We start from the raw sequence: 55,925 nt of genomic DNA on the forward strand, positions 1-55,925 counted from the left end.
ACAAAATTAGCGGTATTACGGGTAATGGTTTCTTTTTGCTGCTCAATATGTTGCAGATCGTCTGGGCTAATAGTAGCAATATGCTTAACGGCATCTAACCAACCACGCGCACCGCGTCTACGCCAAATAAAAGCAGGCGCATCCCAGTCTATGGCCGGAGGTGCAGGGGGGAGATAAGCCTCTAACTGTTCTAGTACGCGCTCTGCACGTTGGATTAAATGGGTTAAATCGTAAGTCAAAATTTTCTCCGCTTGCTTAACAAAAGCACTATTATGCTCAATTGACGTGGTTTTTTTGCCGTGGTGTTTTTTATTTAGTGACAAATTCGGCTTAAACGTCACAACACCGTATAATTATCCCTTTAGCCTTGGCTTTTACCAAGCCAACTAGGTTTATTTACCAAATTGGTATTTTTTAGTTCGGAACGCGCTTTGAATCTCCCAAATCTAATGAACCCTATTGCTGATGACATGAAAGCCCTTGATGCGGTAATCCGCGGGCGTCTGAATTCTGAGGTCGTCTTAATTCGCACCATCGGGGAATATATTGTGGGCGCGGGTGGCAAAAGAATGCGCCCCGCTATGTTGTTATTGATCGCCAACGCTTTAGGCTATAAAGGCACACATCATCATCTATTAGCTGGCGTGGTTGAATTTATTCACACGGCGACATTATTACATGATGATGTGGTGGACGAATCAGACCTACGTCGCGGACGCAGTACGGCGAATGCTGTCTTTGGTAACGCTGCCAGTGTATTAGTGGGGGATTACCTCTACTCACGCTCCTTTGAAATGATGGTTGAAACCCAGTCCATGCGTGCCATGGCCGTTTTGTCAGAGGCGACAACGATAATTGCCGAAGGCGAGGTTCTACAACTGTTAAACGTGCATGATCCAGACGTGTCCGAAGACCGTTACATGCAGGTGGTACGCTATAAAACCGCGAAACTATTCGAGGCCGCAGCCCAGGTAGGTGCTATTTTATCAGGGGCCTCCCCAGAACTCGAAGACGCCGCGTGTGCCTATGGTCGTCATATTGGTACAGCATTTCAATTAATTGATGATGTGCTGGACTACAGTGGTGATGCCGAGGCATTAGGTAAAAACGTGGGTGATGATCTGCGCGAGGGCAAACCGACCTTGCCCCTGATTCGTGTTATGCAGGTGGGTACACCCGAGGAACAACAGCTGATTAAATCAGCGATTGAAACCGGTGATGCTGATTTTGAGGCCGTAGCGGCAGCAATTGCTAATACCGATGCGGTGGATTACACCCGTAAGGCGGCAGATGCCGAGGCAGATTTAGCCTTACAAGCCATTCGTCTATTTCCTGATAGTCCGTATAAACAGACATTAATTGATTTTTGTGCTGCTGCCGTTCAGCGGAATCATTAATTTCTATTATGATGCAACGAGTTTTTGGCATTGTGGGGCGTTCTGGCAGCGGTAAAACTACACTGATCGAGGCCATGATCCCCTGGTTTAGTGCTCAAGGTGTACAGGTGGCTGTTATCAAACACAGTCACCATAATTTGCAGTTTGAGCCGCCCCAAAAAGACAGCTCCCGTTTTAGGGCAGCTGGCGCGCGCGAGGTCATCGTTGCCTCGCCGTACCATTATGCGTTATTTCATAATCTACACGATCAGGATGAGCCGTTATTAGCTGATTTAGTCCAACGTATCCAAGAGGCTGATATCATCTTAGTCGAGGGCTATAGACAGGCGGACATTCCACGTCTAGAGGTTTACCGACCCTCACGAGGCATAGAGCCGGTGTACCCAACCACTGAAAATGTGGTGGCGTTAGCCAGTGACCAACCTATACCGGATCTTGGTATACCGTCATTAGACTTAAACCAGCCTACCGAAGTCGCTGCCTTTATTTTGCATTATTTGACCCAAATAGAACGCGCTCTCTAAAGGGCTAATAAGGTGTTCGCATATGGATATTCAACTTGATATGGCGCAAACGGCTGGTTTAGCAGCCGTTTTTTTGGTCATAGGCAAACTCATCAAAAACCGAGTCCCGGTTTTATCTCGCTATTTTATTCCTAGCCCCATCATTGGTGGTTTAGTGTTCTCATTGATTGTGTTGTATGGCCATCAAAGCGGCTCGTTTAGCATTCAGCTTTACACCAACTTACAAGCTTTTTTAATGACTGCTTTTTTTACTACTATCGGCTTTTCGGCTAGTTTTGAAATGCTAAAAAAAGGCGGCATAGGAGTTGTGCTGTTTTTAGGTGCAGCGGTCTTACTTTTGACCTTACAAAATGTGATTGGTGTTGGGCTTTCTGTGTTGTTGGGCCAAAGTCCACTATTGGGGCTAACAGCAGGGTCTATGTCGCTAACCGGCGGGCACGGGACGTCAGGGGCTTTTGGGCCTATCTTGGCGGCTCAAGGTGTAGAGGGAGCGTTACCTGCGGCAATTGCTGCTGCTACTTGGGGGTTGGTTGCGGGCTGTGTGATTGGTGGTCCTGCCGGGACGTACTTAATGAAAAAGTACGGTATTACTGGCCCAAGTGCCAGTGCATTACGTCAGGCTAAGGCCGCTCAGAAAAAAGAAAAAGAACAGCAAGACATTAAAAATAACACATCAGAAAAAGAGGGCGGTCTCTTTGAATCCACCATGTACTCGGTTATTTTAGTTGCTGTGTGTATGGGGGTGGGTTCGCTAATTATTGATTGGTTTGAGCAAAGAGAAATCACTTTGCCGGCGTATTTGGGCTCGATGGTAGTCGCTGCTATTGTGCGCAATATTATTGATTGGCGTGGGTATAAATTACCCATGGCTCAGATCGAGGTGATTAGTTCTGTTTCTCTAGGCTTTTTTCTCGTCATGGCATTAATGACAATGGAACTCTGGAAGCTTGCCGACGTTGCGGGCCCGTTGTTGGTAATTTTGGTTGTACAAACCGCCGTGATGTTTTTGTTCGCAACGCATATTACGTTCCGTATGATGGGCAAAGACTATGATGCCGCTGTGATGGCAGCAGGGCATTGTGGCTTTGGTATGGGGGCAACGCCCAATGCGATGGCAAATATGCAATCCTTCACCGAGGTCAATGGGCCATCAACAAAAGCGTTCTTTGTTATACCACTGGTAGGCTCATTATTTATCGACTTTTTTAACGTCGTTATTATTACTGGCTTTGTCAGTGTTTTTAAATAAAAAGAATCGCGTTATTGATTTTCAAATGGTGGATTTATCCGCCATTTGAAAATCCTTTATATGCAAAATTACATATAGATCCTGAATGCATGAACTGGTTGTTGTTTTTTGCGTAGGTTGAGTTACTAAATAATGCAAAACACGGTAGGATGTAAGGGGGGGGGCTCGTGTTTGTCCTGTTTTCTGTGATTGCTATTTTTCTCTTTATATAAAAAATCTATGTTTAGTCGCTTTAGCTTAACCCGGCGTTTCTGGGCTACAGTCTTTGTATATTGGGTGGTATTTGCCTTTGCTATGGTGGCTGGTATTTCAGGCCTCATGAAGGCTCGTGATAGTTTAAAAACTGTCCACCAAACGCAAATGGCTGCTGTAGATATGCTCAACAGCATGGTGGTCAATTTTTACGATACCCGCCTAAATATACTCTTGTCTTTCCAACACGATCCAACAAGTTCTCTCTACGAACTACATGGGCATCCCATTGAGATGCACTTGGATCTAGTTCAAGAAAACCTCCAGGAAAACGTCGAGATCCGTAAGGCTTTAGCAGATAGACCAATGAGTACACGCGAACAAGACTTGCTTCAGGACGTCGCTGCAGCGCAGACTGTGTGGGGCCAAAAAGTTCACTCCTCTTTAGATCATGTAAGGCGCGGAGAGTTCTCTCCTGCTGTCATGCAAGAATTCTTGGTAGCCGGTAGAACCGAAGGCGAGACGGTCTTAAAGGCGCTAAAAGCCATGCAGGTATACCAAAGTGAAAGCGCCAACCAAGAGGCTCAGGCCGCCGAGCAAACCTATCAGCGCATGCGTATTTTGTTTGCGTTAATTGTGTTATTTGGTGCTGCACCTGTGACCTGGTTTATGCTAATTACTTTACGTCGTATGTCTAAAGGGTTTGATGAGGCCAACGAGATGGCTCAGGCAATTGCCCAAGGTGATCTATCCCGTAAAATTAGCCCTGATGGTAATGACGAGATTACTGAACTATTACTGCAAATTAGAGCTATGCAGCAAAACTTACGCCAGCTTATCTCGCGTATCAATGGCAGTGCGGCGACGATTGCAAACGTGGCAAGTCGTGTGGCCGATGGGTCTTTGTTGTTATCCGATCGTACAGATCAACAGGCGGCATCCTTAGAGGAAACCTCTGCAGCTACCGAGGAATTAAATAGTACGGTACAGCAAAACGCAGCAAACGCTCGCGAGGCCGAGGGCATGGCAGATCAGGCAGCAGTGGTGGCGCGTCGTGGCGGTGATGCCGTGCATAATGTGGTCAGCACGATGGATGAAATCAGCGGCGCGTCCCAAAAAATCTCTGACATTGTCGGTATTATTGACAGTATTGCGTTCCAGACCAATATTTTGGCACTGAATGCTGCGGTAGAGGCGGCTCGTGCCGGAGAGCAGGGGCGTGGCTTTGCGGTCGTGGCCTCAGAGGTACGCGCGTTGGCGCAGCGCTCTGCAGCTGCTGCACACGAGGTCAAAGGCTTAGTCGATAGCTCCGTAGAGGTCGTAACCAACGGCAGTGGTCAGGTGTCCGAAGCCGGTGACACCATGACTGACATTGTCACAAACAATGAACGCATGATGGTATTGATCCGAGAAATCGCGGCAGCTAGCCAAGAGCAATCCATTGGTTTAAATGAAATCAATCAAGCCATTGCGTTGATGGACGACATGACGCAGCAAAACGTGGATTTAGTCGAACAAACCACCAGCGCATCCAGTGCCTTACGCACACAGGCTGACCAATTGGTTGATTACATTTCGGCTTTCCGCTTGGGCGACACGCTGGATCTTCAGGTCGAACAGGCAGATCATAGTGATGACGCTCGTGCTTTGCCATCACAGGCTCCGCGATTGCTGTAATTCTTTTTGTTTGTAAATGATGGTGTTGCAATGGCCGGTGAAAATTTGAATGTACGTGCTCCGAGCCAAACCTTATTGCGTGGGTTAGATATTATTGATGTGGTGGCTGATGCGCCGCTTACGATCAGCGAAATCGCCCAACGCACCGGGATGACTTATAGCACGACACATCGGATTTTGATGGCTTTGCAACAGCGTCATTTCATTCAAAGAGAACAGGATAAATATCGCTTAGGACGTAAGCTAATGGAGTTAGGTTATAGGGCCTATTCACAGGTCAACCTAACTCAACTGGCTCAGCCTATTCTTAGGCGTTTAGCCAAAAAAACCTCCGATACGGTTCATCTTTGTTATGCCGATGCGGACAATGTGATTTATTTGGACAAGATCGCTAGTCAGCGTGCCATCGAGATTCGTTCTCAGATAGGTGGAATGAATCCAATCATTATTACGGCGGTAGGTAAGGCTCTTGTCTTAGATAAGACAGTAGAAGACTGGGAGCAACTCTATCATCGGCAGTGTCATTTACTAAATCCTCAGCCCGATTTGTATGATTGGCTGCGTATGATGCATCAATATGCCCAAGGGGATTATGCACTTGATCTAGGTGAAGTCGATGTGGAGCTACGCTGTGTGGCAGCACCAGTACGTGATAGTACAGGGCAAATTGTGGCGGCAATTAGTGTGGCAAGCTTATTAAAAACAATGCCAGATGAGCGTCGATTAGAGCTGATAGAGCTAGTCCAAAGCGCCGCAGCTGAGATCAGCTGCGAGCTAGGACATACTAAATAGGTCTTAGTTAGTTAGATCAAAGACCTTACCAGGGTTCAAGATATTTTTAGGGTCTAGGGCTTGTTTGAGCGTGCGCATCAATGCGAGTTCAGCAGGGGTACGGCTGTAATGTAGCCACGGTTTTTTGTGTAAGCCAATCCCATGCTCAGCGGATACCGAGCCGCTGAATTCTGCCGTAATATCATAAAATGCTTTTTCAATGGCATATTCTGTTTTCCCATCGTCCTCAGGTAGTGGGCCTACGACTACGTGGATATTCCCATCGCCTACGTGCCCAAAGAACATGCTTTTGATCCCGGGATGATCGGTATCTAAGACGGCATTTAAGCGCTCAACGGCTTCGCCGATTCGAGAGATAGGAAAGGAAATATCAAAGTTGATCGTAGGGCTGAAGCTTTGCAATAACTCAGCGACGGAATCTCGCAGCAACCAAAAGGATTCGGCATCTGCATGTGATTGGGCAATAACGGCATCCGTCAGCCAGCCATTTTCTAGGGCGTGTTCTAATACGGCCTCAAAGCGTTCACGATCTTGTTCTGGAGACGCGCTTTGCATATCAATCAATACATACAAAGGATGCTCGCCAGCAATAGGTGCGCGAATGCCACCTACAGTCGTAGCGGATTGGTAATAATCGTGCCACATGACTTCAAAGGCGCTCACTAGGCCGGATAGCGCTTGTTGGCTGTAACGTAATAGCTTGATAACCGAGTCAAAACTATCTAGCGCAACCAAGGCTGTATTCGCACCCGTAACTTTAGGGTGTAACTTGACGACAACCTGCGTAATGATGCCTAGCGTGCCTTCTGATCCAATAAACAGATGCTTTAGATCAAAGGCAGCATTGTTTTTGGCCATTTTATTCATCATGGATAAAACGGTGCCGTCCGCTTGCACAACCTCTAGCCCTAGTACAACGTCGCGGGCCATCCCGTAACGAATGACTCGATTACCGCCTGCGTTGGTGGATAAGTTGCCGCCAATTTGACATGAGCCACGAGCACCTAAATCTAAAGCAAAAATAAAGCCTGCTTGTTCAGCGGCTTCTTGCATGACTTGTAAAGGAGTACCTGACCAAGCCGTCATGGTGGCAGAGCCAGCATCAATTTCAGTGATTCCGCTCATGCGCTCTAAGGAAAGCACAATACTATTAGCGATAGCGTTAGCACCGCCAGCTAAACCGGTCATACCACCTTGGGGTACGACGGGGTATTTGTACTGATGACATAAAGCCAGTGCTTTAGAGACTTCCTCTGTGCTGCGAGGGCGGATGACAGCTAAAGGCTGAAAGCCTTTCTCACCACTCCAGTCTTGCAGGTATTTTTCACTGATTTGTGACTGTAGCAATAATTGATCTGCGCCAAGTACGGCCTGCAGTTCAGTGATAAAGCGTTGTTCATTTTCTGTTTTGTCTGTGCTTGCGTTGCTTGTCATTTTTATTCCTTTCTCATTACTTGATAACTGCTTTCAGTTATTGAAAAAATTGTAGCATCAACTTAAAATTGATTACAGCTTTTGTACTCGTCTAGCTACGTAAATGATTTAGATGTGGCTAAAGAGAACAGGGGAGTCAGTCATATACTATGACCTATTCCTTGGGCAATGATGCCCGACTTTCGGAGACGCTTTATGCTTTCTAAACTATCAAAAAAGATTCTACATCATAGCGTTTTTGCGCTGACTGCATGTGCCTTAGCTATTGGTGTTTCTGGTACTGCCGCTGCAAATACGATTGTTTTAAAAGCCGGGCATGCCTCATCCACCACTAGTTCAGGACAGGCCGCCTTTGAGTTCTTAGGTCAACAGCTAGAGGAGAAAACGCAGGGTCGCATTAAGCTAGAGGTTTTTCCAAACTCTCAATTAGGTAGCGAGCGCGAGCTAGTTGAAAGTATTCAGCTAGGTAACGTAGATATGGCCTTTGTGTCTTCTGCGGTATTGGGTAACTTTAATAAAGAGTTCTTTGCTTTAGATATTCCTTTTCTCTTTAAGGATCGCGATAGTGTTTACCGCGTTTTGGACGGTGAAATCGGTCAAAGCCTATTAGCTAGTTTAGATAAAGTAGGTATTAAAGCCGTTTCCTTTTGGGAAAATGGATTCCGTCAGTTAACCAACAATAAAAAAGAAATTCTTTCTCCTGATGATTTGAAAGGGATGAAGATGCGCACAATGGAAAACGAAGTCCATATTGCGGCATGGAAAGAACTGGGAGCCAATCCAGCCCCATTAGCTTTTGGTGAATTATTCACTGCCTTGCAGCAAGGTACATTCGATGCGCAAGAGGGCCCCATCAATTTGTTCTATGACATGAAATTCTACGAAGTACAGAACTTCATTAGTAAAACAAATCACGTTTACTCGCCTTGGCCTTTGATGATTAACCCCGATGTCTACAATCGTTTTAGTGATGAAGACAAAGTTATTTTTGCTGAAGTCGTTAAAAGCTCCACGGATTATCAACGTGATTTAGCACAAAAGGCAGATGAAAAAGCCGTTGAAAATATGCCTAATGTGAAAATTACCGAATTAAGCCCAGAGCAATTAGCTGCATTTTCTGATCGTATGGGCCCAATTCAAGCCTTAGTTAAAAAGAAAATTGGTGCCGATATCGTTGATCGTATCGTTGCTGAAGTCTCTAAAAGCTAATTAGCAAGTCGTACTAGAGCAGAATGCAAATCGTATTCTGCTCTTTTTTCAGGGGTGTACAAATGAAATGGCTTGATCAGAACCTAGAAGAAAGTTTATTGGTATTGCTGCTGTCTATGATGTCAGTGCTAATTGGAACCCAAGTGTTTATGCGTTATGTGCTGAACGATGCGCTAACGTGGTCGGAAGAGCTAGCACGTTACTGTTTTATTTGGGCCACTTACATTGGCGCAGCTTGTGCCGTAAAACGCCATGCGCATATTCGTGTTGAGGCCGTCACAAATAAGCTTTTCCCCAATTACCAGCATCACGTCACCATTGTTGCACACCTGTTTTTTATTATTTTTGCTGCACTGGTGATGAAAGAGGGCTACGCATTAACCGTCAAGATTTTTAACTTTGGCCAAAAGTCCTCCTCATTAGGCATCCCAATGGGCTATGTCTATTTAGCCCCAATGGTTGGTTTTGGTTTGGTGGTGTTACGTTTGTTACAGCAAATCTACTATGAGATTCAAGCCATTCGCCACGGAGCAAAGCCATGATTTCTTTATTATTATTTGGTAGCTTTATTGCTTTGTTAGCGGTGAGTGTGCCGGTTGCTATTTCATTAGGTTTGGCTTCTGCCGTTGCGTTGCTTTATAGCGGTAAGGTCAGCAGTAGTTATATTGCCCAAGGCTTAGTGACATCCATTGACTCATTCCCCTTGATGGCTGTGCCATTTTTTATTTTGGCTGGCGACTTAATGGGTCAAGGTGGTCTATCACGCCGTTTATTGAATGTAGCGAATGTGTTTTTTGGTCGTTATACCGGTGGCTTAGCGATTATTGCTGTGGTGACTTGCCTGTTCTTTGCCGCTATTTCCGGCTCTGGGCCTGCAACCGTTGCTGCTATTGGCGGTTTGCTATTGCCTGCCATGGCTAAAGAGGGCTATGAAAAAGGGTATTCGGTAGGGCTGATTGCTTCAGCAGGTAGTATTGGGATTATTATTCCCCCCAGTATTCCTATGATTATTTATGCCGTTTCTGCCAACGTATCTATTACGCAGATGTTCTTGGCAGGTGTAGTACCGGGTTTATTAATTGGTTTGGCACTCATTCTGGTGGCTTACCTCAAGGCTCGTAAAGAAAAATACGTGGGCAATACAGAACGTTTTAGTGCTGCACAAAAGTGGCAAGCCATTTGGGATGCGAAATGGGCTTTATTGGTTCCCGTGATTATTCTGGGTGGTATCTATGGTGGGGTTTTTACTCCCACTGAAGCCGCTGCGATAGGCGTTATTTATGGGTTTGTTGTGGGGCTCTTTATTCATAAAGAGCTAAAACTACGAGATCTCTATAAGGTGATTGCAGAGTCGGCTTTAACCTCTGCCACCGTGATAGTTATTGTAGGTACTGCCACCATTTTTGGCCGTGTATTAGCTATTGAGCGTATTCCATTTATGATTGCGGATTATATCGTTAGCCTAACCGATAATCCCATCTTGATCCTATTGCTCATCAATATATTATTGATGTTTGTTGGTATGTTCATGGAGACATTGGCTGCAATCATTATCTTAGTCCCCATTTTGTTGCCTGTCGTGGTGGCAGTAGGGGTAGATCCCGTTCATTTTGGGATTGTGATGATTGTGAACTTAGCAGTGGGTATGGTGACACCGCCAGTAGGGGTGAATCTGTTTGTGGGGGCTAGGGTTGGCGAAACCACCCTAGAAAAAGCCTCTGTGGGCGCAATCCCGTTTATTTTAATTATGATTGTGGTGTTGCTGGTGATTACTTATATTCCAGCCATTTCATTATTTCCGTTAAAACTGATGGGCTATTAGCCTTTAACCCGACGCAGAAAAGCAAAAGGACTTCCACCCAGGAAGTCCTTTTTGATCAGGCCTTGAGCTCATAATCAATAACTAAAGGCGCATGGTCGCTATAACGGTCTTCTTTATAGACCCAAGCGTGTTTTGCTGCTGCCGCAGCACCCGGTGTAGCTATTTGATAATCAATACGCCACCCTGTGTTATTGGCCCAAGCTTGCCCGCGATTACTCCACCAGGTATAGCATTCCTCGCTATGATCTGGGTATAGGTTCCTATACACGTCGACCCAACCCATTTCCGTCATGATTTTGGTCATCCAAGCCCGTTCTTCGGGTAAAAAACCAGAGTTTTTCTTATTACCACGCCAGTTTTTTAAATCAATTTCGTGATGGGCGATATTCCAATCACCACAAATTACGTACTCTCGGCCTGTCGTTTTATGGTCGTCCATAAAAGCAGCTATCCAGTTTTCAAAATGCGCTAGAAATCGGTATTTAGCATCTTGGCGTTCATCGCCGCTGGTTCCCGATGGCAGATAAGCACTGATGACGGTTAATTGCTCATAGTCTGCGCGAATAATACGGCCTTCGGGGTCAAACTCATTGCAGCCCATACCACTATGAACGGCGCGAGGCTCCTCTTTGAGGTATAAACCTACACCACTGTAACCGGCTTTTTCGGCCAAATTAAAATGGCCGGTGTAGCCCTCAGGGTGGCGCATGGCTTCGGTCAAGTCTTTGTCTTGAATACGCACCTCTTGCATACAGACCATATCGGGTTGATGTTGAGCCAACCAGTCTGCAAATCCTTTGCGGTACGCGGCGCGTATCCCATTCATGTTTAAACTGCAAATACGTAGCACGGGCAAATCTCTAAAGTGAAGTATGAGTTATATAAGGAAAGATAGCGTATTCAAAACCACAGAGAAAGTCCACCGTTTAGCCAAATCGATAACTGGCATTTACGATACCGCTAGAGCTAGTGCTCGTTAAAATACGGCTTACTGGATCGGAGTCATAGGCGGCTCCTACCGCAGTAAATAATGGCACTAAGTGATCTTCTCTGGCGTGCGCAATACGAGCCCCAGGAGCAAAACTCCAGTTTTGCATCAGCTCTTGACGCTCTTGCGAGTCGGCTTTAAGCATCGCGTATTCTAACCACGCATCAAACTGCACCGAGGGTTGAGCGCCTTCGGGGCCCATCAGACGTAGGTTGTGATAGCTCGCTCCACTGCCAATAATTAAGACACCTTGTTCACGTAATGGTCGTAGTACCTGACCTAGTTGTAGGTGCAGTAGAGGGTCATAATTGGCATCAATAGAAAGTTGCACCATCGGTATGTCGGCCTCTGGGTACATAGCAAAGGCAGGTACAAAAGCACCGTGGTCAAAGCCACGCTCGTTATCAAGATCGGCGTGACCGCCTGCTTTAGCGATGAGCTGCTGAACCCGTAAAGCCAGATCTGGGTCTCCCGGTGCGGGATAGCGAATGTGATAGGTGTGCTCTGGAAAATTATAGTAGTCGTACACCATCGGTGGAGTCGGGTTGGCTTGGACTAAAAAGGTGCCTTGTGTTTCCCAGTGAGCTGAAATCATTAAGATCGCAGCCGGTTTGGCGGGCAGCTGGCTTGGAATCTGTTCTAAGCAACGCTGTAAGTCAGCATAGCGTACTAGACCTTGTTCCATCCAAGGCCAAGGGCCACCGCCGTGTGAAAGATAAAAAACAGGCATTGTCATAGTGTTACCTCAAAATAGATTAAATGCCGATGTAAGCTCAGCCTCACATCAGGCAAACTTTCATGTGATAATAGGCGCGTTATCTACGTAATGAATTGAATTGGAAAGTAAATCATGCCCTCTCAACGTAATGAATTTGTACGCTTTGCTTTAGACCAAGGCGTTTTGCGCTTTGGTGAATTTAAAGTGAAATCGGGTCGTCTTAGCCCCTATTTTTTTAATGCGGGCTTGTTTAACAGTGGTGCGTCTGTAGGTCGTTTGGCTCAATTTTATGCGCATGCATTGGTGGCGTCTGGGGTCGAGTTTGACATGCTATTTGGCCCAGCCTACAAAGGTATCCCCCTATCAACAGCGACCTCGGTGGCCTTGGCGAATCACCCCAGCATGGCGGGCCGCGATGTACCTTTTGCTTTTAACCGTAAAGAGGCCAAAGCGCATGGCGAAGGCGGAACCCTAGTTGGCGCCCCATTAAAAGGCAAGGTCATCATTATTGATGATGTGATTACCGCAGGGACTTCTGTTGGCGAGTCTGTGGAGATCATCCGAGCCGCAGGCGCTGAACCGGCTGGGGTACTCATTGCCCTAGATCGCATGGAGCGTGCAGGCCCTGACAATGCGTTGTCAGCCCATTCGGCAGTTCAAGAGGTCAGCAACAAGTACGGTATGCCAGTCATTAGTATCGCATCCCTGAGCGATATTATGTTCTACCTAGAGAACAATTCAGAATTAGCTGCACATCAACAATCAGTGGCAGCCTATCGCCAAAAATATGGTGTTTAACCTAATTGCTTTTTGATTAGTGAATAAATAGATCGTGCATGAAAAAACCCCAAGAAATAATTTCTTGGGGTTTTTTTTGATTATCAGCGACGTATAGCCACTACGGATTAACCGAGTTTGGATTTTAGGATGTCGGTGACTTGTTGTGGGTTAGCTTTACCTTTAGCTGCTTTCATGACCTGACCAATCAGTGAGTTAAAGGCTTTATCACGACCCGCACGGTACTGTTCCACAATATCTGGGTTGGCCGCAATGACCTCATCGACCATGGCTTCAATCGCACCGCTATCGCTGATTTGTTTTAAACCGCGTTTTTCAATAATCGCGTCCGCATCGGCAGCAGCTTCACCTTCCCACATGGCGGCAAAGACCTCACGTGCCATCTTATTGGAAATCGTATTGTCTGCAATACGTAAAATCAACATGGCAAGTTGCGCTGGATTGATTTTTGACTCTGTAATGCTGAGTTCTTCGCGGTTTAGTGCTGCGGTTAGATCTGAAATAATCCAGTTAGCGGCTAATTTAGCATGGCTGTTATTAAGAGCCGCATAGGTTTGCTCAAAGAAATCAGACACATCGCGAGAGACAGTCAATTGATTGGCGTCATAGGCATTTAGTCCTAGTTCTGCCTCAAAGCGTGCTCGTTTCTGGGCCGGTAACTCGGGCATCTCTTTTTTGACGCGCTCAATCCATTCTGGGCTGATATACAAAGGAGCTAAATCAGGATCAGAAAAATAACGGTAGTCATTTGCGTCTTCTTTGCTACGCATGCTGCGCGTTTCATCCAGATCAGCATCATAGAGACGGGTTTCTTGAATGACTTTGCCGCCATCTTCGATTAACTCAATTTGTCGGCGCACCTCGTAGTTGATGGCGCGCTCCATGAAACGGAATGAGTTAATGTTTTTTAGTTCGCAACGTGTGCCAAACTCTTTTTGACCTTTAGGGCGTACAGAGACGTTCGCATCGCAACGGAAAGAGCCTTCTTGCATGTTGCCATCACAGATGCCTAGCCACACGACTAATGAGTGCATGGCCCGTGCATAGGCAACGGCTTCGGCGGCAGAACGCATTTCTGGTTCAGAGACAATTTCAAGCAAGGGTGTACCAGCGCGATTTAAGTCTATCCCTGTGGAGGATTCGCCATGCGGGCCTGTAAAGTTTTCGTGTAAGGATTTACCAGCGTCTTCTTCGAGATGAGCTCGCGTTAAATTAATCGTATGTTCAACCTCGCCCACAAAGAGGCTGATTTTGCCACCGACCACGACCGGCAGATCAAACTGACTGGTTTGGTAGTTTTTAGGTAGGTCAGGGTAAAAATAGTTTTTACGTGCAAACACAGATCGAGGCGTGATTTCGGCACCGACAGCTAGGCCAAAACGAATGGCTTTGTCGGCGGCGGCCTCGTTAAAAACAGGCAGTGTGCCAGGTAGCGCCATATCAATAGCGGATGCCTGTGTATTAGGCTCAGAGCCAAATGCGGTGCTGCTGTTAGAAAAGATTTTTGATTTAGTTGATAGCTGGGCGTGAGTTTCTAGCCCAATCACAATTTCCCATTCCATTATTTTGTTCCTGCAATGCGTTGGTGCCAGTCGCTATGTTGTTGAAAACGGTCGGCAATAGCGAGCAACTGACCTTCGTTAAAGTAGTTACCAATGAGTTGCAGACCAATTGGCATATTCTGAGAGCTAAAGCCACACGGAGTCGACATGGCAGGTAAGCCCGCTAAGTTCACACCCAGCGTGTACACATCATTGCGCCAATCTGCGGTGGGGTCGTCATTCTGATGGTCTAGGCGTTGCGCGGTACGTGGGGCTACAGGGCCAAGAATCACGTCACATTGCTCTAGGGCTGTGCGGAAATCATTGGCAATGAGGCGACGTACACGTTGGGCTTGCAGGTAATAGGCATCGTAGTAGCCTTCGGATAACACGTAGGTCCCCGTTAAAATACGACGTACTACCTCTACACCAAAGCCTTCGGCACGACTGTTGCTGATCATGCTTTCTAGGTCAGTGTATTCAGCGGCACGATGACCAAAGCGAACACCATCAAAGCGAGATAGGTTGCTGGAGGCTTCGGCTGGGGTGATGACGTAGTAAGTAGGTACGGCTTGTTGGGTTAGCGGCAATGAGATGTCTACACGAGTTGCCCCTAACGATTCATAGAGCTGAATCGCTTGTTCTATTGCGGCTGCACTATCTGTATCTATGTTGCCAGCGAAAAACTCTTTAGGTAGACCAATACGTAGCCCTTTTAAAGGTTGTGCGGCATTGGCATCAAATTGAGTGCTGTGCTGATTGAATTGTTCTGTGATGCGCGCGCCGTCATTTTTTTGATCGCCACAGAGAGCTAGGCTAGTGGGGTCGTTTGCATCAAAGCCCACCATATGTTGAAGCATGGCTAACACATCACGGGCGCTACGAGCAATCGGGCCTGCTTGATCTAGACTGGACGCATAGGCAATCACACCAAAACGTGAAATCGTACCGTAGGTGGGCTTTAAGCCGGTAAGACCACAGTGCGCAGCAGGCTGACGTATAGAGCCTCCGGTATCGGAGGCCGTTGCCGCCATGACTAGACCCGCCGCAACAGCCGCCGCAGAGCCACCAGAGGAGCCACCAGGGGTTCGGCTGTGATCCCACGGATTTTTAATTGCGCCAAAGTAAGAGGTAGTGCTGTCTGAGCCCATAGCGAACTCATCACAATTTAATTTACCCAGTGATACCGCTCCGGCGGCGAGCAGTTGCTCTACAACCGTTGCATCAAAAGGGCTGACGTAGTTTTCGAGCATTTTGCTGCCCGCAGTAGTGCGCCAGCCTTTGGTGACGAATACATCTTTGTGCGCAATAGGAATACCAGTAAGAGCAGTTGCCTGACCGGAGGCCAAGAGGGTGTCCGCAGCATCGGCTTGGGCCAATGTCAAATCAGCGTCTACATGCGTAAAGGCGTTAATATCGCTTTGCGCCACACGATGTAAGGCGTCTTGTGCCAATTCGCGCGCACTGATTGTGCCAGCACGTAAAGCTTGACCTAAAGCAGTAAGGTCAGAGAATTCATTAAATAAAGACATAGTAATCCAGCTTATTCAATAACAGTTGGAACCAAGAACAAGCCTTCGGTTTGAGCAGGGGCATTGTTCATCAACGCATCACGTTGTTCAATGGTGTTGGTAGGGGCCGGTTCGTCAGCGCGTAAACGTAAGTTTACTTCTTGGATTGCAGCCAATGGCTGAATTAAGGGTTCAACGCCGGTAGTGTCCACGCTTTGCAACTGTTGAATCAGTTCAATAATTTGACCGAAGTCTTGTTCGGCTTGGGCAGTTTGCTCGGGTGTTAGTGCGATATGTGCTAGGTGTGCAATATGTGCGACATCTTGCTGTGTGATTGCCATAATAAAATCCCAGAGTCAGTATCAAAATTAAAAAATTGGTGCATTGCCCCCATTTTGGGGCTATTTTATTTAAAAATATAGCCTAGATGGTCTTTAGGCTGTAATTCAGTCTGAATAGACTTAAATTATAAGTTATCATTGATTGTTTCACTGTCAGGTTTTTACCGACCCCGACACCTGTTGTTTATACCCATTCTTATCTACATTGCGCACCCATGTTCGGAATTCTACGCAGTTACTTCTCTAGCGACATGGCTATTGACCTTGGTACGGCTAACACCCTGATCTACGTTCGGGGTAAAGGCATTGTACTGGACGAGCCATCTGTTGTAGCCATTCGTCACGATGGCGGCCCTAACGGCAAAAAAATCATTCAAGCAGTCGGCCACGAGGCCAAACAAATGTTAGGTCGAGTCCCCGGTAATATCGAGGCGATTCGTCCTATGAAAGACGGTGTAATTGCGGACTTTACGGTAACTGAGCAGATGTTAAAGCAGTTTATCCGTATGGTTCATCCGCGTAGCATGTTTGCGCCTAGTCCTCGGATTATTGTGTGTGTGCCGTGTGGCTCTACACAGGTTGAGCGTCGTGCCATCCGTGAATCTGCTTTAGGTGCAGGCGCAAGCCAAGTCTACCTAATCGAAGAACCAATGGCTGCAGCGATCGGTGCAGGGCTTGCCGTATCGGACGCAAGTGGGTCGATGGTGGTAGATATTGGCGGGGGGACCACAGAGGTTGCTGTTATCTCTTTAGGCGGTATGGTCTACAAAGGTTCCGTGCGTGTTGGTGGCGATAAGTTCGATGAGGCAATTATCAACTATATACGCCGTAATTACGGTATGCTTATCGGTGAGCCCACTGCTGAACGCATTAAAAAAGAAATCGGTTCAGCTTTCCCCGGTACGGAAATCCGTGAAATCGAGGTCAAAGGGCGTAATCTTTCCGAAGGTGTTCCACGTAGTTTTACCGTGTCTTCCAACGAGATCCTAGAGTCTTTGACCGACCCGTTGAACCAAATTGTCTCCGCTGTAAAAACAGGCCTAGAGCAAACACCGCCAGAACTCGGTGCTGACATTACTGAAAAAGGGATTGCCCTAACAGGTGGTGGTGCTTTAGTTCATGATCTAGACCGTTTACTCCAAGAGGAAACGGGGCTTCCAGTGGTGGTAGCAGACGATCCATTAACCTGCGTGGTGCGCGGTTGTGGCGAGGCGCTTGAACACCTAGAGAAACTAGGAGCCGTATTTATTTACGACTAATCCCTTGCCTTTCCAGTTTAAATGGCGCCAGCTTTGGCTCTCTTTGCTGGTGCTATTGATGGTCAATCATGCAAGAACAACGCTCTCTTCGGCTGTTTAGGCGTGGCCCTGCTGCCGAAGTCCGCTTAGCCGTTTTCGTCTTAGTATCAGTGGTCTTGTTGATTACTGATGCGCGCTGGACTGTGCTTGAACCAGCACGCCAAGCCATTGCTGTGGCAATCTATCCTTTCCAGCGGGTGGCGATGGCTCCTGCTGAGCTTTCGCAATATGTAGACACATGGATGAATGCGACGGCTTTGGTTCACAGCGAAAAAGAAGCCCTACAGCGTCAACGTATCGAGCTGGCACAAATTTCTACCCATGCCGCCCAGCTTTCTGTGGAAAATGAACAGTTACGTCGTTTATTGCACGTGGCGGACACGGTTACTCAGCCTGCTGTAGCGGTAGAGGTTCTGTATGAGCCTCCAAATGCCTTTAATCGTCGCCTCATTTTCAACAAAGGGGCCAGTGACGGTATTCGTGCTGGTATGCCCGTGATTGACGAAGGGGGGGTAGTAGGGCAGGTGGTGCGTGTCACGCCTTACACCGCAGAGGCTGCACTCATTACGGATGATAAGGTCTCTATTCCGGTTCAGGTTCTACGCAATGGTCTACGTCTAGTCGCCTTTGGTGGCCATGCCGCCGCAAAAATCGAGGCGCGTTACTTAACGAATGAGGTGGACCTTGAGGTCGGTGACACCCTAATTACCAGTGGGATTGGGGGGCTTTTTCCCGCGGGTTTGCCCGTTGCGGTTGTTGAAAGCATCAATTTTGATCCAGCTACCGGTTTTGCCGTAGCGGTGGGTCAACCTTTATCTCATCCAGAACGCTATCGTCATTTTTTAGTGTTGCTAGTCCAAGAATCTAAACTACACAAAGAGGACACAGAGGGGTTCAATGAGTAAGACGTCTCACTCTAAGGCTGGGAATCGCGAATACAATAGTTCGCTCAGCTCTTTGCAACCTATAGATAGCTCACCCTTTCGTGTTGTATCCAGTGGGTTCATGGTGTGGGGTTCTATCTTTGCCATGTGGATGTTGTCGCTGTTGTCATGGCGGCTCTGGCTTGTGGCTCCCGACCTTTTATTATTAGTGCTGTGCTTTTGGACCTTGCATGAGCCACGTCGGGTCAATATGTTGGCCGGTTTTTTTCTTGGGCTATTATTAGATGTACATGGCGGTGCTCTGTTAGGTGAGCAAGCCCTAAGCTACGTGCTGGCTATTTATGGGGTGGGATTATTACGTCGTCGCCTTTTGTTATTTAGCCCTCTGGTGCAGTTAATTCATTTGTTGCCTATTTGGGTGGTGGCATTGTCTGTGTCTCGGTTCGCCCATGCGTGGTTTGCCGGGGAATGGGCAGGTTGGGATTGGCTTTGGTCTGCTGTTTCTATGGCAGCGCTCTGGCCCATTGCTGACTTGCTTTTATTATTGCCGCATCGTCGTTTAGATGACGCTGACGAAAGCGCATCCTAAAACATCATGTTTGAGTTTAAAAAAACCTCCCAGCTATTGCGCCGTCGCACCATAGTACGTGCCAGTGTGGCAGGTGTGGTGGTGTTATTGTTGCTCAGCATATTGATTGCTCGCTTGTGGTATTTGCAGGTGGTGCGCTACGAAGGGTTAGCAGCACGAGCCGATCAAAACCGGATTGCCGTCGTTCCCATACCTCCGCGACGCGGAGAGGTAACAGACCGTACAGGGGTGGTGTTGGCACGTAATTACAGGGATTACACCCTGACAGTAGTGCCAGCACATATAGATAAACCAATGAATGACATGCTAGATGAACTATCTACATTGGTGTATTTATCCCCTAGAGAGCGTCGTCGATTTAACCAGCTATTGGGGCAGAGTAGTCGTTATGCGCCCACTATTTTACGCAATAACCTAAACGAGATCGAAGCTTCTTGGTTTGCAGCACATTCTTTTAAATTTCCAGGGGTTGAGCTACAAGCTCGCTGGGTGCGTGAATACCCTCAAGGCGAATCGGCAGCTCATGTGATTGGTTATGTGGGGCGTATTTCTCAGGCCGATGAGCAGCAGCTCGAAAATGAAGGCCGTATCGGTAATTACCGTGGCACACATATCATTGGTAAAAAAGGGATTGAAAAAACCTGGGAAGACACTCTGCATGGACAGACCGGTGTAGAGGAAGTAGAGGTCACGGCCTCAGGCCGTCCAGTACGCGTCCTTAGCCGCAAAGACCCGGTGCCGGGCATGGACCTACAGCTTTCCATTGATATAGGCCTACAGCAGCACGCAGAGGCGCAGTTTGCAGGTAGGCGGGGTGCATTGGTGGCCATAGAGCCATCTACAGGAGAGGTGCTCGCTTTTGTGTCAGCACCGTCTTTTGATCCTAATTTATTTGTTGACGGCATTGATGTAGAAAATTGGCGCAAATTAAATGAGTCTCCTGATCACCCACTCATTAACCGCCCTTTGTTTGGTACCTATCCGATTGGTTCTACCTATAAACCTTTTGTGGCTTTAGCCGCCTTAGAAATGGGTAAACGGGCGGCCCATGATCGTATGCCAGACCCTGGCTATTTTGAATTCGGTGGTCAACGTTTCCGTAATGCGGGGGGCGCTGCATATGGGTGGACGGATATGCATCGGGCGTTGGTGGTGTCATCAGATACATATTTTTATTCTTTAGGGCCGGATATTGGGGTTGATGCTCTCCATGACTTTAGTAAACAGTTTGGCTTTGGTCAGCTAACGGGGATTGATTTAGAGGGTGAGCGCAAAGGTATTTTGCCATCTCGTGAATGGAAGCGAAATGCGTATAAAACGCCATCGCAGCAGCGTTGGTATGCGGGGGAAACCGTATCCGTGGTGGTGGGGCAAGGCTATAACTCATTCACCTTATTGCAGCTGGCTCAGGCAACCTCCGTTTTGGCAAATAACGGGGTATATATGAAACCGCATTTAGTGCGTGATCTTATTAACCCGATCAATGGGGATAGGCAAGCTACTGTTACCGAGCCTTCTCATGTAATTCCCTTGAAACAGGCCAACATTGATGTGGTCAAAAAAGCCTTAATTGATGTGACACGATCTGGCACTGCGCGACGCGCTTTTGCGAATGCTGCGTATCAGGCTGCAGGTAAAACAGGTACGGCGCAGGTCTTTAGCTTGCGTGGTGCTAAATATAATGCGAGTGCGATTGATGAGCGTTTACGGGATCACGCCTTATTTATGGCGTATGCCCCAGCAGACAATCCGAAAATAGCCATTGGTCTTATCGTAGAGAACGCTGGTTGGGGGGCTACGATTGCAGCACCTTTAGCCCGGTCTGTTTTTGATTATTGGCTAGTAGAAAGAGGGAATCTAAAACCATGAAATTAGTCTGGCAAGCATTAGTACGGGCTTTTTTCTCTTTGGATTGGCCCCTATTAATTTTACTGGCGCTCATGGCTTTGCTTGGGCTGACAGTAATGCATTCTGCAGTGGGTGGCACAGACTGGCGTTTTGCCGAGCAGTCCAAACACTTTGTGGTGGCTTTTTTTGTCATGTGGGCAATTGCCATTATCCCGCCACCGTGGATGATGCGAGCTGCCCCTTACGTGTATGCGCTAGCTGTTGTGTTGCTCTTAGGGGTGGAGTTTTTTGGTGAAACCAGCAAGGGGGCGACACGTTGGCTCAACTTAGGTTTCACACGAATTCAACCCTCTGAGATGTTGAAAATCACCGTGCCCATTATGCTGGCTTGGTATTTTCATAAACGCCAAAATACCGAACTTCGTTTTATTGATTTTGTGGTGGCTTTGCTGTTGCTTGCCATTCCTTTTGCCCTTATTGTGCGCCAGCCGGACTTAGGTACGGCCTTATTGGTGCTCACGGCGGGGTTTTTTGTGATGTATTTTGCGGGGTTATCTTTTAAATTACTGGTGCCAGCCACCGTTATTCTTTTGCTTGGGCTTGGCTTTATTCTGTATTACGAAGATATGTTGTGCGAGCCCGGTTTTGACTGGGTGATCTTACGTGAATATCAAAAGCATCGGGTTTGTACCTTATTAAATCCGGGCTTAGACCCATTGGGTAAAGGTTTTCACACCATTCAGTCAATGATAGCAGTAGGTTCTGGTGGCATCTACGGCAAAGGGTATATGCTGGGGACGCAATCCCGTTTAGATTTTATTCCCGAGCGAACCACAGACTTTATTTTTGCTGTTTTTGCCGAGGAGTTTGGTTTATACGGTGGCATTATGTTGCTGGTGCTGTATAGCTTGATTATTTTGCGTGGACTGGCGATTGCGGTACAGGCTAAAACACAATACAGCCGTTTAGTCGCAGGCTCAATGGCGATGATGTTGTTTACTTATGTGTTTGTGAATGTAGGGATGGTGACTGGCGTATTACCAGTAGTGGGGGTGCCGCTGCCCTTTATGAGCTATGGCGGCACGGCGTTGCTTACTTTAGGGGTGGCGTGCGGGATGTTGATGGGAATTAGCCGCTATAAGCCTGTAAAAACGACCGAACATTAAAATAAAATCGGTTGCTGGTTTTTAATACCCGTTAATAATTTAAGCACTGGAGCAGGTAGCGCTGTTTGATCTAGTCGATTTAAATCAATCCATTGTTGCTGCACAGAAGGCTCGCGTAATGGGGTAGAGGTTTGGATCCACCAAGGCGTAATGTGTAACTTAAAGTGACTAAAAACATGGGTTAGTCCCGCCATTTTATGCGTTTCATTAAGGCTGAGGCCTTGATTCAGAATAAACTGCTGTAGTTGGCTTTCGTCCTCAAACTGAGGCAAGGTTAACAAGCCGCCCCATATCCCCGAATCTGGACGTTGCTCTACCAGTATTTGATTGCCTTGTTGCCAAATTAACATGTCACAGTGGCGTTCTGCCTGCTTGGTTTTAGGCTTAGGCGTAGGCAGTTCAGTTTGAGTTTGGTGCTCCAGAGCATAACAACCTGCTTGTAAGGGACAGGCAGAGCAGTTAGGCTGACCACGGGTGCAGACCTGAGAGCCCAAGTCCATTTGACCTTGGGTGTAGGCCGTCATATTTAAATCGGCAGGTGCTGCTGCTATTACTTGCCGTGCAAGGTCCCAGAGTTTGTTTTCTGTTGCCCGCAAATGGGTTAACCCATAGACACCAAAATAACGGCAAAAGACTCGCTTCACATTGCCATCCATAATAGGAGAGCGCTCGCCATAGGCAAAGGCAGCAATAGCGGCTGCTGTGGATGGGCCTATACCAGAGAGGGTGGCTAGCTCTTTGCTACTGCGGGGAAATTGACCACCATACTCATAGTGAATGGTTTGGGCGCACTTATGTAAATTACGCGCTCTGGCGTAATAGCCTAAACCCGCCCAATAAGGCATAACCTCGGACTGCTCCGCTACACCTAATGCACTAACAGTAGGAAAACGCGCTAAAAAACGTTCGTAATAACCTAAGACCGTAGCGACTTGAGTTTGTTGCAGCATAATTTCTGACAACCAAATCCGATAAGGGTCTTTGGTGTGTTGCCAAGGCAAGTGTTGACGACCATGGCTAAGCTGCCAATCAACGACAGATTGAGCAAAAGATGATACGGATTTTTTCATTAAAAAGGGGTGTTTTTAGTAACAGACCAACGTGCAGCCATGGCTGCGATGACCATGATAAGTAATGTGGCAACGAGCAAATCACCTGAGCTAGGTAGATTCAGGGCTAATTGCGTGTCATAGCTGATAGCTAAACGATTGAGAGCGCTATTTAACGGATTGAGTATGATGCGGCTTAATAGGGCAGCCATTAGGCAAGAGATGCCACCACTTATCGCACCCACATACAAAAAAGGCCTACGCACAAAGCTTTCGGTGGCTCCCACCAAACGGGCAACGGCTATTTCTTGGCGCTGATTAAGTGCCTGCAAGCGAATCGTATTAAAGACAGTCGCTACAACAATTACAGCTACACTTAAACTAAGAATGAGCAATGCGACCCGTCCAAAGCCTAAGAGCGCCTCTAGTCTTTTTAGCCAGTCTCTGTCTAGTTGTACCCGATCTACACCCTCTATTTTTTGAATCGCACTCGCCAGTAAATTAGCGGTTTCGCTTTGATCACTTAGACTTTTGAGCCTAAGAATCAGTGCATCTGGTAATGGGTTTGTGGTTAAAACCCCCAATGCATCTGCCCAAGTAGGGTCTTTTTTTAATTGAGCTAATGCCTGATTTTTATCGACCTTTTGGATATGTTCAATTTGATCGCTGTAGTGATTACGAAGATTTTTTTCAATAGCAGAGACATCTTCAGTGGCTAAGTCCGCACGTAAGTACACCGTGATTTCAGTAGCGACGGGGATTTGCTGTACGACGGGCTGAGCAGAAAGTAATATCGCCCAGCTAATAAGTGGTACGCTAAGAGCAAGGGCAACGACAGTGATATTAGTTAATGAGGAAAAAGGTTGCGCTAACAGACGCAAAATAGCAACGCGAAATGCGTATTGGTGTTGTCTAAGCCAGCTTTTCATAGTGGGCAGATATAAAAATCATAAAGGGGTGCCTACCATATCGGTAAAGCGCTCTGGTTCAATCAATAGGGTACGGCGGGCATAATTGGCCATTAAACGCCGGTCATGAGATGCAATCAATGTTGTCACACCGACTCGGTTGAAGTCTCTAAATACATCCATGATGCGTTTAGCACTCTCATCATCCAAGTTTGCCGTAGGCTCATCAGCAATCACAATAGCAGGTTTATTAACAATAGCACGGGCAATCGCTAATCGCTGTTGCTCACCGCCGGACATCTCAATCGGGAATTGATCCTCTTTACCAGCTAAACCGACTTTTTCCATGGCGGCACGGGCGCGTTTCATGGCCACAGATTGTTCTAAACCTAAGACCTCTAAGGGCAGCATGACATTTTGAATGGCTCTGCGATCATTGAGTAAATGTACGTCTTGCAGGATAAGCCCTATGGCTCGTCTGATATAGGGTTGGGCTCTGGCAGGCAATTGATCAATCCGATTGCCTTTTACATGCACAGAGCCCCGAGAAGGCGTTTCTAGGCCACCTATTAAACGAAGTAAGGTGGATTTTCCAGCCCCTGAGGGGCCAGAGACAAAAACAAATTCGCCTGACTCTATATGGAAATTAATGTCCGCCAAAATATTACGGCCACGACCATAAGATTTAAAAACATGCTGAAATTTGATCATAATGGCTCTAAAGGTAATAGGCACTAAACAGCGTATATTATGCCGTAAAGGCGGTGTTTATTGGGTTCTGTCAGTAACGATGTGTTCTATTTGTTAAGCTTTGTCAAAAAAAGAGACATAGACGTGATTTGTAACATCAGGGTACAGACGGTACACGTTTGATCAGTTACATTTTATTTATTACATGAAAAAAGGAGAAGCTCATGATAGTTACAAAGTTAACCAAATTAACAGTCAGTTTTGGTGTGGTCGCTGTGATGGCGGGTTGTGCTGCAACGGATACTCAAGGTGGTCGTACTGCAGTGGGTACTGGTGCAGGTGCAGCGATTGGCGCTGGCTTAGGGGTACTGATTGGGGATAGCAGCAAAGCTGCTGCGATTGGTGCTGGAATCGGTGCTATTGCGGGCGGTATTGCTGGCTACAACTGGTCTGGTATTAAAAAAGATGTAGAGCAATCAGGTGCTACGGGTCTAGGGGTAGATGTGACCGAGATGCCTGACGGATCTTTACGAGTCAATATTCCAAGCCATGTTTCCTTTGATTCAGGTAAGTCTCAGCTAAAAGCCGATCTATTGCCTGTATTGGATAGTGTAGCGCGTGCGCTAGTTCAACACCCAGAATTACGAGCCAAAGCCGTAGGTCATACTGATAGCACCGGTGGTGCAGACCTAAATCAACGTTTGTCTATGGATCGAGCCCATGCTGTGACGAATTATCTGGCTCAACGTGGTGTGAATGGTGGCTACTTGATGGCTGAGGGTCGAGGCCCAAATATGCCTATTGCCGATAATAGTACGCCTCAAGGTCGTGCGATGAATCGCCGTGTAGAGCTATACCTATACGCTATTCAACAATAAGCCTGCTAGCTTATTGAGTGGTCTTTTTTGAGTAAATAGAAACGCTCCTCAATGGGAGCGTTTCTATTATGGGTAAATGTTATCGGAATGAATTAGGCATCTTGATAAATTTTTGCCCCTTTTTGTACAAATTCAACGGATTTTTCAGCCATGCCTTTTTGCAGGGCAGAGTCTGTGTCTAAACCGTGTTCACGCGCATAATCACGAACATCTTGTGATATTTTCATGCTACAGAATTTAGGCCCACACATAGAGCAGAAGTGAGCCACCTTTATGGGGTCTTTAGGTAAGGTCTCATCATGGAATTCACGTGCTGTATCGGGATTTAAACCAAGATTGAACTGATCTTCCCAGCGGAATTCAAAACGTGCTTTAGAGAGTGCATTATCACGGATTGCCGCAGCAGGGTGGCCTTTGGCTAGGTCAGCAGCATGGGCCGCAATCTTATACGTAATGATGCCATCTTTGACGTCTTTTTTATTCGGCAAGCCCAAGTGTTCTTTGGGTGTGACATAGCACAGCATAGCTGTACCGTACCAGCCAATCATGGCAGCACCAATCCCAGACGTGATATGGTCGTAACCAGGAGCAATATCTGTGGTTAGTGGCCCTAGGGTATAGAAAGGTGCCTCATGACAATGCTCTAGCTGCATATCCATGTTTTCTTTAATCAAATGCAGAGGAACATGGCCTGGGCCTTCGATCATGACCTGAACATCGTGCTTCCCTGCTATTTGAGTCAGTTCACCCAATGTTTTTAACTCGGCAAATTGCACTTCGTCATTCGCATCGTAGCCGGAGCCTGGGCGTAAACCATCACCTAATGAAAAACTCACATCATCGGCATTATCCGTACTGGTACGAAGGGTGTATCTCAACCAAGTGCCTGTGTGAACAAGCAAAAAGTACCCCTGCGAAGCGTTCAGTATATAGAATAGGATTGGGCAGTCTAACTAGGGTTAACCCCTCAGCCGTTGAATTAGGGCATAGAGTAAATTTTCGATAAGAGCTAAATCTTGTTCACTAAGCTGATTTAGCTCCTCAGGACTTACCCGAGCAAAGGGCCAAAACGTACTGTAATTTTTATCCGTTTCTTGTAAAGTTAAGGACATGTGTCCAATGCCTTTATCTAGCCAGAGTGGGCTTACTTTTAGAACCTTAGCTAGACTGAGTAAATGACGGCTGTGTAAGCGCGTACCACTCTCATAACTAGCAATAGTACTTTGAGAAACTCCACAAAGACTGGCTAGCTTATCTTGAGTATATCCCTGTTTGGATCGGGCGTAAGAGAGGCGTTGGGCAAATGTTTTCACCCCCATATTGAACGCTGAATAATAAACGCGTTGGTAATAAAGACTATTACATTTGTAATGATAAGCTCGCGATTTATGTAACAAATTCAATCGATTGTAAGAAAAGGATAAGGCATGCTAGCGCAATCTGTACCTACTATTTTCTGGTACCAACCGCAGACGACGGACGTAAACACTGGGCCACAAGCTCATGAACAGGCTCTTGTTACAGCTGGGTTTACTGTGCGCGTATTCTCTCGGGTTGCAGAGCTTTACCAAAGTGCTATAGAGGCTTTGGCGCTATTTAATACAAATCAATCTGTAATTTTTTTGATTTCAGGTGGCAGTAATGAATCTCTGGCGGCGTTGGCACGGTTGCGATCTCAATATGCCCAGCTACCTATAGTGGTGGCGCTGCCGGAATTTAATGAGTCGCAGATCTTACAAGCTTTATACTGTGGGGCAGATCAGTACTGTTTACAAAATACCAGTACAGATTTATGGGCTGCTGTTTTTTCCAGTCTATTAAGACGCAGTAAGTCTGCCCATGAAAAGCACATGGCAGTCAGACTTAGCACACCTACAGATGCGATTCAGGTGGCATCATCATGGAAATTACAGGATGAGGGTTGGTTATTAGCGTGCCCAGAGGGGCAGCAGATTTCATTAACCACTACAGAAAGACAATTGCTGCAGATCTTATTTGCGCAGCCAGATAAGCGAGCCTCACATCAGCAATTGCTTGATGCGATTAGTAATGGGGATGAAAGCGATGAGATGGCGGTATCGTTGAATCGCTTAGGGGTGGTGATTAGTCGTTTAAAACGCAAGGCACAGCGTGCAAATATGACAATCCCCATTCGTTCTGTATACAAATGGGGATATATGTTTGGGGCTACTGCACAGAAAATGTAGTGCTTAGCGATAACGACTTAAATTCAAATCGTCTACACGGATGGCCGGTTGATTGCCTGAGATAATATCAGCAATTAACTGCCCACTGCCAGCGCTCATTGTCCAGCCTAAGGTACCGTGACCTGTATTTAAATAAAGATTTTTTGCAGGCCCTTTGCCGATGATCGGGGTGCTATCAGGGGTTTTAGGACGCAAGCCAGTCCAGAAATTAACCTGATTTTTTTCCTGACTGGCTTTAGGAAAGAGGTCGTTTAACACCATCAGCAGCGTCGCTTGGCGTTTAGGATTTAAGGTCTTATCAAAACCAGCCACCTCGGCCATACCGCCCACCCGAATGCGGTTATCAAAGCGGGTCAACGCTATTTTGTAGGTCTCATCTAACAGTGTTGATTGAGGGGCGTAGTCAGGGTCTTCGATGGGAACGGTAATCGAGAACCCTTTTAATGGGTAAACGGGGATAGGTGCAATATTGCGCATCAATCGGGTAGACCACGAGCCTAAACAAACCAAATAGGCATCGGCCGTGAGCAATTGATTATTGCTGATAACGCCTGTGATCGTATCGCCTTGGCGTTGAATTTGCTGTATGGATTCATTAAAACGAAACTCCACACCTAATTCCATCGCCATTTTAGCTAGATTGGTGGTGTACATTTGGCAATCACCCGTTTCGTCTTCGGGTAATCGTAAACCACCTACCAATTTTTCTTTCACTAATTCGAGAGCAGGTTCTGCTCCCGATAACTGATCGCGTTGTAGTAGTTCAAAAGGAACCCCCATTTCCTCCAGAACGCGCATGTCTGCACCCGCAGCATCCATTTGTTCAGCGGTACGAAATAGTTGTAGCGTGCCTCTTTGTCGCGCCTCGTATTGAATACCTGTTTCTTCACGCAGTTTAGCCAAGCAGTCACGACTGTAATCGGCAATGCGCACCATGCGTTCTTTGTTTATTTTATATTTGCTGGCCGTGCAGTTGGCCCACATTTGCAGCATCCACTTTAATTGGAATAAGGTGCCATCGGGACGAAAGCTGAAAGGGGGGTGTTCGGCAAATAGCCATTTAGCGGCTTTGAGTGGGATACCTGGGGCAGCCCAAGGAGAGGCATAGCCAAATGAAACTTGGCCGGCATTGGCAAAGCTGGTTTCCATGGCGGGAGCATCTAAACGATCAATAACAGTGACGCTATGACCTTGTTTAGCCAAAAAATAGGCACTGCTTACACCTGTAACACCGGCACCTAGCACAAGCACTTTCATGAGTTTTCCTTGGAGATTGTTTTTTAAGCAGGGTAGTTGACAACCATATTATCGCGATGAATCAGTTCTGGCTCTGACATAGATCCTAGAATCTCAGCAATGCGGTGGCTGGGCTCCCCCATAATGCGTGCGGTGTCTGAGCTAGAGTAGTTGATTAAACCACGACCATGTTCTTTGCCCGCGTGATCAATGCAGGCAACCACATCACCACGAGTAAACTCACCCAACACCTCGGTCACGCCTATAGCGAGCAAGCTTTTATGACCATCGGTTAAGGCCTTAATCGCCCCAGCATCAAGGCGGACTTTGCCGCGTACACGCAGATGACTAGATAGCCAACGCTGGCGCGCCGATTGGACGGGGAGTTCCGCGCGTAGTTCAGTACCGATGCACTGGCCCTCGGAAAGCCGAACTAAAACATTGGGTTCGCGGCCCGAGGCGATAATAGTATGTCCACCACTGTTTGCAGCACGTTTGGCGGCTAAAATTTTAGTGAGCATGCCACCTGTACCTACGCTGGAGCCTGCTCCCCCTGCCATTTGCTCTAGCTCGGGATTACCTGCCTGTGCATGAGCAATGAACTTGGCATCAGGGTTACTGCGAGGATCAGCGCTAAATAGACCATCTTGATCCGTTAGGATAATTAATGATTCGGCCTCGATGAGGTTAGTAACTAAGGCACCTAAGGTATCATTGTCACCCAAGCGGATCTCATCGGTAATAACGGTATCGTTTTCGTTCACAATCGGCACTACACCTAAGTTTAATAAGGTGTAGATGGTGCTGCGCGCATTTAAATAACGGGTTCTGTCGGCTAAGTCTTCGTGAGTTAACAAAATCTGTGCTGTCCGAATACCGTGTTCGGCAAAAGCAACCTCATAGGCTTGTACCAAACCCATTTGGCCTACTGCCGCTGCTGCTTGTAGTTCATGCATCACTGTGGGGCGACGCGGCCAGCCTAGGCGTACTATCCCTTCGGCAATTGCGCCGCTAGAGACCAAAACGACCTGTTTGCCTTGGCGGTGTAATTGCGCAATTTGAGCAGACCAATGGGTCACGGCATCGCGATCTATGCCTTTGCCTTGGTTGGTAACCAATGACGAGCCAACTTTCACAACTAAGCGATGAGAGTCGGCAACTACCGATTTTGCATTCACGGACATATAAGAACCATAAAAAACGAAAAAAGCGAGGACTACTGACTATTTTAGCTGAAAATAGTCAGTTGACTCGCTTTTTTGGCTGAGCTATTCGCTTTGATCTATGTTTTGACGATTCGATTTAAAGCGTGGGTCTTCTGGTTCGTAGTCGGCGGCAGCTTCATCAGCAATACGCTGTTCTTCGGCTTTTTGTTGATCTAGCCATTCTTGCATTTTTAATACTAAATGTTGCGTGCCTTGGCCGGTAAGAGCAGAGATACCAAAGACCGGACCTTTCCAGTCAATACGTTCTAGGAGCTGCTGTTTAAAGCCCTCGGGGTCTGGCACCATATCGAGTTTATTTAAGGCTAACCAGCGAGGCTTTTGATAGAGATCCGGGCTGTATAAACGTAACTCTTCGATGATCTCATCAATTTCAGCTGCTGCTTTACTGATTGCATCAACCTCAGGGTCTAGACTGCTAACGTCTACAATATGCAACAAAAGGCGGGTGCGTGATAGGTGACGTAAAAACAGATGCCCTAAGCCAGCTCCTTCGGAGGCCCCAGAGATTAATCCTGGCAAGTCAGCAATCACAAAGCTATGTGCTGCAGAGCTACGTACTACACCTAGATTTGGGTGGAGGGTAGTAAATGGGTAATCTGCAATACGAGGGCGAGCATTAGAGACTTGAGTAATAAAGGTCGATTTACCGGCATTAGGTAAACCAAGTAGACCTACGTCAGCTAATACTTTGAGCTCTAGGCGCAATTTGCGCTGAGCGCCCATTGTGCCGTTTGTTTGTTGACGTGGTGCGCGGTTAATACTGCTTTTAAAATGTAAATTCCCTAGTCCGCCCTGACCTCCCTCGGCCAAGGTGACTTGTTGACCGTGTTGGTCTAAGTCAAAGAGTAACTCTCCGGTTTCGGCATCATACACTGTCGTGCCTACTGGCATACGCAGGGTAATGTCTTCGCCGGCAGCCCCGTATTGATCAGAGCCGCGACCGTTTTCACCGTTACGGCCTTTGTGTAGACGTGCGTAACGAAAGTCCACAAGGGTATTTATATTTCGGTCAGCAACTCCAAAGATAGAGCCTCCACGACCACCGTCGCCGCCGTCAGGCCCACCTTTAGGGATAAACTTTTCACGTCTAAAGCTCGCGGCACCGTTACCGCCTTTGCCACCTTGCACTTCAATGGTGGCTTCGTCTACGAATTTCATAATTTTTTCCAGTAAATAGTTGCGTCGCTGCTCGCGTGAAATGCGGTGCTATTACATAAAAAAAACTGCACCACTGAAGCCAGATCGAAATCCAGCTTATAGCGGTGCAGTTTTTTGATCGGTATAACCGATGGGCTTATTCAGCAGCGATAACTGATACAGTACGCTTGTTTAGGGCGCCTTTGATGCTGAATTTAACATGACCATTCACCAAGGAATACAAGGTGTGATCTTTACCCATACCAACGTTATCGCCAGGGTGGAATTCTGTACCGCGTTGACGAATAATGATGGAACCGGCTTGGATGGCCTGACCACCGTAAACTTTGACGCCTAGACGTTTAGCCTGTGAGTCGCGTCCATTTCGCGTAGAGCCGCCGCCTTTCTTCTGTGCCATGTTATTGCACTCCTAGTTAGGAAATACCCGCTATCGATTCGACAGTAATTAAGCGCAATTAAGCGTTAACGGCTTCGATACGAATTTCGGTGTAGTTTTGACGATGACCTTGGGTACGACGATAGCCTTTGCGGCGGCGCATCTTGAAGATCTTGATTTTGTCATGACGGCCTTGTGCAAGAACGGTAGCTGTTACCTTGGCACCATCAACGAAAGGAACACCAATTTTTAGTGTTTCACCTTCGCCTACGGATAAAACCTGGTCTAGCGAGATTTCTTGCCCAATGTCTGCCGGTATCTGTTCTATTTTCAATTTTTGGCCGACGCAAACACGATATTGTTTACCGCCGGTTTTTATAACCGCGTACATAGGGATTTCCTATTAAAAATTAACCAGTTAGCTGATTAAATCAAATCAATAAAAATTAGCCTATCTATTTAGACTAAGTCATAAATTATAAACGGGAAAACCTTGTAAAAGCAAGCGTTTAGCCCAATCATTGCGTCTTGATTACAACGATGTCATGAGGGTTCAAGATGTAACAGAACTGAATAGTAGGGCAGAGCTGTCGTAGGGCCGTCCGAGAATGCGCGTTTTTTCTGTTACATAAGAAACGTTTGCATGCTGTTAATTCGTTGAGATCAGCGTAGGGTAGTAAGCATGGTGTTTGCATTTAAGGGCAACTGGCCCAGTAAATACTTTTATTGACAACTACAAGGAGTCATCATGAATAAAGACACGATCGAAGGCAAATGGAAACAGCTGAAAGGCAAAGCTCAGGAGACGTGGGGCAAAATTACGAATGATGAGTTTGAACAAGTCAAAGGAGACGCCCAGCAGCTCGCGGGCTTAGTTCAAGAGCGTTACGGCAAGACCCGTGAAGAAGCTGAAAAAGAAGTGAATGAATTTTATGATTCGAATCGCTAGTGTGAATCATCACTAGTTAGGTAGGAGGCGGGACGCGTAGAGACGATGTATCGTCCCGTCATAAGAAACAACAGAAAGGGGGTTATATGCTTCATTACGCATTGTTGTTCTTTGTTGTGGCTATTATAGCGGCCGTTTTTGGATTTGGTGGTATAGCGGCGGGTGCAGCCTCTATAGCTAAAGTATTATTTGTTATATTTTTGATATTAGCGGTATTAAGTTTGATACGTGGCATGATGAAATAGCGCCATGACCTGTTACAGAGTCCAGAGTTACGTTGTAGGTATTAAGCCCTTTCTTTCGAAAGGGCTTTTTTTATGCCAACCAACGCTTGCGGCGTCGATAGTGTTTAACATTGTGATAGTCCACCCGGTCCGCACCACCTAAATAGAATTCTTGTACGTCAGGGTTTTCTTTTAGGACGGCGGCCTCACCACTCATGACCACATTCCCATTCTCAACTAAATACGCATGATCGACAAACTCTAGAGCCGCCGCCGCGTTTTGCTCTACGAGTAAGACGCTCATGTTATTTTCTTGATTGATTTTGCGAATAATACCGAAAATCTCTTGGACTAAACGAGGTGACAAACCCAGACTGGGCTCATCTAACATGATGAGCTTAGGTTCTGTCATCAGCGCCCGTCCAATGGCGAGCATTTGTTGTTCGCCCCCAGAAAGATAGCCCGCTTTGGTTTTTTGAAACTCCGTTAAACGAGGGAAATAGTCATAAACCATATCACGTAGTTGATTAAGGCGGGCTCTAGAGCCCCCACTACGATAGGCGGCCAGTAGGTTGTCGTCAGGGGTTAGATGACCAAAAATTCGGCGTCCTTCCATGACGTGTACCAGTCCCATTCCAACGCGTTTCGGTGCACCATAAGGCAAAATATTTTCGCCCATGAACTCGATGCTGCCTCGGGTGACCTCACCACGCTCAGGGGCTAAGAGCCCGCTGATGGCTTTGAGCGTGGTGCTTTTCCCTGCGCCATTGGAGCCCAAGAGGGCGATCATGCCACCCTCTTTGAGCTGTAATGAGACACCGCGAATGGCTAAGAACACCTTGTCATAGACCACCTCGACGTTGCTCAGTTTAAGCATTAGCGACCCTCCTTAAAGGCAGCAGCATCATGCGCAATGGATTCCCAAACAATATCTTGGTAAGGGTTGGACCAGTCATTAAGTGGGACCCATTTGTCTCCATCCCAGCTTGCAACACGTCCAAAGCCACCGCCTTGGTGATCTTTACCCGTAAAAGTGAGTTTTGGTAGCAAGCCATTGGCATCGTAATCTTGAATCATCTCGAAGCCTTTGCGTAGTTTGTCACCATCTAAGGGTGGGCCAAACTCTTTCATGGCTAAACGAGCAGCCTCTACCGAGACAGCCATAGTGGCAACACCAATGTTGTAGTAGCTACGGCCTACGTTTTCTTTGGGGCCAGAACCTTTGCCTGTATCGATGACTTTTGCTGTGAGTTCTTTAATTAGGGCTGAGTTAACGCCGTTATCGGTACCCTCAAATTTACGAATCCCTTTTGCGGTGTCTTTACCCACGGCCTCCATGTCGGCCTCGGCGAGCCAGACTACAGAGTGAATTTTATCGGGTGCGATGCCATTACGGATCGCCTCGCGAACGGAAACGGCTTGTCCCCCACCGGCTCCCCAAATAATAACTTGGTCAGGACGGAAGCGACGTACCTCTGACCACGTTGAGGACTGCTCGTTACCTGGGCTGGCATAGGGGAAGGTGCGTAGTGTGAAGTCCAGTTTGCTGGCGAGTTTTTCTAGTACCGGGATAGGTTCACGCCCAAAAGGGGAGTCAATATAGACGTGGGCCACTTTTTTGCCTTTGAGTCCACCCTCATGATTTTCCATGTAATCAATTAAGGTCGCGGCCTGCGACCAATACGTAGACATCACAGGGAAGATATACGGGAAGGTTTCGCCATCACTGGCATCGCCACGACCGTGGAAAGCAGTGATCATGACAACCTTATCGTCTAAGGCGCGATTGACCATAGCGCGAGCTACAGGGGTACTTAAAAAATCAAATAGGATTGCGCCATCACGTTGGGCTCGGTTATAGGCTTCAATCCCACGCTGGGGCTGGTTTCCTGTATCTGAAGAAGCGTATTCGATTTTATGACCGTCAATACCACCGGCCTCGTTAATCATCGTAATGTAGTCTTTTTGGCCTTGAGCGTACTCATTGGTTAAAAAGGTATACACCGCGGTGTAATCCAATGGGGCAGCAAATTTAATAGGGTCTTTGGCTTGAGCTACACCAAAAGCCATCACACCGGCTAAAAGGGCTGCACCTAAAGAGAGTTTTTTTACGTTTTGTCTCATCATATCCTCCTGGGAGTTTTGTTTTAGTACTACGAGGTTTACAGCTTAGAGTGACGGAAAGGCCAAACTAACAGGTAATTACGGATGTTGTCGTAAATTTTTCCTAGGCCTAATGGTTCAAACAAAAGGAAACCGATAATTAATGCGCCATAAATCATGAGTGGGATGTGGGCGAGCAAGTTGGTCGACACATCCAACCAACCCATGCCAGCGAGTGCAATTACAATGTTTGTGAGCAAAATAGGAACAAGCAATACAAAACCTGCACCTAAATAGGCCCCTAAGACACTGCCTAATCCCCCCACCAGCACCATGGCGACTAATTGTACGGAAATGTTGAAATTAAATTGCTCTGGCGTAACGGCTTGGTAATAGCAAAAGGCTAAGATGGCACCCGTAACGCCGCCTAAAAAAGAACTGGTAAAAAAAGCCACCAATTTATAGCGAACCACATTCACACCAATTACAGCAGCGGCATAGTCTTTATCGCGCACAGCAACTAAGGCCCTACCTATGCTGGTTCGTTTGATGTTTAAAATCAGCAAAGTGACAAAAACGACCCATAACAACGCTAAGTAATAGCGAGCCATGTCTGATTTCAGGGCAACAAATAGAAAAGAGGTTGCCGGAGTTTGTAAGGTGGCTTGGGCTCCCCCGCTAATGATAGGAACGTTGATAATGGTCCAGTCAACTAAGTACTGCATAGCTAAGGTTGCCATGACCAGATACAGACCTTTGACCCGTAAGGCCGCAGCACCAAAAATACTCCCAATCACTGCTGAAGCAAGTCCTGCGCCTAAAAGAGCTAACTCTAAAGGTACTCCGGCCCGAGTCAGGTGAATACTCGTATATGCCCCTATCGCCATCACAGAGGCAAAGCCAAAGTGCAACTGCCCAGCAATCCCCATCAGGAGGGTTAACGAAAGCGCAGCGGCACTTAAAATGAGCCACGGCATAATATAGCTAGTGAGGTGAAAGTTGCTAAAAAGGAAGGGGGCAACGAGTCCTAATACCAGCAGAAACCAGACCTGACGACGATCAGCAGGAATGGGCCAGAGACGGCGTGCCGTTTCGTAGCGTGTATGGTGAATACCAGATAAACGATAAAACATATTTACACCCTCTCGATGTCTTCACGACCTAAAATGCCGTAGGGGCGGAACATGATGGTCAACAAAATAATGACAGAAGTCACCACGTCGCGAGTACCACCACCTGCAATTTCATCTAAATAACCCGGAATGACACTGCCTAGAATGCCTACGATAAGGCCGCCGATGAGCACCCCCAGCACACTGTCAAGCCCGCCTAAAATCACGACGGCAATCGCAGGGAATAACAGTTCAGATAGTGTCCAGTCCACGCCCTGCACCGACCCCCATACAACACCTGCGGCTAAGGCTGAAATACCTGCAATACCCCATGACACCCCAATAGCGCGTTCAACAGAGATCCCCACCGACCAGCTGGAAATGTGGTCATCAGAGACAGCGCGTAATTTGGTTCCCATTCGGGTGCGGAAAAATAGAGCAGAAGCACCGATGAGCAAGAGGGCGATAATGCCGCCGACTAAATAGATGCGGTTAATAAAGATGTCGCCCAGAATAATGGGAGTTAATGAAACCCCAATGCTGATTTGTTTAGGCGCTGCCCCCAAGATTCCTGGACCAAAGCCTCGTAAGAAAATCTCTAAGCCTAGGGTCAGCATCACAATCATGATGATGGGTTGGCCTACCATTTTTCGTAATAGAAAACGTTCAGCCAACATCCCAAAAGCAAACATAATGACGGCACCAATAGCAATGGCGAGGGGCATGGGCACACCACTGGAGTTTAAAATCCAGACCACATAGGCGGCAGACATGACCATGGCTCCCTGAGCCAGATTAGGTACACCTGCTGATTTGTAAATTAACACCACGCCCAAGGCAACTAGGCTATACATCAAACCCGTGAGCGAGCCATTAATTAAAAGTTCGAGGAAATACGACATGGTTAATTCCTTTTATTAGCACTGGTGTCTTGGATACGTAGCGTGCGCTTGAGTACGCCAGTTTCCCCAGATTCGTACATAATAGGAGCTTCGAAGTCGATCTGATCCGAGCCATCGTAAGCGGTATCTATAATGGCTTTATAGGTTTCATCAATGACATTTCTACGCAGTTTTCGGGTACGAGTCACCTCGCCATCATTAGCATCAAATTCTTTGTGTAAGTTAATAAAACGCCGAATTTGTAATGGCTCTGGTAACAGTTGGTTGGTTTTCTCTATTTGCTCTTGGATTAGATCGTAGACCTTAGGGTGCTGCGATAGCTCTGCAAATGAAGAGTACGGCACACTGTTTTCGGTTGCCCAATGCCCCACGGCCTGAAAGTCAATACAAATAATGACGGTGAGGTAGTCTCGATCTCGGCCTAAGATACATGCGTCTTTGATGTAATGACTAAACTCCAGACGGTTTTCAATATAGGTGGGAATAAAACGCTCTTTTTGGGCGGTATAGACGACTTCGGAGACGCGACCTAAGACCACTAGCTGGCCATCGGGTTCTAAATAGCCCGCATCGCCCGTATGCATCCAACCATCACGTAGCGTTTCGGCCGTGTCTTCGGGTTTATCGTAGTAACCATCAAAGACGTTATCACCCCGCATCAGGATTTCGCCATCGTCATTGATTTTGATTTCCACACCGGGGAAAGGTCTGCCTACCGTATGCAGTTTGACCTCGTCGGCTGACTGTGCCGCAGCTAGAGCGCAGTTTTCGGTTTGACCGTAGAACTGGCGTAGGTTTAAGCCTAAGGCACGGAAGAAAAGAAAAACCTCCTCGCCAATGGCCTCACCCGCCGTGTAAGGACGTTTGACTCGCGTCAGACCTAAGTGATCTTTTACGGGGCCATAGATCAATTGCTCACCTACCCAATGCCAGAGCTTTTGCCCCATAGACGGCTGTTTACCATTTAGGCGGTTTCGCTCTAGGTCTAGGGCGAAATTCATAAAGTGGTGGTACATCCGTTGTTTAAATGGCGGGGACTCATCAATGCCTACCTGTATACGAGTCAGCATATTTGACCAAGCACGAGGCGAGCAGAAGTAGAGCGTAGGCGCAATTTCGCGTAAGTCGTGCTGAGACGTTTCTTGGCGTTCAGGAATATTGACAATAAAACGTAGAGCTAAGGCCGCCCCAATCGAGAAAATAAAGTCTCCTACCCACGCAATGGGCAAGTACGCCATGTGAATTTCACCCTCAGTGAAATAGCCCGCATTGGCGGCATTGCGCGCGCCATATAGGATATGGCCATGCTTAAGAGGGATACCCTTGGGTACACCTGTTGTACCTGATGAGTGCAGTAGGGCGGCTATGTCATGAATAGAAGGGCGAGTCAGAAGGTCTTGTGCTAAGTTCGGATCAGCTTGTAGACGTAAATTACCTTCATCAACCACAAGACGATAAGAAATAGTAAGAGGGTGAGCCTGCTGATCTAAGCCGCGTGGGTCATCATAAATAATGCGTTCGATGATAGAGGATTCGCCCTGTAAGGCAACAACGTGCAAAAGCTTATCGACCTGTTCTTGGTCTTCGCCTATGGCAAATCGAATTTTTTCGCGTGTCACCTGACCTGAGAGTTCCTCTGGGGTGGTGTCAGGATAAGCCGGAGAGGGAATGGCGCGTAAAGCAATAATGCCCAACATGGCAAAGTAAAGCGCGGGGCGGTTATCGCCTAGAATTAAAACAATGTCACCCTCTTTGACGCCTAAATCCTCTAGACCTGCGGCAAACCCAAGGACTTGGTTTAGGTAATCTTGCCAAGTGTACTCCTGCCAAATCCCATGATCGCGTTCACGCATGGCGACTTGGTTTGGGTAGTTTTTAGCATTGGCTGCCAAAACACTCAGTAAGTGGTCGGAGTCGTCCCAGTTAGGGTGGAGTTGGCGTGATAGTTCACGAGCATCAAGCGGCTGCATGATCAACCCTCCCAATGTAGGCGGCGACCACATCGGGGTCACTAATGGCCTCTAGAGGTAAGCCCTCTTTGATTTTTTGTCCATTGTTTAGCACCACCAGACGATCACAAATGGCTGTGACCACATCCATGTGGTGCTCAATGAGCAGAATGGTTAGACCTAGGGCTTCTTTGGCATCTAAGATAAAGCGCACCATGTATTCTTTTTCTTCTTGGTTCATCCCCGCCATGGGTTCATCCAAGATTAAGAACTGTGGCTCAGCGACTAAGGCTCGGGCTAGTTCTACACGCTTTTGTGTACCTAAAGGGATTACGTCCACCATTTCATCGCGCACGTCTTCGAGTTGCAGTAAATCAATGATTTCCTCGACTTTATAGCGATTTTTGATTTCTTCTTTTTGTGCTGACCACCAATAAAACATAGAGCTAAGTACACTTGGCTTCATGAAGTTATGGCGACCTAATAAGATGTTGTCTAAAACGCTCATGCCTTTAAATAAAGCGACGTTTTGAAAGGTACGTGCAATGCCCTGCTGCGCGACTTCGTGGGGGCGCATTTTATGGATAGGGCGTCCCATATAAAGGATTTCACCCTCTTGTGGAGGGAAAAAACCGGTAATGGCGTTGACAGTCGTGGTTTTGCCCGAGCCGTTAGGGCCCACGAGTCCTAGTGTTTCTCCTTTACGAATTTCCATAGTCACGTGTTTGACAGCGTGTAAGCCACCAAACCATCGGCTGATGTTATTGCACGCCAGCACTACATCAGATTGATGCGGTGTTGACGTTAACGTTGACGTTAAGCTCATATTGTCTTCCTCACAGTGCGACCTTTGGTAGAGTCGCCCAAAATAGGTATAAAAGCTGATTTATAGGCTTAGTTTTGTAATGGCGTCTGTTTGAAGCAGATCTTTGGTATTTTGGTTTTCTGCGACGGGGAACTGGTCGTAACACAGCACATAACGTGGAATTTTGTAGTGCGCAATATTGCCATGGCAGTATTGACGCAGCTGTTCTGTGTCGAGCGAGTGACCGTCATGCAAGCGAATCGCAGCACAGAGTTCTTGACCTAAGCGAGGATCAGGAACACCGAAGAGGATTAGCTCAGCGATAGAGGGGTGTTGACGAATAAAAGCGTGGACCTCGGCTAAATAAATATTTTCGCCACCACGAATAATCATGTCTTTAATGTTGCCTACAATTTGGCAATAGCCATTTTCATCAAATCGAGCTAGGTCACCGGTATAGAGCCAGCCGTCTTTGATGACCTGTTGTGTTAGGTCGTCGCGTTGCCAGTAGCCTTTCATGACGTGATAGCCCTGTACGCGTAGTTGACCTACGGTACCAACAGGAACAATATCGTTGTGTTCGTCAATGATTTGGGCTTGTATGTGTGGCTGCACCGTACCTACTGTGCTGACACGTAAAGCTAGAGGGTCGTCAACGGAGCTCATGAAAGAGATGGGAGAAGATTCAGTCATGCCGTAGCCAATGACGACCTGAGGCATGTGAAGTTCGGTGGTGACCCGCTCCATGACCTCGATAGGGCAAGGGGCGCCCGCCATAATCCCCGTGCGCAGAGAGCTGACATCGCTGTTTTTTAGGGCCGGGTGATCAAGGATGGCGATGAACATAGCCGGTACACCATATAAGGCAGTGCATTTTTGTTGGTCAACGGCCTTTAAGACCTGTTCAGGGTCAAAGCTTTGGTCTGGATATACCATTGTTGCACCGTGTGCGATGCATGCCATGTTGCCCATTACCATGCCAAAACAATGGAATAGCGGTACAGGAATACATACGCGGTCTTGGTCAGAGAGTCGTAGTTGTACGCCAATAAAATAACCGTTATTTAGTAGGTTTTTGTGGCTGAGTGTGACGGGTGCGGCATGGGTGCCTAAAGCGCTGCTGAATTGAATGTTGTGAATGCAGTCCGCAGAAAGAGAGGCCTGTGCCTGGGCGACGGCATCAGCGGGCAGCATACGGCCCTGATCAATGACCGTTTTTAAATCCAGCATTCCTGCTGGGGCCTGGTCATCAATTTGGATTAAATGACGCAGACTAGGGATTGCTTTTGCGTGTAATTGACCGATCTCAGAGTGAGTGAGTTCAGGCAGTAACTCCTGCAGCATTTGTGCATAGTGGCTGCTTTTGAATTGCGCCTGAAAAATGAGGCCTTTGGCTTGGACGGCATTGAGCTGTTCAACCAGCTCAGCGGGTCGAGCTGATGGATTGATGTTAACCAGAATAATGCCTGTTTTTGCACAAGCCAGTTCTGTGGTTAACCACGCACTACTGTTTTGAGCCCAAATAGCGAGTCTATCGCCTGGGACAAGGCCTATAGCTAAAAAACCAGCCGCAGTGGATTGAACCTGGTCATGCAATTGTTGCCATGTCCAGTGAATGGATTCAGCACAACTAACAAGAGCGTCTTTTCCTGCGTGTTTTTTTACAATGTCATCAAAATAATCACCAATAGTTAAGTTGGTGAGTGCAACTTGGGTACTGCCGTGTACATAGCTCTTGCGACTCATGCGTCTCCTCCTGCTACAGATACTACGGGTAGTGAATTGCTGCGATGTAATTATGGTGTGCAGCAATGCCCCAGCCGATGTTGCCAAGCTGGGGCGCTTTATTTAGTTATTTAGAGTATCAATATATTGACCATTTGGGTATGGTTAATGACAAGGGGATAATACTGATGGGGTTTTAGCCCAGTTGACTTTTACGATCTGTAGTCTGCATTAATTGTGACGTACTCATGAGAGAAGTCGCAGGTGTAGACTGTCTCTGTGCAATCGCCACGATCTAGGGCTACACGCACTAAAATTTCGCTTTCTTGCATGACTCGTTTACCTTCGGATTCCAGGTAATCGGGGTTGCGACCCCCATTTAACGCCACTAATACGTCACCTAACCACAAACGCAGATGGCTGACATCTAGGTCATCGACACCGGCATAACCAATGGCAGCTAAAATACGTCCTAAGTTAGGATCAGAGGCAAAAAAGGCGGTTTTTACCAAGGGAGAGTGCGCAATGGCATAAGCAATTTTGCGTGCTTCTTCGGATGTTTTAGCTTGTTCAACGGTAATAGTGATGAATTTTGTTGCGCCTTCGCCATCACGCACAATCTTTTGAGCTAGATCAATAGCTGCGTTACGTAGTGTCTGAAATAGCTCTGCATAATGGGGGTTGGCAACGCTATCTACATAGACGCCACTTTGACCTGTGGCAGCAATAATAAAAGAGTCATTGGTAGACATGTCACCATCAATGGTGATGCGGTTAAAGGATTTATTGGCGATATCGCGCGTCATTTCCTTTAGTAGCTCTGGGGCAATGCCCGCATCGGTAGCTAAAAAACCTAGCATGGTCGCCATATTAGGGCGAATCATGCCGGCCCCTTTACTGATCCCTGTCATGGTGACGGTTTTCTCGTCTAGCGTGATCTGCGTAGAGTGGATTTTAGGTTGTGTGTCGGTGGTCATAATGCTGTGAGCCGCATTAAACCAGTTGTTATCCTGTAGGTCTGAGACGGCAGCAGGTAATGCGCCTAAGAGCTTATCCATAGGAAGAGGCTCTAAAATCACACCAGTCGAAAAAGGAAGAATCTGTGAGGGACGTAGCTGGAGAATTTTAGCGAGTTCAGTACATGTCAGACGGGCATCGACCAAACCGGGTTCGCCGGTTCCGGCATTCGCATTGCCTGTGTTAATGATGAGTGCTTGTACGTCGGTTTCCGAGGCTAAGTGTGTTTCGCAGACCTGCACGGGAGCCGCACGAAAGCGGTTGGTGGTAAATACCCCTGCAATGGCCGTGTCTGGAGCAAACTGAAACACGGTGATGTCTTTGTTGCCCGCTTTGCGGATGCCAGCAGAGGCAATGCCGATTTGTACGCCTTTGACCGCGTGAACATCGGCTTGTGATGGAATAATAAGATTAACAGCCATAGCACACCTAATAGAAAGTGTTAAAGGTATAAGATAAGAACTTATATTACCGCGCTTTGGCTGAGTTGATTAGGGGGTAGCGGTAGTAAATAGATGCGAGTGCATTTTTAGCTCGTCTAGCGAACCCATCATGTTTTGGATCGTTTGATCTGAAAGTTGACCGAAAATAGAGCATACCCATTCGTTGTGGGCAGCACTGATTTCAGCCAGTTGCACTCGACCTTTGGCAGTGAGTTTTAATAACGAACTACGGCGGTCTTGGGGCAGTTTGATGCGTTGAACAAAGCCTTCTTTGACAAGTTGATCTGTGATGCCCGTAATATTGCCGTTTGTGACCATTAGATGTTTGGATAAGTCACTCATTTTGATCCCTTTGGGATGTTTTTCTAAGTGAGCCATCAGGTCGTAACGAGGCAAGGTGGTGTTAAATTCACGACGTAAACGGCTACGAATTTCATTTTCTATGAGTCGACCGCAACTAAGAAAACGCAACCAAGTGCGCAAGTGATTGCATGAACCTGGGTTTAGGCGACTTTCTAAGTCAGGTAGTTCAGATAGCGTGCTGTTTACAGGAAGATCATTTATAAGCATAGTTTGCCCCTCAAGGTGGATTAGGTCGTTGTCTCACGATCTTTGTCCGATTCTAAGAGGGGCAAGTCTATTTTGCCTTGCGAATAATCAAAGGTTAAAACAATGCCTTAGTCTTTGATTTTTTTGAAAACTTTGGCTGCTATGTCTAAAGTAGCTTGAATCACTTCGTCGTCATGTGCGCCAGAGGTGAATGAGGCCTCAAAAGCCGAAGGGGCCCAATACACACCTTCGTCCAACATGGCATGGAAGAATTGATTAAATTTAGCTGTGTTGCTAGCGGAAACTTCAGCAAAAGAGGTGGGAATGCTTTCGCTAAAGTATAGACCTAACATACCACCTACGGTGTCTGTGCAGAAAGTGATTCCTTCGGCTTTAGCTAGTGCTTCTAGCCCTTTGGCTAGTTTTTCTGTTTGGGCCGATAGGTTTTGGTAGAACTGGGCATTATCCAATAATTTTAATGTGGTTAAGCCCGCAGCAACGGCGACAGGGTTGCCTGATAGTGTCCCTGCTTGGTATACGCCACCTAGTGGCGCAATGGCATCCATAATGTCTGCACGACCACCAAATGCGCCGACGGGCATACCGCCACCAATGACCTTAGCTAGGGTGGTCATATCTGGTTTGATACCAGTTAGACCTTGCACACCCTGTGGCCCTGCGCGAAATCCTGTCATCACCTCATCAAAAATCAGTACAGAACCGTGTTCGGTACATAATTCGCGCAAGGTTTCTAAGAAGCCTGCGATGGGTTTGATGAGGTTCATATTACCGGCAACTGGCTCTACGATAACGCAGGCGATATGAGCACCGTGTTCCGCAAAGGCTGTTTTGATGGCCTCAATGTTGTTGTAGTCCAAAACCAAGGTGTGGCGAATAAAGTCTTCTGGAACGCCAGCAGAGGTCGGGTTACCAAAGGTGAGTAGGCCTGAGCCTGCTTTGACCAAGAGGCTATCTGCGTGACCGTGATAACAGCCTTCAAACTTAACAATTAGGTTACGACCCGTAAAGCCACGAGCTAAACGAATTGCGCTCATGGTGGCTTCGGTGCCAGAGCTAACTAAACGGACTTTTTCAATCGATGGAAGACGTTTGCAAATTAAGTCAGCTAGTTCTACCTCTCCGGCTGTGGGGGCGCCAAAAGAGAGGCCTTTTACGGCGGCGTCTTGAACGGCTTTGACTACATCTGGATGCGCATGGCCTAAAATCGCAGGGCCCCAAGAGCCAACATAGTCTATGTATTTGTTGCCATCGGCATCCCATACATAGGCTCCTTCGGCACGCTCAATGAAGCGCGGCGTGCCACCGACAGAGCCAAAAGCACGTACAGGGGAGTTCACGCCACCCGGAATGTGGTGACAAGCGCGATCAAAGAGTTCTTGGTTTTTAGACATAAAAAATCCTGTGAGTTATGAATTAAAAAGGCGGCTAAAAGCACGGGCTTCGGCATAAATATCGGGGGCATCAAATAGGCTGCTAATGACAGCTACGCTATCGACGCCTGCATCAATTAAAGGGGCCGCGTTTTGTGCAGTAATGCCACCTATAGCCACTACAGCAGCACGGCGATCTGTGCTGAATTGTTCGCATAGTGCGCGCCCTTGGCGAAGTATGTCAACGGTGGCACGTGGGGCATTGGGTTTAATGCTGGATGGATAAACGGCACCAAAGGCAACGTAATCTACGTCCAGCGTCAGGGCTTGTTCTGCGCGATTAAGCAGATCATAACAAGTGCTGCCTAGCCATTGTGTAGGCTGTAGCCCTGCTCTGGCTTCGGCTAGTGCGCCATCATCACGCCCTAAGTGTGCGCCTGCGCAACCTAGGTCGCGAGCCGCTTGCCAGTTGTCATTTATGATAAGAGGCAGCGCTAAGTCAGCACACAGTTGCTGTACCGCATGGCGTTGTGCAAGATGCAACGGTTGAGGAGCGAGCTTACGACGCCATTGCAGCACCTGCATTCCCCCTTCGTGGGCGGCACGAATGGCGGTGAGTAGTTTGGTCGTATCGTCCCATTCGGGGGTGATACCATATAAACCACGGGGGAAACGTAATGTAGTCGTCATGCTCATCCTAGTTCTGCTTAAAAGCTTGGTTTATAATGCGATGTCCCATTCCTGCTTGGAATGAATGCAAAGCAGCTTGATCTGCGTATTGCACTGCTGCAGCGCAGGCGTCCACCATGCGTAGGCCTTGGGCCAAAAAAGCACTAATAGTGGCACATAACAGTCCTTCGGTGTCCTGCAGTCGGTCAGATTGGGCTGTGCTGCTCCATTGTTGTTGTAAGCCGTCTTGATTATAGAGTTGATGCAATACACCAGAGTCAGTGGTACCAGGTAACGAGCAAAATACCCATTGGGTTCCAAAATCTAATAGATTTTTTATGGGGTCTTGTTCATCGGATAATAAGCCTTCGGCTTGCCATTGATTTAATAAGGTTTGATCTGCAACAACTAAATCGGTTTGCGGTAGCACTAATTGAAAAATAGCATCAGTAATTTCATCTACATCAGCATCATTGTTTACAATGCTTTCATCCGGAATGGACTGCAAGTGTAGAACTAACGGTAAATCGGTATAGTCTGCTGCTATTTGGGCTAAGACACTGGCGCTATCAATGCTATAAATAGGGCCTGCCTTGATACTGTGGACATTGATGTCCTCTAGCAAGCAACGCATTTGGTCATGAATAAAATCTGGGGAGCTCAGTGTGATCTGTTCGGTGTGGGTCGTGTCTTGTATATGCGTAGCGGTCACAATGCTGAGTGCATGACAGCCCACAGCGGCGCAACTAATCGCGTCAGCGGGCAGGTACATGGCCCCCGTAGGGTCTAAAGGTGCAAAAACCAGCACCACGGGCGTAGGGGTTGCAAACATGGCAGCCATTAAGATAAAAACGAAACGATAAATTCGTGAGTGAAAATGATGGGATAGATCGCCAAAACGTCAGTTTTTTCGGTACTATCATTCCATTTTAATAGATTGCCTGGCTTTGCGGGCAATCCTGTTTTTTTAGTGAGTATGATATGAGTACATGGATGTGTTTAATCTGTGGTTGGATTTATGACGAAGAAGCCGGTTTGCCCGAAGAAGGCATTGCTCCCGGTACTAAATGGGAAGACGTACCTCCCAATTGGGTGTGTCCAGAATGTGGCGCACGCAAAGAAGACTTTGAGATGATCGAAGTATAGTTTTTATTTGAGTGAAAATTATTGCTTTGATTGTCACCGTAATTGTATTGACCTGAGGCTATTCCGATGTCTACTAATGCTCTTTCATCAACGACTCCTCATGTCGATTTTTCGCGTCAGCTACTGGTTGCTATGCCCGGCATGGTAAGTGGTAGCCTTGCGGATACCGTTATCTATATCTGTGAACACAGTGCCCAAGGCGCCTTAGGGCTTGTGATCAATCGCCCAACGGATATGACGGTAGGCGATTTACTAACACGTATCGATGTAGAGCTCTCTCTAGAAATCGGGGTGCGCCAAGCGTTCCCTGTCTATTTTGGTGGGCCAGTACAGACGGATCGTGGTTTTGTATTACATACGCCCGTTGGCGAGTACAGCTCCAGTATTAATATGGGGGATATGGCGCTGACAACGTCATTAGATGTGCTCCAAGAAATTGCGGCGGGTAGTGGGCCAGATCAATTGCTGGTTACGTTAGGCTATGCAGGCTGGGGTGAAGGGCAGCTTGAGGATGAAATGGCGCAGGGGGCTTGGCTGCACGTAGAGGCCAATCTTGATATCTTATTTGCCATACCGGCCTCAGAACGCTATCAGGCGGCGTTAGCTCAATTGGGCATTGACCCTATTATGTTAACAGGGGCCGCCGGACATGCCTGATGCTGGCAGCACACTGTTGTGTTTTGATTATGGTTTAAAAAAAATAGGGGTTGCCATCGGTAATACCTTAACGAATCATGCGCGGCCATTAACTATTTTGCGTCCCGTCACTAAAATTGAACGCTTTGCCCAAATCGAAGCCTTATTAAAAGAATGGCAACCTGATGCCATCGTAGTGGGTTTGCCATTGACCACGCAGGGCGAGGAGCAGTACGCCTCTTTGCGTTGTAGGCGTTTTGCTAATCAACTACATGGTCGATATGGCTTATCTATCCATTTGATGGATGAGCGTGGGTCCAGCATGGAGGCCCAAGCCATTTTGGCGAATCATGATGATGACGATGCCGTGGCTGCAGCGGTTATTTTACAACGTTGGCTGGATCAACCCCGTACATGAAAATAGTTCGTTTTAGTGGGCGGCTTGTGGCATTGCTGTGTTTGGTGCTGATAGGTTTGGTGCTTTTGGCTTTTTTGTTTCCTATTATCAATCAAGCTCGTCGTCAAAAAATCAACCAATGCTGGTCACGCTGTCTGCTGTTTCTGTGCGGAGTGCAGACTTGTTATTATGGCTCACAAATTAAAGATCGCCCCATACTAATGGTGCTCAATCATGTGTCATGGTTGGATATTTTTGTCATTAGTGCAGCAAGATCCACCGTTTTTGTCGCTAAAAGCGAGGTTCGTCAGTGGCCTGTATTAGGCTGGTTAGTGGCTGGAGTAGGCACTATATTTATAGAGCGTGGCCAGCGCCAAGCCATTAAGCAGGTCGCAGAGCAAATGAAAACGACATTTGCGCAGAATCAGGCTGTGGGTCTTTTCCCAGAGGGGACGACTTCAGACGGGTTAGGGGTGCAGGATTTTCATACTAGCTTATTTCAAGCCGCAATTAGCACAGCGATTGATATTCAGCCCGTGGCATTACGTTTTTACGATGGAAGTCAACGAAGCGCACGCGTAGCCTTTGTCGGACAGCAAAGCTTGTTACAAAATGTTTGGCTGTTATTAAGTCAATCCGGCACGCGCATAGAGTGTGATTTTTTACCGGTTCTGGCTCATATACACAATGCCGAGCAAGGTCGTGTCGCTACCGCCCAGCAAGCACAGCAAGCCATAGTAGATGCGGTATTAAAAGGGCTGTAGCTCACCATCACTGTTTGGGACTTGAATGGTTTTTCGGTCAGACAGACGTATCGCTGTTAATTGACCGCCCCATAAACACCCTGTATCTATGCCCATTGCGTCAGCCTGTAGGTGCAAGCCTAGGGTAGACCAGTGTCCAAACACGACGGGCATCTCAATGCGTCGGTTGGGCATAGCAAACCAAGGCGTTAATCCTAAGTCAGGATTTGGCCCACCTTTATATTTAGTGTCTATGTTGCCTGTCGCATCAAAATGACGTAGACGTGTGAGTGCATTGACCGTATAGCGTTGTAGATCGATGCCGTTTAAATCGGTGCTCCATTGTTCCGGTTTATTACCAAATAGAGCTGCAATACGTGTTTTCCAGTCGTCGGCACGTAGTGTTTTTTGCACCTTTTTAGCTAAGGCCAGTACGTTTTTTAGTTTCCAGCTAGGATGCAGGCCAGCGTGGATAATCAGATGGCCTTCGGTATGGATAGCAAGAGGTTGATAACGTAACCAGTTAATGAGTTCTACGCTGTCCTCGGCCTTTAAGATAGCGTCTAAGGTATCCGAGGGACTGGTGTTCCGAACACCTGCCGCTACGCCTAGTAAATGAATATCATGGTTGCCCAAGACCGTTTGTGCTCTATCACCTAATTCTTGAATAAGACGCAATACGCCTAGAGAGTCAGGGCCTCGATTAACTAAATCCCCTACAAATAGATATCGACTATGTGGTTGATTTAATTCAGGCTGAGCAAGGAGTTGCCGCAGGCTATTCGCACAACCCTGTACATCACCTATAACCCATGTGTCGTGTGCGTTCATGCCGTTATTTGCCTTTTTCGTCGCCAACGTTGTTGGTTTTCGATAATTGTTAATGCAATCAGAGCTAAGGCCAAGGCGAGTAAGCTAGGTAAAAGGGCGGTGACCCAAGGTTCCCAGTGACTTAGCATGCCTAAGTTTAGCGCTAATTGATTCGCCATAAAAAAGCCAACCCCAATGAGAATCCCGATGAACATTTTGCTACCTACCCCGCCACGACGTGTTTGCATAAAGCTGATGGGGGCAGCGATAGTTATCATCACTAATAGCGTAAAGGGGTAGGCGATTTTGCGCCACAGGGCAACGGTTTGCCTATCGGTCTGTAGTTGGTTTTGATCTAGGTAGTCAATATAGTCAACCAGATCGGTAATAGCCATGCGTTCTGGTGTCAAAATTCTGGCGAGTAAACGCTCAGCACTTAGGTCGGTATGAATGGCGAGGGTTTCTTTGGTTTCAACCTGAGTGAGAGCGAAGTCTGGTTTGAGATCATTTTCTAGTGCAGATAATGATAGGTTATTGATAACAGAGCGTTGTACTTGCGTTAGATGTAGCTGTTTGTCTGCAAAATAGCCATGTTTGGCTTGAATGAATTCTTGTAGGTGTTGTTCTTGGTCGAACTCATAGATGGTGATGTCAGCGACAGTGGATTTATCATTCAGCCGCCCAATATTAATGAGACGCATTTCGTCTTGATCGCCATTTTCTTTAAACCAATAACCACTACTTAGTCGACCGCCACCTGCTTTGCCTAATAATTTTAGACTGCTTTCACTGGCTTGAATTTCAGTGCGCGGGGTGATGTATTCGGAAAGAATAAATGCGCCAATCATTAATGGGATGGTAATCACCCATAAAGACAGAAGCAGCTGTAAACCGCTGACGCCAGCTACGCGTAATACCACCAGTTCATTTCGTTGTGCCAATCCCGCTAAAGCAAGAACTGCCCCGATCAACAAGCCGATGGGCAACAACTCATACAGTTGGGTGGGTAGACTCAGTGCCTGCAGATACAGAAGGCTGCTTAATCCAAAACTGGCGCTGAGTTTATCTAGCTCATCAATCAGATTAAAAAAACTAAATAAGCCTATCAGAGCGAGGAGTACAACCGCACTGGATCGATAAATTTCAGAGGCGATATAGCGACGTGCAATGCGCATAATAGTATGTAGTTAAGGGGCGCTGACTTGGCGCATACGTTGCACGATGGTGTTCGTGCGGCGTTGTAGAAAAGGGGTGTTCCCATTTTTGTCATAAAAAATAGGATTGGGCAGCATAGCGGCTAAACGGGCAGCTTGGGTAGCCGTCAGGTTTTGAGCTGTACTATGAAAATAGCGTTTCGCAGCGGCTTGAGCTCCGAACTCTGATTGCCCCCATTGAGCAATATTGAGATAAAGCTCTAAGATGCGTTGTTTAGACATGCTGTATTCAATCATGTAGCTAAGAATAAGTTCTTGGCCTTTACGTGTATAGCTACGAGAGTTAGACAAGAACAGGTTTTTTGCGAGTTGTTGGGTTAGGGTGGACCCGCCACGACGACGCTCGGAGCCTTGAGAGGCTTGCTGCTTATTGTATTCCCACGCATTGCGAATCGCCTCCCATTCTACGCCTTGATGCTCCAGAAAATTTGCATCTTCAGAACTAATTACCGCGCGCTTTAAGTGATCGCTAATGTGTTCGTATTTAACCCACTCAAACTGTATTTGGGCATCAGGGTCTTGGTGCCGTAATTCAGCGAGGGTTTGGCGCATGATGGCGCTGGACTGTGGGTTGTAATAGTTAAACCACACTATGCGCACTAAAAAGCTGAACTGATAGCAGATAAATAAAACGAGCGAAACCAGCAAAATAATCGTAATGCGTTTTATTCGACTTGGTGAACGGGTAGTCATCATTTATAGGCGTTGACGTAAATCGTGGAGTACAGATTCGGTATCGGGCTGTAGGCCATGCCAGATGAAAAAGCTTTGAGCTGCTTGACCGACCAACATTCCTAGACCATCGGCACATTGAGTTGCCCCGTAAGTGACGCATTCTTTCATGAAAGTGGATGGCTCGGCTCCATACATCATGTCATAGGCGAGTGAATGCTGACTACATTCAATGGGCTGATTTAAGGGGTTTTTTTGATCTAGGCTGCTAGAGGTGGCATTAATGATGATGTCCCATACCCCATTGGTTGTGTCTAGGTCGCCAGCCTCCAGACGAGCCGCATAATTAGGTTGAAGCAGGGCAATGTGTTCGATTAAGGCGTGGGCTTTAACAGAGGAGCGATTGATAACTCGGATATGTGCTGCCCCTGCCTCCAGTAATGGGAGCAGCACCCCTTTAGCCGCTCCACCCGCCCCGATGAGTAATATACGTTGGTTAGCAGGAGCAAAACCTAATCGTGTTAAATCATTAACCAGACCGATGCCATCGGTATTGCAAGCGTGTAGCTGTCCATTTTCTAGCCATAAGGTATTCGCTGCACCTGCTAGCTGTGCGCTGGGGCTGTGATGGGTAGCTAGTGCAAAAGCGGTTTCTTTAAAAGGGACCGTGATGTTTAGTCCTTTACCTCCTTGGGCAAAGAACGCACGTACATGATCGGCAAAGTCATTCGGGTCAGCCAACATACGCTGATAATCAACACGCAGGCCAAATTGCTTTGCAAAAGCATGGTGGATCTCAGGAGAACGGCTGTGGGCAATGGGGTTGCCTACGACGGCACAATGCAAAGTAGAAGGTAGGGGCATAGGTAATTATTCAGTCGTTAAACTGCCTTGAGTAAAGCGCCAACTGCGGGTAATAGCAATCACGTCGGAGTGCTCTTGCATTTCGGGGCTAAAAGGGCCAAACGGAGCAGCAAGACGAATAATTCGTTGCGCAGCCACGTTAAAAATAGGGTTCTGAGCGGGTTGGTGTATGTCTACCTTGAGTAGACTGCCATTTTTATCTATATAAACGGTTAATTGTAGAGCATCGGATAGCAGGCCTTTAGCTTGATCGGGATAGTGCTCTGTTCCTAAGCGTTCTATTTTAGCGCGCCAATCTTCAATGTAGGCGGCGTAGGGCGAGGCATTAGCCGAAGGGGCATCAAAATGGATACGAGGCTGAGAGTTGTAATGCGTGATTTGAGATTTTAATACGTGTAGTTCGCGGGATAAACGTAAGGTGTGTTCGTCTTGGTCTTGTTGCCCCGTATGTTCTGATTCAGGTTCGCTATCTGGTGTCGCGTGTAAGGCTTGCCACTCGGATTCTAACTGCACTAACCGTGCTTGTTGATTTTGCTCCATTTGACGTAGCCGTTCACGCATAGCCTGTAGCACCAAATCATTAGGGCTAGGTGTGTTTTGGCCACTAAATGGGGCGCTGGCAGCCTCTTGGTCATGACTTTCGCCGCCACCTGCTGCTTGCCATTGAGCGAGTAAAAGAGCATTGAGAACGGGCTCTTCATTTTTATAGTTAATAAGAGCAATGGTAGGTTCAGTGGATAACGTCTTTTTTTCTATGCCATTAGGCCATGCGTAATACAGCACTAACCCGTGGGCCAGCAGAGATAAAATCACGGCTGGCCACAGAAAGTCAGACAGAATAGAAGCATGGCGTAATGACATAAAAGGGGCTTAGGCCTCTGGGTGATCCTCTGTGGAGGGGGGCTGAATTAGTTCACGTAATCGAGCCTCTACGGTTAGATCAAGCTCATTGACGCTTAGTATATCAAGCATCAGTTGCTGGCCTCGCTCTAGCTCGCCTAAGCCGGGTACCCGCATGACAAAGGGGGCGGAATCAAAGCGTACTAGATCTTCTTTGATCACTGTCGCGGACATTTGCTGAATATTTTGCTGCTGTAACCACCGTAGCACCCAATAGCGTTCAATTGTGTTTTGGAAGTCATTCCATGCGGTGTATTGCGCCTCAAAAGCACCCACAATACCAAATAAATCAGCCTCTTTGGGTTTAAAGGGGGCAACAAGGCGGGCAGATACACCATGTTCGGCTGCAGCGAGAATTTGCCATTGATTTACTAAGTCCACATAACGACGCAAGGGCGAAGTGGACCATGCGTATTGAGGGACTCCAATGCTGTCATGTGGCAGAGCATGAGTGGACATACGTGTACGCATATTTTGTTGAGAGCGGTAAATGCCAGGTACATCGTGCTGAGCCAATAGTCCGCCCCAGTGATTATTGGCTAAAATCATCATTTCAGCGGTAATTAAACCGATGGGCGCATTTCGAACCCGAGGGATAAGACGAACTAGGCTATCTGGATCATCGGCGGCGCCATCTAAATCAAATAAAAACTCAACCCGATTATTGTTCTCAGGGCGACCTCGTACTAGCTCTCGCTGTTTAGCTAAATATTGCGTTACCGCCCATAGTGGCCGAATCCAATGTGCATAGGGGATGTCACTGTCAGGATTGTCCAGCGCCTCTTGGGTTACGAGCGGGTCTAGTTTATGTTGGCGTAGATTTTCTTTAACGACAATTCGTTCTAGTCGAGTTTGGCTTTGCAGAATCTCGGCTTTTTCTAGATCAATATCTACATAGAGTGAAATGGCGGGTCGGCTGAGCCCTTGATCTAAAGAGAATTGACGAATGACGGCTTCGGGCAGCATTGGCACTTTTTGCCCAGGTGTGTAAAGCGTAGAGAGCCGTTTTCGCGCCAGTTGATCGAGTTCGTTATCTCGTTGTACGGCAAGGCCAGGGGTGGCAATATGCACACCTACTCGCCATTGGTTTTCACCGATGGACTGAATGGAAAGCGCGTCATCAATTTCATTGGTGCCTTCGTCATCGACGGAGTAAGCCTCTATATCTGCCACGGGTAATTCTGTACCCCATTCCGTCGCTAACTCGATCTCAGGAAACTCAATGCCCCGAGGAAAGTAGTTTGAAAAAAAGCGATGGCGGTGTAGAGCTAATGGGCTAGACCATGCATTGAGGTCTAACAGTAGTTTTTCGGGGCTAACGCCTAGATGTTGGACAGCGGCATCAAAGGCTTTCCACTCTAGTGTGTTTTTGTCAGGCGTTGATAAGAGTGAGTTAGCGATAGCAGCAATGGGTTCAGGCAGCTCGCCTGCAATCATGGCTTGGGTCCACGCATCTTGCTGTTCGGCTTGGAGGCGCTTTTTTTCTATAGCGGCTAAAGCGGCCTCTAGGATTTCAGGGGGGGCGGGCCGGTACAGCCCTTTGCCTTTGCGGTGAAAATACGCGGGAGCGCCATGCAAGGCAAAAATAAGTGCTGTTTTTTCAACGGCACTAGGGGTGTGACCAAAATAGTCCTCAGCAAACTCTATTGCTGAGAATTCCTCTTTAGGCGCACATTCCCATAAAAAATCCACATCGAATTCGGCAGCTAATTGTTCGGCTTGCTCTAAAAGCGTGGTGGGGTCTGGCTGAGCAAACTCAAAAAACACATTGTTTTTGCGAATTTTGCTGCGTTTACCACTGGCTGACTCTACCTGCATGGTGGAGTCGGCATCAGCAAAAATTTTTTCGGCTTTGAATTTGCCGCTGTCTTCAAAAAGGACGTACATAAGTATCCTAGAGCATTAAAACAAAAAGCAGAAAATTAACTGCCTATCGAAGGAGCTATAAAGTGTAAAACAGGGCTAAGGTAAAGATCAAAGTCAGAAATACCGTGATCACTGCCAAAGATCAGAAAACCCTGGCTACCTGAAAAGGTGTGCAGCATCTCTTGGTAATTTAATACCTCATCACCACTGGCAGCGATTAAATAATAACGTTGTGGCTGTGTAGTGACCGAGGGCTGCATGGCTGTGAGCTCATCTATATAATTAGCATGAAACACAAAAGGCACATCAGAGTGATAGTAACGGTGCTCACCAACCTGAGTGGCTAAATCGCGAGGGGCGTGCACGGCAGGATTAAGTAATAGTGCCTTGCAGCCCCATTGTTCAGCCAGGACGTGGGCATAATAACCGCCTAACGACGAGCCAATAATACGTAAGTCTGTGGCGGGGTCAGTGAGGTTGGCTTCTTGGATGAGTTGATTGCAAAGAGCAATCGCTGCAGCTGGGCTTTCAGGTAGTTGTGGGCAGACCCACTGATCTTGCCAGCCTTTTTCAGCCACCGCCTTAGCCAAAACCTGCGCTTTATAGGAGCTTGGAGAAGACCTAAAGCCATGTAGGTATAAAATCATGGATTGGCCCCAAAACGTTGAGTTAAGCCTTGGAGAATCTTTTCATGTACGCCCCCAAAGCTACCGTTACTCATGATAACAATATGGTCATGGGGTTGGGCTTTTTCAATGACGGCTGCCGCTAAGGCATTGAGATCATTGATTACTGAAGCCTTATCGCCTAGCGGGGCAAAAGTGGCTTGGGCATCCCAATTTAATGCGTGTTTGCCTTGGTTCTCGCTATAACAAAACGTATGATCAGCACAAGCCAGTGATTCGGGTAAACGAGCTGCCATAGCACCCAGTTTCATCGTGTTGGATCGAGGCTCAAGTACAGCGATGATACGTTCATTTGGCGTGATTTGTTTTGCTAGGCCCTCTAAGGTCAATGCGATGGCTGTAGGGTGGTGCGCAAAATCATCATAGACACGAATCTGATGAATCGTACCGCGTAATTCCATACGCCGTTTAATCCCTTGAAATTGACTTAATGCAGCGCAGCTGTCG

At 47.2% G+C, this 55,925-nt stretch carries 58 protein-coding genes and 2 pseudogenes (1 of these 60 running past the window's edge); 22 read left to right on the top strand and 38 right to left on the bottom strand.

Annotated features, from left to right (window positions below; genetic code table 11):
- A partial coding sequence (locus Q0Z62_RS01845; protein ID WP_298050423.1) for a DUF815 domain-containing protein occupies window positions 1-242 on the bottom strand: 242 nt, incomplete at its 3' end.
- 189 nt (window positions 243-431) lie between these two features.
- Here Q0Z62_RS01845 and ispB point away from each other — a divergent pair.
- The 5 genes from ispB (at window position 432) to Q0Z62_RS01870 (ending at window position 5,831) form a co-directional block, all read left to right on the top strand.
- Window positions 432-1,397, top strand: coding sequence for an octaprenyl diphosphate synthase (ispB, locus tag Q0Z62_RS01850; protein WP_298050335.1), 966 nt, complete (start codon window positions 432-434; stop codon window positions 1,395-1,397).
- An 8-nt stretch (window positions 1,398-1,405) separates the two neighbouring features.
- Window positions 1,406-1,921, top strand: coding sequence for a molybdopterin-guanine dinucleotide biosynthesis protein B (gene mobB, locus Q0Z62_RS01855; protein WP_367180496.1), 516 nt, complete (start codon window positions 1,406-1,408; stop codon window positions 1,919-1,921).
- 22 nt (window positions 1,922-1,943) lie between these two features.
- A complete protein-coding gene (gene gltS, locus Q0Z62_RS01860; RefSeq protein WP_298050336.1) occupies window positions 1,944-3,170 on the top strand; it encodes a sodium/glutamate symporter in 1,227 nt (408 codons plus the stop codon).
- Window positions 3,171-3,389: 219 nt separating this feature from the next.
- Window positions 3,390-5,039 carry a methyl-accepting chemotaxis protein gene (locus Q0Z62_RS01865; protein ID WP_269901201.1) on the top strand — a complete coding sequence of 550 codons (1,650 nt, stop codon included), beginning with the start codon at window positions 3,390-3,392 and terminating at the stop codon, window positions 5,037-5,039.
- 30 nt (window positions 5,040-5,069) lie between these two features.
- Complete coding sequence (locus tag Q0Z62_RS01870) at window positions 5,070-5,831, top strand: IclR family transcriptional regulator (protein WP_298050337.1); 762 nt, start codon at window positions 5,070-5,072, stop codon at window positions 5,829-5,831.
- A 3-nt stretch (window positions 5,832-5,834) separates the two neighbouring features.
- Here Q0Z62_RS01870 and Q0Z62_RS01875 read toward each other — a convergent pair whose 3' ends face one another.
- Window positions 5,835-7,265 carry an FAD-binding oxidoreductase gene (locus tag Q0Z62_RS01875; RefSeq protein ID WP_298050338.1) on the bottom strand — a complete coding sequence of 477 codons (1,431 nt, stop codon included), beginning with the start codon at window positions 7,263-7,265 and terminating at the stop codon, window positions 5,835-5,837.
- Between the two features lie 195 nt (window positions 7,266-7,460).
- On the opposite strand from Q0Z62_RS01875, the gene Q0Z62_RS01880 reads away from it, so the two are divergent.
- From Q0Z62_RS01880 to Q0Z62_RS01890, 3 genes are all read left to right on the top strand, one after another.
- A complete protein-coding gene (locus tag Q0Z62_RS01880) occupies window positions 7,461-8,474 on the top strand; it encodes a TRAP transporter substrate-binding protein (RefSeq protein ID WP_298050339.1) in 1,014 nt (337 codons plus the stop codon).
- A gap of 62 nt (window positions 8,475-8,536) precedes the next feature.
- Window positions 8,537-9,016 carry a TRAP transporter small permease gene (locus Q0Z62_RS01885; protein ID WP_269901204.1) on the top strand — a complete coding sequence of 160 codons (480 nt, stop codon included), beginning with the start codon at window positions 8,537-8,539 and terminating at the stop codon, window positions 9,014-9,016.
- Window positions 9,013-10,296, top strand: a complete 1,284-nt coding sequence (locus Q0Z62_RS01890) for a TRAP transporter large permease (RefSeq protein WP_298050340.1) — start codon at window positions 9,013-9,015, stop codon at window positions 10,294-10,296. The genes Q0Z62_RS01885 and Q0Z62_RS01890 overlap by 4 nt, the downstream gene beginning before the upstream one ends.
- Window positions 10,297-10,351: 55 nt before the next feature.
- Here the strand turns inward: Q0Z62_RS01890 and Q0Z62_RS01895 are convergent, their stop codons facing one another.
- Together Q0Z62_RS01895 and Q0Z62_RS01900 are read right to left on the bottom strand one after the other, a co-directional pair.
- Window positions 10,352-11,146 (bottom strand): exodeoxyribonuclease III, encoded by a 795-nt coding sequence (locus Q0Z62_RS01895; protein WP_298050341.1) that lies wholly within the window; start codon window positions 11,144-11,146, stop codon window positions 10,352-10,354.
- Window positions 11,147-11,222: 76 nt separating this feature from the next.
- Window positions 11,223-12,020 carry a class III extradiol ring-cleavage dioxygenase gene (locus Q0Z62_RS01900; RefSeq protein WP_298050342.1) on the bottom strand — a complete coding sequence of 266 codons (798 nt, stop codon included), beginning with the start codon at window positions 12,018-12,020 and terminating at the stop codon, window positions 11,223-11,225.
- Between the two features lie 114 nt (window positions 12,021-12,134).
- Here Q0Z62_RS01900 and pyrE point away from each other — a divergent pair, with 114 nt between their 5' ends.
- Window positions 12,135-12,800 (top strand): orotate phosphoribosyltransferase, encoded by a 666-nt coding sequence (pyrE, locus tag Q0Z62_RS01905; protein ID WP_298050343.1) that lies wholly within the window; start codon window positions 12,135-12,137, stop codon window positions 12,798-12,800.
- 107 nt (window positions 12,801-12,907) lie between these two features.
- On the opposite strand, the gene gatB is transcribed toward pyrE, so the two are convergent.
- Genes gatB through gatC form a run of 3 tightly spaced genes read right to left on the bottom strand, consistent with a single transcriptional unit; the run spans window position 12,908 to window position 16,193 of the window.
- Window positions 12,908-14,362 carry an Asp-tRNA(Asn)/Glu-tRNA(Gln) amidotransferase subunit GatB gene (gene gatB, locus Q0Z62_RS01910; protein ID WP_298050344.1) on the bottom strand — a complete coding sequence of 485 codons (1,455 nt, stop codon included), beginning with the start codon at window positions 14,360-14,362 and terminating at the stop codon, window positions 12,908-12,910.
- Window positions 14,362-15,879, bottom strand: coding sequence for an Asp-tRNA(Asn)/Glu-tRNA(Gln) amidotransferase subunit GatA (gene gatA / locus Q0Z62_RS01915; protein WP_298050427.1), 1,518 nt, complete (start codon window positions 15,877-15,879; stop codon window positions 14,362-14,364). The genes gatB and gatA overlap by 1 nt, the downstream gene beginning before the upstream one ends.
- A 5-nt stretch (window positions 15,880-15,884) precedes the next feature.
- Window positions 15,885-16,193, bottom strand: coding sequence for an Asp-tRNA(Asn)/Glu-tRNA(Gln) amidotransferase subunit GatC (gene gatC / locus Q0Z62_RS01920; protein WP_269901211.1), 309 nt, complete (start codon window positions 16,191-16,193; stop codon window positions 15,885-15,887).
- Window positions 16,194-16,408: 215 nt separating this feature from the next.
- Here gatC and Q0Z62_RS01925 point away from each other — a divergent pair, with 215 nt between their 5' ends.
- The 5 genes from Q0Z62_RS01925 to rodA all read left to right on the top strand — a co-directional run bounded on the left by Q0Z62_RS01925 (window position 16,409) and on the right by rodA (window position 21,978).
- On the top strand, window positions 16,409-17,452 hold the full coding sequence (locus Q0Z62_RS01925; protein ID WP_269901212.1) for a rod shape-determining protein: 1,044 nt from the start codon (window positions 16,409-16,411) through the stop codon (window positions 17,450-17,452).
- A gap of 68 nt (window positions 17,453-17,520) precedes the next feature.
- Window positions 17,521-18,396 carry a rod shape-determining protein MreC gene (mreC, locus tag Q0Z62_RS01930; protein ID WP_269901213.1) on the top strand — a complete coding sequence of 292 codons (876 nt, stop codon included), beginning with the start codon at window positions 17,521-17,523 and terminating at the stop codon, window positions 18,394-18,396.
- On the top strand, window positions 18,389-18,964 hold the full coding sequence (gene mreD, locus Q0Z62_RS01935; protein ID WP_269901214.1) for a rod shape-determining protein MreD: 576 nt from the start codon (window positions 18,389-18,391) through the stop codon (window positions 18,962-18,964). The genes mreC and mreD overlap by 8 nt, the downstream gene beginning before the upstream one ends.
- A gap of 6 nt (window positions 18,965-18,970) precedes the next feature.
- Window positions 18,971-20,833 carry a penicillin-binding protein 2 gene (gene mrdA, locus Q0Z62_RS01940; RefSeq protein WP_298050345.1) on the top strand — a complete coding sequence of 621 codons (1,863 nt, stop codon included), beginning with the start codon at window positions 18,971-18,973 and terminating at the stop codon, window positions 20,831-20,833.
- On the top strand, window positions 20,830-21,978 hold the full coding sequence (gene rodA, locus Q0Z62_RS01945) for a rod shape-determining protein RodA (RefSeq protein ID WP_298050346.1): 1,149 nt from the start codon (window positions 20,830-20,832) through the stop codon (window positions 21,976-21,978). Before mrdA ends, rodA begins: the two co-directional genes overlap by 4 nt.
- Here the strand turns inward: rodA and mutY are convergent.
- The 3 genes from mutY to Q0Z62_RS01960 are packed head-to-tail and all read right to left on the bottom strand — an operon-like array spanning window position 21,975 to window position 24,646.
- Window positions 21,975-23,048: an A/G-specific adenine glycosylase gene (gene mutY, locus Q0Z62_RS01950; RefSeq protein ID WP_298050347.1), complete on the bottom strand. Its 1,074-nt coding sequence runs from the start codon at window positions 23,046-23,048 to the stop codon at window positions 21,975-21,977. The genes rodA and mutY overlap by 4 nt on opposite strands.
- Window positions 23,048-23,956 carry an ABC transporter permease gene (locus Q0Z62_RS01955; RefSeq protein ID WP_298050348.1) on the bottom strand — a complete coding sequence of 303 codons (909 nt, stop codon included), beginning with the start codon at window positions 23,954-23,956 and terminating at the stop codon, window positions 23,048-23,050. The genes mutY and Q0Z62_RS01955 overlap by 1 nt, the downstream gene beginning before the upstream one ends.
- An 18-nt stretch (window positions 23,957-23,974) precedes the next feature.
- The gene (locus Q0Z62_RS01960) at window positions 23,975-24,646 is read right to left on the bottom strand and encodes a cell division ATP-binding protein FtsE (protein WP_298050349.1); all 672 of its coding nucleotides are present in this window, start codon (window positions 24,644-24,646) and stop codon (window positions 23,975-23,977) included.
- Between the two features lie 203 nt (window positions 24,647-24,849).
- Here Q0Z62_RS01960 and Q0Z62_RS01965 point away from each other — a divergent pair, with 203 nt between their 5' ends.
- Window positions 24,850-25,503, top strand: a complete 654-nt coding sequence (locus tag Q0Z62_RS01965; protein WP_298050350.1) for an OmpA family protein — start codon at window positions 24,850-24,852, stop codon at window positions 25,501-25,503.
- A gap of 92 nt (window positions 25,504-25,595) precedes the next feature.
- Here the strand turns inward: Q0Z62_RS01965 and Q0Z62_RS01970 are convergent.
- From Q0Z62_RS01970 to Q0Z62_RS10710, 3 genes and pseudogenes are all read right to left on the bottom strand, one after another.
- Window positions 25,596-26,342, bottom strand: a pseudogene (locus tag Q0Z62_RS01970) (phosphomethylpyrimidine synthase ThiC); the annotation flags it as partial.
- Window positions 26,343-26,462: 120 nt separating this feature from the next.
- A complete protein-coding gene (locus Q0Z62_RS01975) occupies window positions 26,463-26,615 on the bottom strand; it encodes a hypothetical protein (RefSeq protein ID WP_298050351.1) in 153 nt (50 codons plus the stop codon).
- Window positions 26,616-26,639: 24 nt separating this feature from the next.
- Window positions 26,640-26,822: pseudogene (locus Q0Z62_RS10710) on the bottom strand (helix-turn-helix domain-containing protein); the annotation flags it as partial.
- 108 nt (window positions 26,823-26,930) lie between these two features.
- Here Q0Z62_RS10710 and Q0Z62_RS01980 point away from each other — a divergent pair.
- Window positions 26,931-27,710 carry a winged helix-turn-helix domain-containing protein gene (locus tag Q0Z62_RS01980; RefSeq protein WP_298050352.1) on the top strand — a complete coding sequence of 260 codons (780 nt, stop codon included), beginning with the start codon at window positions 26,931-26,933 and terminating at the stop codon, window positions 27,708-27,710.
- 3 nt (window positions 27,711-27,713) lie between these two features.
- Here the strand turns inward: Q0Z62_RS01980 and Q0Z62_RS01985 are convergent, their stop codons facing one another.
- From Q0Z62_RS01985 to rplU, 5 genes are all read right to left on the bottom strand, one after another.
- A complete protein-coding gene (locus tag Q0Z62_RS01985; protein WP_298050353.1) occupies window positions 27,714-28,967 on the bottom strand; it encodes a D-amino acid dehydrogenase in 1,254 nt (417 codons plus the stop codon).
- Between the two features lie 23 nt (window positions 28,968-28,990).
- A complete protein-coding gene (gene proB / locus Q0Z62_RS01990; protein WP_298050429.1) occupies window positions 28,991-30,124 on the bottom strand; it encodes a glutamate 5-kinase in 1,134 nt (377 codons plus the stop codon).
- 90 nt (window positions 30,125-30,214) lie between these two features.
- Window positions 30,215-31,330, bottom strand: coding sequence for a GTPase ObgE (gene obgE / locus Q0Z62_RS01995; protein WP_298050354.1), 1,116 nt, complete (start codon window positions 31,328-31,330; stop codon window positions 30,215-30,217).
- A 136-nt stretch (window positions 31,331-31,466) separates the two neighbouring features.
- Window positions 31,467-31,727 (bottom strand): 50S ribosomal protein L27, encoded by a 261-nt coding sequence (gene rpmA, locus Q0Z62_RS02000; protein WP_269901226.1) that lies wholly within the window; start codon window positions 31,725-31,727, stop codon window positions 31,467-31,469.
- Window positions 31,728-31,785: 58 nt separating this feature from the next.
- A complete protein-coding gene (gene rplU, locus Q0Z62_RS02005; RefSeq protein ID WP_269901227.1) occupies window positions 31,786-32,097 on the bottom strand; it encodes a 50S ribosomal protein L21 in 312 nt (103 codons plus the stop codon).
- A gap of 357 nt (window positions 32,098-32,454) precedes the next feature.
- Between rplU and Q0Z62_RS02010 the strand changes: the two genes are divergently transcribed.
- A complete protein-coding gene (locus tag Q0Z62_RS02010; RefSeq protein WP_269901228.1) occupies window positions 32,455-32,655 on the top strand; it encodes a CsbD family protein in 201 nt (66 codons plus the stop codon).
- Window positions 32,656-32,741: 86 nt separating this feature from the next.
- Entirely contained in the window at window positions 32,742-32,900 is a 159-nt protein-coding gene (locus Q0Z62_RS02015) for a DUF1328 domain-containing protein (protein WP_269901229.1), read from the top strand.
- 70 nt (window positions 32,901-32,970) lie between these two features.
- Here the strand turns inward: Q0Z62_RS02015 and Q0Z62_RS02020 are convergent, their stop codons facing one another.
- From Q0Z62_RS02020 to Q0Z62_RS02075, 12 genes are all read right to left on the bottom strand, one after another.
- Complete coding sequence (locus tag Q0Z62_RS02020; protein ID WP_269901230.1) at window positions 32,971-33,756, bottom strand: ABC transporter ATP-binding protein; 786 nt, start codon at window positions 33,754-33,756, stop codon at window positions 32,971-32,973.
- A complete protein-coding gene (locus Q0Z62_RS02025) occupies window positions 33,756-35,006 on the bottom strand; it encodes an ABC transporter substrate-binding protein (RefSeq protein WP_298050355.1) in 1,251 nt (416 codons plus the stop codon). The genes Q0Z62_RS02020 and Q0Z62_RS02025 overlap by 1 nt, the downstream gene beginning before the upstream one ends.
- A gap of 35 nt (window positions 35,007-35,041) precedes the next feature.
- Window positions 35,042-36,115: a branched-chain amino acid ABC transporter permease gene (locus tag Q0Z62_RS02030; protein WP_298050356.1), complete on the bottom strand. Its 1,074-nt coding sequence runs from the start codon at window positions 36,113-36,115 to the stop codon at window positions 35,042-35,044.
- A gap of 2 nt (window positions 36,116-36,117) precedes the next feature.
- Window positions 36,118-36,996, bottom strand: coding sequence for a branched-chain amino acid ABC transporter permease (locus Q0Z62_RS02035; protein ID WP_269901233.1), 879 nt, complete (start codon window positions 36,994-36,996; stop codon window positions 36,118-36,120).
- A 2-nt stretch (window positions 36,997-36,998) separates the two neighbouring features.
- Window positions 36,999-38,966 (bottom strand): long-chain fatty acid--CoA ligase, encoded by a 1,968-nt coding sequence (locus Q0Z62_RS02040; protein WP_269901234.1) that lies wholly within the window; start codon window positions 38,964-38,966, stop codon window positions 36,999-37,001.
- Window positions 38,953-39,771, bottom strand: a complete 819-nt coding sequence (locus Q0Z62_RS02045; RefSeq protein ID WP_269901235.1) for an ABC transporter ATP-binding protein — start codon at window positions 39,769-39,771, stop codon at window positions 38,953-38,955. The genes Q0Z62_RS02040 and Q0Z62_RS02045 overlap by 14 nt, the downstream gene beginning before the upstream one ends.
- 60 nt (window positions 39,772-39,831) lie before the next feature.
- Complete coding sequence (locus Q0Z62_RS02050) at window positions 39,832-41,496, bottom strand: AMP-binding protein (RefSeq protein WP_298050360.1); 1,665 nt, start codon at window positions 41,494-41,496, stop codon at window positions 39,832-39,834.
- A 191-nt stretch (window positions 41,497-41,687) separates the two neighbouring features.
- Window positions 41,688-42,914, bottom strand: a complete 1,227-nt coding sequence (argJ, locus tag Q0Z62_RS02055) for a bifunctional glutamate N-acetyltransferase/amino-acid acetyltransferase ArgJ (protein ID WP_298050362.1) — start codon at window positions 42,912-42,914, stop codon at window positions 41,688-41,690.
- Window positions 42,915-42,983: 69 nt separating this feature from the next.
- Window positions 42,984-43,505 carry a MarR family winged helix-turn-helix transcriptional regulator gene (locus Q0Z62_RS02060; RefSeq protein WP_298050364.1) on the bottom strand — a complete coding sequence of 174 codons (522 nt, stop codon included), beginning with the start codon at window positions 43,503-43,505 and terminating at the stop codon, window positions 42,984-42,986.
- A 107-nt stretch (window positions 43,506-43,612) separates the two neighbouring features.
- On the bottom strand, window positions 43,613-44,896 hold the full coding sequence (hemL, locus tag Q0Z62_RS02065) for a glutamate-1-semialdehyde 2,1-aminomutase (RefSeq protein ID WP_269901239.1): 1,284 nt from the start codon (window positions 44,894-44,896) through the stop codon (window positions 43,613-43,615).
- 15 nt (window positions 44,897-44,911) lie between these two features.
- Entirely contained in the window at window positions 44,912-45,565 is a 654-nt protein-coding gene (gene thiE / locus Q0Z62_RS02070) for a thiamine phosphate synthase (RefSeq protein WP_298050367.1), read from the bottom strand.
- Window positions 45,566-45,572: 7 nt separating this feature from the next.
- Window positions 45,573-46,376, bottom strand: a complete 804-nt coding sequence (locus Q0Z62_RS02075) for a bifunctional hydroxymethylpyrimidine kinase/phosphomethylpyrimidine kinase (RefSeq protein WP_269901241.1) — start codon at window positions 46,374-46,376, stop codon at window positions 45,573-45,575.
- 149 nt (window positions 46,377-46,525) lie between these two features.
- On the opposite strand from Q0Z62_RS02075, the gene Q0Z62_RS02080 reads away from it, so the two are divergent.
- The 4 genes from Q0Z62_RS02080 (at window position 46,526) to Q0Z62_RS02095 (ending at window position 48,487) form a co-directional block, all read left to right on the top strand.
- Window positions 46,526-46,690, top strand: a complete 165-nt coding sequence (locus Q0Z62_RS02080; RefSeq protein WP_077733889.1) for a rubredoxin — start codon at window positions 46,526-46,528, stop codon at window positions 46,688-46,690.
- Window positions 46,691-46,756: 66 nt separating this feature from the next.
- Window positions 46,757-47,347, top strand: coding sequence for a YqgE/AlgH family protein (locus Q0Z62_RS02085; protein ID WP_298050371.1), 591 nt, complete (start codon window positions 46,757-46,759; stop codon window positions 47,345-47,347).
- Entirely contained in the window at window positions 47,340-47,744 is a 405-nt protein-coding gene (ruvX, locus tag Q0Z62_RS02090; RefSeq protein ID WP_269901243.1) for a Holliday junction resolvase RuvX, read from the top strand. Before Q0Z62_RS02085 ends, ruvX begins: the two co-directional genes overlap by 8 nt.
- Window positions 47,741-48,487, top strand: coding sequence for a 1-acyl-sn-glycerol-3-phosphate acyltransferase (locus Q0Z62_RS02095; protein ID WP_298050374.1), 747 nt, complete (start codon window positions 47,741-47,743; stop codon window positions 48,485-48,487). The genes ruvX and Q0Z62_RS02095 overlap by 4 nt, the downstream gene beginning before the upstream one ends.
- Here the strand turns inward: Q0Z62_RS02095 and Q0Z62_RS02100 are convergent.
- The 8 genes in view from Q0Z62_RS02100 to mpl are tightly spaced (at most 35 nt apart) and all read right to left on the bottom strand, a layout consistent with a single transcriptional unit that may run on beyond the window.
- Complete coding sequence (locus Q0Z62_RS02100; RefSeq protein ID WP_298050376.1) at window positions 48,473-49,297, bottom strand: symmetrical bis(5'-nucleosyl)-tetraphosphatase; 825 nt, start codon at window positions 49,295-49,297, stop codon at window positions 48,473-48,475. The two genes, Q0Z62_RS02095 and Q0Z62_RS02100, sit on opposite strands and share 15 nt — an antisense overlap.
- Window positions 49,294-50,451, bottom strand: coding sequence for an LPS export ABC transporter permease LptG (gene lptG / locus Q0Z62_RS02105; RefSeq protein ID WP_298050378.1), 1,158 nt, complete (start codon window positions 50,449-50,451; stop codon window positions 49,294-49,296). The genes Q0Z62_RS02100 and lptG overlap by 4 nt, the downstream gene beginning before the upstream one ends.
- Before the next feature lie 12 nt (window positions 50,452-50,463).
- The gene (mtgA, locus tag Q0Z62_RS02110) at window positions 50,464-51,186 is read right to left on the bottom strand and encodes a monofunctional biosynthetic peptidoglycan transglycosylase (protein ID WP_298050380.1); all 723 of its coding nucleotides are present in this window, start codon (window positions 51,184-51,186) and stop codon (window positions 50,464-50,466) included.
- Complete coding sequence (gene aroE, locus Q0Z62_RS02115; protein WP_298050382.1) at window positions 51,187-52,026, bottom strand: shikimate dehydrogenase; 840 nt, start codon at window positions 52,024-52,026, stop codon at window positions 51,187-51,189. It lies immediately after the preceding gene.
- A 6-nt stretch (window positions 52,027-52,032) separates the two neighbouring features.
- Complete coding sequence (locus Q0Z62_RS02120) at window positions 52,033-52,887, bottom strand: energy transducer TonB (protein WP_298050384.1); 855 nt, start codon at window positions 52,885-52,887, stop codon at window positions 52,033-52,035.
- Window positions 52,888-52,896: 9 nt separating this feature from the next.
- A complete protein-coding gene (locus Q0Z62_RS02125) occupies window positions 52,897-54,813 on the bottom strand; it encodes a ribonuclease catalytic domain-containing protein (RefSeq protein ID WP_298050386.1) in 1,917 nt (638 codons plus the stop codon).
- Window positions 54,814-54,848: 35 nt separating this feature from the next.
- A complete protein-coding gene (locus tag Q0Z62_RS02130; RefSeq protein WP_298050388.1) occupies window positions 54,849-55,439 on the bottom strand; it encodes a YqiA/YcfP family alpha/beta fold hydrolase in 591 nt (196 codons plus the stop codon).
- Window positions 55,436-55,925, bottom strand: partial view of a UDP-N-acetylmuramate:L-alanyl-gamma-D-glutamyl-meso-diaminopimelate ligase gene (mpl, locus tag Q0Z62_RS02135; RefSeq protein ID WP_298050390.1) — the 3' portion only. The gene runs 893 nt beyond the window's last position; the window shows 490 of its 1,383 coding nt (coding positions 894-1,383); its start codon lies off the right edge, out of view — the gene reads right to left on this strand; its stop codon occupies window positions 55,436-55,438. The genes Q0Z62_RS02130 and mpl overlap by 4 nt, the downstream gene beginning before the upstream one ends.

Origin of the sequence: uncultured Paenalcaligenes sp. (genome assembly GCF_947630565.1) — a bacterium.
GTDB classification, from domain to species: Bacteria; Pseudomonadota; Gammaproteobacteria; order Burkholderiales; family Burkholderiaceae_B; genus Paenalcaligenes; species Paenalcaligenes faecalis.

Excerpts from the sequence above, each read along its gene's own strand:
- rodA (WP_298050346.1), top strand. The coding sequence starts at position 20,830 with ATGAAATTAGTCTGGCAAGCATTAGTACGGGCTTTTTTCTCTTTGGAT.
- mreD (WP_269901214.1), top strand. The coding sequence starts at position 18,389 with ATGAGTAAGACGTCTCACTCTAAGGCTGGGAATCGCGAATACAATAGT.
- Q0Z62_RS01960 (WP_298050349.1), bottom strand. The coding sequence starts at position 24,646 with ATGATCAAATTTCAGCATGTTTTTAAATCTTATGGTCGTGGCCGTAAT.
- gatC (WP_269901211.1), bottom strand. The coding sequence starts at position 16,193 with ATGGCAATCACACAGCAAGATGTCGCACATATTGCACACCTAGCACAT.
- Q0Z62_RS02080 (WP_077733889.1), top strand. The coding sequence starts at position 46,526 with ATGAGTACATGGATGTGTTTAATCTGTGGTTGGATTTATGACGAAGAA.
- Q0Z62_RS02050 (WP_298050360.1), bottom strand. The coding sequence starts at position 41,496 with ATGAGTCGCAAGAGCTATGTACACGGCAGTACCCAAGTTGCACTCACC.
- Q0Z62_RS02015 (WP_269901229.1), top strand. The coding sequence starts at position 32,742 with ATGCTTCATTACGCATTGTTGTTCTTTGTTGTGGCTATTATAGCGGCC.
- Q0Z62_RS02045 (WP_269901235.1), bottom strand. The coding sequence starts at position 39,771 with ATGAGCTTAACGTCAACGTTAACGTCAACACCGCATCAATCTGATGTA.
- Q0Z62_RS01870 (WP_298050337.1), top strand. The coding sequence starts at position 5,070 with ATGGCCGGTGAAAATTTGAATGTACGTGCTCCGAGCCAAACCTTATTG.
- Q0Z62_RS01985 (WP_298050353.1), bottom strand. The coding sequence starts at position 28,967 with ATGAAAGTGCTTGTGCTAGGTGCCGGTGTTACAGGTGTAAGCAGTGCC.
- Q0Z62_RS02010 (WP_269901228.1), top strand. The coding sequence starts at position 32,455 with ATGAATAAAGACACGATCGAAGGCAAATGGAAACAGCTGAAAGGCAAA.
- mobB (WP_367180496.1), top strand. The coding sequence starts at position 1,406 with ATGATGCAACGAGTTTTTGGCATTGTGGGGCGTTCTGGCAGCGGTAAA.
- Q0Z62_RS01890 (WP_298050340.1), top strand. The coding sequence starts at position 9,013 with ATGATTTCTTTATTATTATTTGGTAGCTTTATTGCTTTGTTAGCGGTG.
- Q0Z62_RS02125 (WP_298050386.1), bottom strand. The coding sequence starts at position 54,813 with ATGTACGTCCTTTTTGAAGACAGCGGCAAATTCAAAGCCGAAAAAATT.
- Q0Z62_RS02075 (WP_269901241.1), bottom strand. The coding sequence starts at position 46,376 with ATGTTTGCAACCCCTACGCCCGTGGTGCTGGTTTTTGCACCTTTAGAC.
- Q0Z62_RS01925 (WP_269901212.1), top strand. The coding sequence starts at position 16,409 with ATGTTCGGAATTCTACGCAGTTACTTCTCTAGCGACATGGCTATTGAC.
- Q0Z62_RS01880 (WP_298050339.1), top strand. The coding sequence starts at position 7,461 with ATGCTTTCTAAACTATCAAAAAAGATTCTACATCATAGCGTTTTTGCG.
- obgE (WP_298050354.1), bottom strand. The coding sequence starts at position 31,330 with ATGAAATTCGTAGACGAAGCCACCATTGAAGTGCAAGGTGGCAAAGGC.
- Q0Z62_RS02120 (WP_298050384.1), bottom strand. The coding sequence starts at position 52,887 with ATGTCATTACGCCATGCTTCTATTCTGTCTGACTTTCTGTGGCCAGCC.
- pyrE (WP_298050343.1), top strand. The coding sequence starts at position 12,135 with ATGCCCTCTCAACGTAATGAATTTGTACGCTTTGCTTTAGACCAAGGC.
- mreC (WP_269901213.1), top strand. The coding sequence starts at position 17,521 with ATGCAAGAACAACGCTCTCTTCGGCTGTTTAGGCGTGGCCCTGCTGCC.
- ruvX (WP_269901243.1), top strand. The coding sequence starts at position 47,340 with ATGCCTGATGCTGGCAGCACACTGTTGTGTTTTGATTATGGTTTAAAA.
- Q0Z62_RS02035 (WP_269901233.1), bottom strand. The coding sequence starts at position 36,996 with ATGTCGTATTTCCTCGAACTTTTAATTAATGGCTCGCTCACGGGTTTG.
- rplU (WP_269901227.1), bottom strand. The coding sequence starts at position 32,097 with ATGTACGCGGTTATAAAAACCGGCGGTAAACAATATCGTGTTTGCGTC.
- Q0Z62_RS02020 (WP_269901230.1), bottom strand. The coding sequence starts at position 33,756 with ATGCTTAAACTGAGCAACGTCGAGGTGGTCTATGACAAGGTGTTCTTA.
- Q0Z62_RS02130 (WP_298050388.1), bottom strand. The coding sequence starts at position 55,439 with ATGATTTTATACCTACATGGCTTTAGGTCTTCTCCAAGCTCCTATAAA.
- gltS (WP_298050336.1), top strand. The coding sequence starts at position 1,944 with ATGGATATTCAACTTGATATGGCGCAAACGGCTGGTTTAGCAGCCGTT.
- thiE (WP_298050367.1), bottom strand. The coding sequence starts at position 45,565 with ATGACGACTACATTACGTTTCCCCCGTGGTTTATATGGTATCACCCCC.
- gatB (WP_298050344.1), bottom strand. The coding sequence starts at position 14,362 with ATGGAATGGGAAATTGTGATTGGGCTAGAAACTCACGCCCAGCTATCA.
- Q0Z62_RS02030 (WP_298050356.1), bottom strand. The coding sequence starts at position 36,115 with ATGTTTTATCGTTTATCTGGTATTCACCATACACGCTACGAAACGGCA.
- Q0Z62_RS02085 (WP_298050371.1), top strand. The coding sequence starts at position 46,757 with ATGTCTACTAATGCTCTTTCATCAACGACTCCTCATGTCGATTTTTCG.
- Q0Z62_RS02100 (WP_298050376.1), bottom strand. The coding sequence starts at position 49,297 with ATGAACGCACACGACACATGGGTTATAGGTGATGTACAGGGTTGTGCG.
- hemL (WP_269901239.1), bottom strand. The coding sequence starts at position 44,896 with ATGTCTAAAAACCAAGAACTCTTTGATCGCGCTTGTCACCACATTCCG.
- Q0Z62_RS01965 (WP_298050350.1), top strand. The coding sequence starts at position 24,850 with ATGATAGTTACAAAGTTAACCAAATTAACAGTCAGTTTTGGTGTGGTC.
- mtgA (WP_298050380.1), bottom strand. The coding sequence starts at position 51,186 with ATGATGACTACCCGTTCACCAAGTCGAATAAAACGCATTACGATTATT.
- Q0Z62_RS01980 (WP_298050352.1), top strand. The coding sequence starts at position 26,931 with ATGCTAGCGCAATCTGTACCTACTATTTTCTGGTACCAACCGCAGACG.
- rpmA (WP_269901226.1), bottom strand. The coding sequence starts at position 31,727 with ATGGCACAGAAGAAAGGCGGCGGCTCTACGCGAAATGGACGCGACTCA.
- mrdA (WP_298050345.1), top strand. The coding sequence starts at position 18,971 with ATGTTTGAGTTTAAAAAAACCTCCCAGCTATTGCGCCGTCGCACCATA.
- Q0Z62_RS02060 (WP_298050364.1), bottom strand. The coding sequence starts at position 43,505 with ATGCTTATAAATGATCTTCCTGTAAACAGCACGCTATCTGAACTACCT.
- argJ (WP_298050362.1), bottom strand. The coding sequence starts at position 42,914 with ATGGCTGTTAATCTTATTATTCCATCACAAGCCGATGTTCACGCGGTC.
- Q0Z62_RS02025 (WP_298050355.1), bottom strand. The coding sequence starts at position 35,006 with ATGATGAGACAAAACGTAAAAAAACTCTCTTTAGGTGCAGCCCTTTTA.
- aroE (WP_298050382.1), bottom strand. The coding sequence starts at position 52,026 with ATGCCCCTACCTTCTACTTTGCATTGTGCCGTCGTAGGCAACCCCATT.
- Q0Z62_RS01955 (WP_298050348.1), bottom strand. The coding sequence starts at position 23,956 with ATGAAAAGCTGGCTTAGACAACACCAATACGCATTTCGCGTTGCTATT.
- Q0Z62_RS01900 (WP_298050342.1), bottom strand. The coding sequence starts at position 12,020 with ATGACAATGCCTGTTTTTTATCTTTCACACGGCGGTGGCCCTTGGCCT.
- Q0Z62_RS02095 (WP_298050374.1), top strand. The coding sequence starts at position 47,741 with ATGAAAATAGTTCGTTTTAGTGGGCGGCTTGTGGCATTGCTGTGTTTG.
- mutY (WP_298050347.1), bottom strand. The coding sequence starts at position 23,048 with ATGAAAAAATCCGTATCATCTTTTGCTCAATCTGTCGTTGATTGGCAG.
- Q0Z62_RS01875 (WP_298050338.1), bottom strand. The coding sequence starts at position 7,265 with ATGACAAGCAACGCAAGCACAGACAAAACAGAAAATGAACAACGCTTT.
- Q0Z62_RS02040 (WP_269901234.1), bottom strand. The coding sequence starts at position 38,966 with ATGCAGCCGCTTGATGCTCGTGAACTATCACGCCAACTCCACCCTAAC.
- Q0Z62_RS01975 (WP_298050351.1), bottom strand. The coding sequence starts at position 26,615 with ATGTCCTTAACTTTACAAGAAACGGATAAAAATTACAGTACGTTTTGG.
- lptG (WP_298050378.1), bottom strand. The coding sequence starts at position 50,451 with ATGCGCATTGCACGTCGCTATATCGCCTCTGAAATTTATCGATCCAGT.
- Q0Z62_RS01865 (WP_269901201.1), top strand. The coding sequence starts at position 3,390 with ATGTTTAGTCGCTTTAGCTTAACCCGGCGTTTCTGGGCTACAGTCTTT.
- Q0Z62_RS01885 (WP_269901204.1), top strand. The coding sequence starts at position 8,537 with ATGAAATGGCTTGATCAGAACCTAGAAGAAAGTTTATTGGTATTGCTG.